This window comes from Psychrobacillus mangrovi (assembly GCF_037104765.1).
Taxonomy (GTDB): domain Bacteria; phylum Bacillota; class Bacilli; order Bacillales_A; family Planococcaceae; genus Psychrobacillus; species Psychrobacillus mangrovi.
The window spans coordinates 1-57671 of sequence record NZ_JBAWSY010000017.1 but is presented as its reverse complement, the minus strand read 5'-3'; the positions used below and the strand labels follow the sequence as shown (position 1 = coordinate 57671).

The 57671-nt window shown below is 36.1% G+C and carries 57 protein-coding genes and 3 riboswitches (1 of these 60 running past the window's edge); of the genes, 25 read left to right on the top strand and 32 right to left on the bottom strand.

Annotation, left to right across the window (positions count from 1 at the left end; all coding sequences use genetic code 11):
* The 3 genes from WAX74_RS16805 to WAX74_RS16795 form a co-directional block, all read right to left on the bottom strand.
* A protein-coding gene (locus tag WAX74_RS16805) for an LLM class flavin-dependent oxidoreductase (RefSeq protein WP_336498818.1) crosses the window boundary here: on the bottom strand, positions 1 to 82 show its 5' end (the start). Its footprint begins 956 nt before the window's first position; only the first 82 of its 1038 coding nucleotides appear in the window; the start codon lies at positions 80 to 82; its stop codon lies beyond the left edge, outside the window.
* 4 nt (positions 83 to 86) lie between these two features.
* A complete protein-coding gene (locus WAX74_RS16800) occupies positions 87 to 728 on the bottom strand; it encodes an NAD(P)-dependent oxidoreductase (RefSeq protein WP_336498817.1) in 642 nt (213 codons plus the stop codon).
* Between the two features lie 73 nt (positions 729 to 801).
* Positions 802 to 1230, bottom strand: a complete 429-nt coding sequence (locus WAX74_RS16795; RefSeq protein WP_336498816.1) for an Rrf2 family transcriptional regulator — start codon at positions 1228 to 1230, stop codon at positions 802 to 804.
* Between the two features lie 174 nt (positions 1231 to 1404).
* Here WAX74_RS16795 and WAX74_RS16790 point away from each other — a divergent pair, with 174 nt between their 5' ends.
* A complete protein-coding gene (locus WAX74_RS16790; RefSeq protein WP_336498835.1) occupies positions 1405 to 2286 on the top strand; it encodes a YitT family protein in 882 nt (293 codons plus the stop codon).
* Positions 2287 to 2968: 682 nt separating this feature from the next.
* Here WAX74_RS16790 and WAX74_RS16785 read toward each other — a convergent pair.
* The 3 genes from WAX74_RS16785 to WAX74_RS16775 form a co-directional block, all read right to left on the bottom strand.
* The gene (locus tag WAX74_RS16785) at positions 2969 to 4483 is read right to left on the bottom strand and encodes an acetyl-CoA hydrolase/transferase family protein (RefSeq protein WP_336498815.1); all 1515 of its coding nucleotides are present in this window, start codon (positions 4481 to 4483) and stop codon (positions 2969 to 2971) included.
* A 227-nt stretch (positions 4484 to 4710) separates the two neighbouring features.
* Positions 4711 to 5355 (bottom strand): LytTR family DNA-binding domain-containing protein, encoded by a 645-nt coding sequence (locus tag WAX74_RS16780; protein ID WP_336498814.1) that lies wholly within the window; start codon positions 5353 to 5355, stop codon positions 4711 to 4713.
* 26 nt (positions 5356 to 5381) lie between these two features.
* Positions 5382 to 6335 carry a TRM11 family SAM-dependent methyltransferase gene (locus WAX74_RS16775; RefSeq protein ID WP_336498813.1) on the bottom strand — a complete coding sequence of 318 codons (954 nt, stop codon included), beginning with the start codon at positions 6333 to 6335 and terminating at the stop codon, positions 5382 to 5384.
* A 130-nt stretch (positions 6336 to 6465) separates the two neighbouring features.
* Between WAX74_RS16775 and WAX74_RS16770 the strand changes: the two genes are divergently transcribed.
* Both WAX74_RS16770 and WAX74_RS16765 read left to right on the top strand, forming a co-directional pair.
* On the top strand, positions 6466 to 8127 hold the full coding sequence (locus tag WAX74_RS16770) for an FAD-binding dehydrogenase (RefSeq protein ID WP_336498812.1): 1662 nt from the start codon (positions 6466 to 6468) through the stop codon (positions 8125 to 8127).
* Positions 8128 to 8236: 109 nt separating this feature from the next.
* Positions 8237 to 8989: an SDR family NAD(P)-dependent oxidoreductase gene (locus WAX74_RS16765; RefSeq protein WP_336498811.1), complete on the top strand. Its 753-nt coding sequence runs from the start codon at positions 8237 to 8239 to the stop codon at positions 8987 to 8989.
* A gap of 72 nt (positions 8990 to 9061) precedes the next feature.
* On the opposite strand, the gene WAX74_RS16760 is transcribed toward WAX74_RS16765, so the two are convergent.
* The gene (locus WAX74_RS16760; protein ID WP_336498810.1) at positions 9062 to 9748 is read right to left on the bottom strand and encodes an ArsR/SmtB family transcription factor; all 687 of its coding nucleotides are present in this window, start codon (positions 9746 to 9748) and stop codon (positions 9062 to 9064) included.
* Positions 9749 to 9847: 99 nt separating this feature from the next.
* Here WAX74_RS16760 and WAX74_RS16755 point away from each other — a divergent pair, with 99 nt between their 5' ends.
* The gene (locus WAX74_RS16755; RefSeq protein ID WP_336498809.1) at positions 9848 to 10468 is read left to right on the top strand and encodes a flavin reductase family protein; all 621 of its coding nucleotides are present in this window, start codon (positions 9848 to 9850) and stop codon (positions 10466 to 10468) included.
* Here the strand turns inward: WAX74_RS16755 and WAX74_RS21060 are convergent.
* The 4 genes from WAX74_RS21060 to WAX74_RS16740 form a co-directional block, all read right to left on the bottom strand.
* The gene (locus WAX74_RS21060) at positions 10417 to 10782 is read right to left on the bottom strand and encodes a histidine phosphatase family protein (RefSeq protein WP_413788986.1); all 366 of its coding nucleotides are present in this window, start codon (positions 10780 to 10782) and stop codon (positions 10417 to 10419) included. The two genes, WAX74_RS16755 and WAX74_RS21060, sit on opposite strands and share 52 nt — an antisense overlap.
* Before the next feature lie 37 nt (positions 10783 to 10819).
* Positions 10820 to 11746, bottom strand: a complete 927-nt coding sequence (locus WAX74_RS16750) for a ketopantoate reductase family protein (RefSeq protein WP_336498808.1) — start codon at positions 11744 to 11746, stop codon at positions 10820 to 10822.
* A gap of 13 nt (positions 11747 to 11759) precedes the next feature.
* The gene (locus WAX74_RS16745; RefSeq protein ID WP_336498807.1) at positions 11760 to 12566 is read right to left on the bottom strand and encodes a serine hydrolase; all 807 of its coding nucleotides are present in this window, start codon (positions 12564 to 12566) and stop codon (positions 11760 to 11762) included.
* Between the two features lie 135 nt (positions 12567 to 12701).
* A complete protein-coding gene (locus WAX74_RS16740) occupies positions 12702 to 12878 on the bottom strand; it encodes a hypothetical protein (RefSeq protein WP_336498806.1) in 177 nt (58 codons plus the stop codon).
* A 255-nt stretch (positions 12879 to 13133) separates the two neighbouring features.
* Here WAX74_RS16740 and WAX74_RS16735 point away from each other — a divergent pair, with 255 nt between their 5' ends.
* The 6 genes from WAX74_RS16735 to WAX74_RS16710 all read left to right on the top strand — a co-directional run bounded on the left by WAX74_RS16735 (position 13134) and on the right by WAX74_RS16710 (position 19510).
* Positions 13134 to 14057 carry a metal ABC transporter solute-binding protein, Zn/Mn family gene (locus WAX74_RS16735; RefSeq protein WP_336498805.1) on the top strand — a complete coding sequence of 308 codons (924 nt, stop codon included), beginning with the start codon at positions 13134 to 13136 and terminating at the stop codon, positions 14055 to 14057.
* 11 nt (positions 14058 to 14068) lie between these two features.
* Positions 14069 to 14803 (top strand): metal ABC transporter ATP-binding protein, encoded by a 735-nt coding sequence (locus WAX74_RS16730; RefSeq protein WP_336498804.1) that lies wholly within the window; start codon positions 14069 to 14071, stop codon positions 14801 to 14803.
* Positions 14804 to 14806: 3 nt separating this feature from the next.
* Positions 14807 to 15700, top strand: coding sequence for a metal ABC transporter permease (locus WAX74_RS16725; RefSeq protein ID WP_336498803.1), 894 nt, complete (start codon positions 14807 to 14809; stop codon positions 15698 to 15700).
* A complete protein-coding gene (locus tag WAX74_RS16720) occupies positions 15693 to 16577 on the top strand; it encodes a metal ABC transporter permease (protein WP_336498802.1) in 885 nt (294 codons plus the stop codon). Before WAX74_RS16725 ends, WAX74_RS16720 begins: the two co-directional genes overlap by 8 nt.
* Before the next feature lie 502 nt (positions 16578 to 17079).
* Positions 17080 to 19005, top strand: a complete 1926-nt coding sequence (locus WAX74_RS16715; protein WP_336498801.1) for a translation factor GTPase family protein — start codon at positions 17080 to 17082, stop codon at positions 19003 to 19005.
* Between the two features lie 25 nt (positions 19006 to 19030).
* On the top strand, positions 19031 to 19510 hold the full coding sequence (locus tag WAX74_RS16710; protein WP_336498800.1) for an SRPBCC family protein: 480 nt from the start codon (positions 19031 to 19033) through the stop codon (positions 19508 to 19510).
* 157 nt (positions 19511 to 19667) lie between these two features.
* Here the strand turns inward: WAX74_RS16710 and WAX74_RS16705 are convergent, their stop codons facing one another.
* Both WAX74_RS16705 and WAX74_RS16700 read right to left on the bottom strand, forming a co-directional pair.
* The gene (locus WAX74_RS16705; RefSeq protein WP_336498799.1) at positions 19668 to 20273 is read right to left on the bottom strand and encodes a class I SAM-dependent methyltransferase; all 606 of its coding nucleotides are present in this window, start codon (positions 20271 to 20273) and stop codon (positions 19668 to 19670) included.
* 12 nt (positions 20274 to 20285) lie between these two features.
* Positions 20286 to 21383, bottom strand: a complete 1098-nt coding sequence (locus WAX74_RS16700) for a CapA family protein (protein WP_336498798.1) — start codon at positions 21381 to 21383, stop codon at positions 20286 to 20288.
* A 133-nt stretch (positions 21384 to 21516) separates the two neighbouring features.
* Between WAX74_RS16700 and WAX74_RS16695 the strand changes: the two genes are divergently transcribed.
* From WAX74_RS16695 to WAX74_RS16685, 3 genes are read left to right on the top strand one after another with little or no spacing between them, the layout of a single operon-like run.
* On the top strand, positions 21517 to 22257 hold the full coding sequence (locus WAX74_RS16695) for an ABC transporter ATP-binding protein (protein WP_336498797.1): 741 nt from the start codon (positions 21517 to 21519) through the stop codon (positions 22255 to 22257).
* Positions 22235 to 23335 carry an ABC transporter permease gene (locus WAX74_RS16690; protein ID WP_336498796.1) on the top strand — a complete coding sequence of 367 codons (1101 nt, stop codon included), beginning with the start codon at positions 22235 to 22237 and terminating at the stop codon, positions 23333 to 23335. Before WAX74_RS16695 ends, WAX74_RS16690 begins: the two co-directional genes overlap by 23 nt.
* Positions 23336 to 23359: 24 nt before the next feature.
* A complete protein-coding gene (locus WAX74_RS16685; protein WP_336498795.1) occupies positions 23360 to 24004 on the top strand; it encodes a TetR/AcrR family transcriptional regulator in 645 nt (214 codons plus the stop codon).
* A 511-nt stretch (positions 24005 to 24515) separates the two neighbouring features.
* On the opposite strand, the gene WAX74_RS16680 is transcribed toward WAX74_RS16685, so the two are convergent.
* From WAX74_RS16680 to mtnK, 6 genes are all read right to left on the bottom strand, one after another.
* Entirely contained in the window at positions 24516 to 25676 is a 1161-nt protein-coding gene (locus WAX74_RS16680; RefSeq protein WP_336498794.1) for an MFS transporter, read from the bottom strand.
* Between the two features lie 131 nt (positions 25677 to 25807).
* Positions 25808 to 26827, bottom strand: coding sequence for an ABC transporter permease (locus WAX74_RS16675; protein WP_336498793.1), 1020 nt, complete (start codon positions 26825 to 26827; stop codon positions 25808 to 25810).
* The gene (locus WAX74_RS16670) at positions 26802 to 28307 is read right to left on the bottom strand and encodes a sugar ABC transporter ATP-binding protein (RefSeq protein WP_336498792.1); all 1506 of its coding nucleotides are present in this window, start codon (positions 28305 to 28307) and stop codon (positions 26802 to 26804) included. The genes WAX74_RS16675 and WAX74_RS16670 overlap by 26 nt, the downstream gene beginning before the upstream one ends.
* 179 nt (positions 28308 to 28486) lie before the next feature.
* A complete protein-coding gene (locus tag WAX74_RS16665; RefSeq protein ID WP_336498791.1) occupies positions 28487 to 29566 on the bottom strand; it encodes a sugar ABC transporter substrate-binding protein in 1080 nt (359 codons plus the stop codon).
* An 18-nt stretch (positions 29567 to 29584) separates the two neighbouring features.
* Positions 29585 to 30619: an S-methyl-5-thioribose-1-phosphate isomerase gene (mtnA, locus tag WAX74_RS16660; RefSeq protein ID WP_336498790.1), complete on the bottom strand. Its 1035-nt coding sequence runs from the start codon at positions 30617 to 30619 to the stop codon at positions 29585 to 29587.
* Positions 30616 to 31803 carry an S-methyl-5-thioribose kinase gene (gene mtnK, locus WAX74_RS16655; RefSeq protein WP_336498789.1) on the bottom strand — a complete coding sequence of 396 codons (1188 nt, stop codon included), beginning with the start codon at positions 31801 to 31803 and terminating at the stop codon, positions 30616 to 30618. The genes mtnA and mtnK overlap by 4 nt, the downstream gene beginning before the upstream one ends.
* Positions 31804 to 31877: 74 nt before the next feature.
* A riboswitch (SAM riboswitch) is annotated at positions 31878 to 32032 on the bottom strand.
* Between the two features lie 166 nt (positions 32033 to 32198).
* A riboswitch (SAM riboswitch) is annotated at positions 32199 to 32303 on the top strand.
* Between the two features lie 131 nt (positions 32304 to 32434).
* Between mtnK and mtnW the strand changes: the two genes are divergently transcribed.
* The 6 genes from mtnW to tatA all read left to right on the top strand — a co-directional run bounded on the left by mtnW (position 32435) and on the right by tatA (position 37064).
* Positions 32435 to 33649, top strand: coding sequence for a 2,3-diketo-5-methylthiopentyl-1-phosphate enolase (mtnW, locus tag WAX74_RS16650; protein ID WP_336498788.1), 1215 nt, complete (start codon positions 32435 to 32437; stop codon positions 33647 to 33649).
* A gap of 5 nt (positions 33650 to 33654) precedes the next feature.
* A complete protein-coding gene (locus WAX74_RS16645; RefSeq protein WP_336498787.1) occupies positions 33655 to 34320 on the top strand; it encodes a 2-hydroxy-3-keto-5-methylthiopentenyl-1-phosphate phosphatase in 666 nt (221 codons plus the stop codon).
* Positions 34317 to 34928, top strand: coding sequence for a methylthioribulose 1-phosphate dehydratase (locus WAX74_RS16640; RefSeq protein WP_336498786.1), 612 nt, complete (start codon positions 34317 to 34319; stop codon positions 34926 to 34928). Before WAX74_RS16645 ends, WAX74_RS16640 begins: the two co-directional genes overlap by 4 nt.
* Before the next feature lie 21 nt (positions 34929 to 34949).
* Positions 34950 to 35486, top strand: a complete 537-nt coding sequence (locus WAX74_RS16635; RefSeq protein ID WP_336498785.1) for a 1,2-dihydroxy-3-keto-5-methylthiopentene dioxygenase — start codon at positions 34950 to 34952, stop codon at positions 35484 to 35486.
* A gap of 518 nt (positions 35487 to 36004) precedes the next feature.
* Positions 36005 to 36760 (top strand): twin-arginine translocase subunit TatC, encoded by a 756-nt coding sequence (tatC, locus tag WAX74_RS16630; protein WP_336498784.1) that lies wholly within the window; start codon positions 36005 to 36007, stop codon positions 36758 to 36760.
* Between the two features lie 106 nt (positions 36761 to 36866).
* Positions 36867 to 37064, top strand: coding sequence for a twin-arginine translocase TatA/TatE family subunit (tatA, locus tag WAX74_RS16625; RefSeq protein ID WP_336498783.1), 198 nt, complete (start codon positions 36867 to 36869; stop codon positions 37062 to 37064).
* Positions 37065 to 37362: 298 nt separating this feature from the next.
* Here the strand turns inward: tatA and WAX74_RS16620 are convergent, their stop codons facing one another.
* Entirely contained in the window at positions 37363 to 38529 is a 1167-nt protein-coding gene (locus WAX74_RS16620; protein WP_336498782.1) for a TraB/GumN family protein, read from the bottom strand.
* Between the two features lie 473 nt (positions 38530 to 39002).
* Here WAX74_RS16620 and WAX74_RS16615 point away from each other — a divergent pair, with 473 nt between their 5' ends.
* From WAX74_RS16615 to WAX74_RS16605, 3 genes are all read left to right on the top strand, one after another.
* Entirely contained in the window at positions 39003 to 39341 is a 339-nt protein-coding gene (locus tag WAX74_RS16615) for a heme oxygenase (RefSeq protein WP_336498781.1), read from the top strand.
* Positions 39342 to 39486: 145 nt separating this feature from the next.
* Complete coding sequence (locus WAX74_RS16610) at positions 39487 to 39918, top strand: MarR family winged helix-turn-helix transcriptional regulator (RefSeq protein ID WP_336498780.1); 432 nt, start codon at positions 39487 to 39489, stop codon at positions 39916 to 39918.
* Positions 39919 to 41109, top strand: a complete 1191-nt coding sequence (locus WAX74_RS16605) for an MFS transporter (protein ID WP_336498779.1) — start codon at positions 39919 to 39921, stop codon at positions 41107 to 41109.
* A 49-nt stretch (positions 41110 to 41158) separates the two neighbouring features.
* Here WAX74_RS16605 and WAX74_RS16600 read toward each other — a convergent pair whose 3' ends face one another.
* The 7 genes from WAX74_RS16600 to WAX74_RS16570 form a co-directional block, all read right to left on the bottom strand.
* The gene (locus WAX74_RS16600; RefSeq protein WP_336498778.1) at positions 41159 to 42193 is read right to left on the bottom strand and encodes a copper resistance D family protein; all 1035 of its coding nucleotides are present in this window, start codon (positions 42191 to 42193) and stop codon (positions 41159 to 41161) included.
* A 54-nt stretch (positions 42194 to 42247) separates the two neighbouring features.
* Positions 42248 to 42778 (bottom strand): copper resistance CopC family protein, encoded by a 531-nt coding sequence (locus WAX74_RS16595; protein ID WP_336498777.1) that lies wholly within the window; start codon positions 42776 to 42778, stop codon positions 42248 to 42250.
* Between the two features lie 131 nt (positions 42779 to 42909).
* Entirely contained in the window at positions 42910 to 43887 is a 978-nt protein-coding gene (locus WAX74_RS16590) for a diguanylate cyclase (RefSeq protein ID WP_336498776.1), read from the bottom strand.
* 32 nt (positions 43888 to 43919) lie between these two features.
* On the bottom strand, positions 43920 to 44720 hold the full coding sequence (locus tag WAX74_RS16585; RefSeq protein WP_336498775.1) for an alpha/beta fold hydrolase: 801 nt from the start codon (positions 44718 to 44720) through the stop codon (positions 43920 to 43922).
* Between the two features lie 118 nt (positions 44721 to 44838).
* A complete protein-coding gene (locus WAX74_RS16580; protein WP_053591197.1) occupies positions 44839 to 45573 on the bottom strand; it encodes an amino acid ABC transporter ATP-binding protein in 735 nt (244 codons plus the stop codon).
* A 19-nt stretch (positions 45574 to 45592) separates the two neighbouring features.
* Positions 45593 to 46348, bottom strand: coding sequence for an amino acid ABC transporter permease (locus WAX74_RS16575; protein ID WP_053591196.1), 756 nt, complete (start codon positions 46346 to 46348; stop codon positions 45593 to 45595).
* 60 nt (positions 46349 to 46408) lie between these two features.
* Positions 46409 to 47263 carry a transporter substrate-binding domain-containing protein gene (locus WAX74_RS16570; protein WP_336498774.1) on the bottom strand — a complete coding sequence of 285 codons (855 nt, stop codon included), beginning with the start codon at positions 47261 to 47263 and terminating at the stop codon, positions 46409 to 46411.
* Between the two features lie 127 nt (positions 47264 to 47390).
* A riboswitch (Lysine riboswitch) is annotated at positions 47391 to 47574 on the bottom strand.
* 281 nt (positions 47575 to 47855) lie between these two features.
* Here WAX74_RS16570 and WAX74_RS16565 point away from each other — a divergent pair.
* Both WAX74_RS16565 and WAX74_RS16560 read left to right on the top strand, forming a co-directional pair.
* Positions 47856 to 49256 carry a purine-cytosine permease family protein gene (locus tag WAX74_RS16565; protein WP_336498773.1) on the top strand — a complete coding sequence of 467 codons (1401 nt, stop codon included), beginning with the start codon at positions 47856 to 47858 and terminating at the stop codon, positions 49254 to 49256.
* A 642-nt stretch (positions 49257 to 49898) separates the two neighbouring features.
* On the top strand, positions 49899 to 51083 hold the full coding sequence (locus tag WAX74_RS16560; protein WP_336498772.1) for an SLC45 family MFS transporter: 1185 nt from the start codon (positions 49899 to 49901) through the stop codon (positions 51081 to 51083).
* Positions 51084 to 51122: 39 nt separating this feature from the next.
* Here WAX74_RS16560 and WAX74_RS16555 read toward each other — a convergent pair whose 3' ends face one another.
* From WAX74_RS16555 to WAX74_RS16545, 3 genes are all read right to left on the bottom strand, one after another.
* Positions 51123 to 52400 carry a cation:dicarboxylate symporter family transporter gene (locus tag WAX74_RS16555; RefSeq protein ID WP_336498771.1) on the bottom strand — a complete coding sequence of 426 codons (1278 nt, stop codon included), beginning with the start codon at positions 52398 to 52400 and terminating at the stop codon, positions 51123 to 51125.
* Positions 52401 to 52513: 113 nt separating this feature from the next.
* Entirely contained in the window at positions 52514 to 53392 is an 879-nt protein-coding gene (locus WAX74_RS16550) for a response regulator (protein ID WP_336498834.1), read from the bottom strand.
* Between the two features lie 2 nt (positions 53393 to 53394).
* A complete protein-coding gene (locus tag WAX74_RS16545) occupies positions 53395 to 54675 on the bottom strand; it encodes an ATP-binding protein (RefSeq protein WP_336498770.1) in 1281 nt (426 codons plus the stop codon).
* Positions 54676 to 54988: 313 nt separating this feature from the next.
* On the opposite strand from WAX74_RS16545, the gene pgeF reads away from it, so the two are divergent.
* A complete protein-coding gene (gene pgeF / locus WAX74_RS16540; protein WP_336498769.1) occupies positions 54989 to 55750 on the top strand; it encodes a peptidoglycan editing factor PgeF in 762 nt (253 codons plus the stop codon).
* Between the two features lie 295 nt (positions 55751 to 56045).
* Here pgeF and splB read toward each other — a convergent pair whose 3' ends face one another.
* Positions 56046 to 57074 carry a spore photoproduct lyase gene (gene splB, locus WAX74_RS16535; protein WP_336498768.1) on the bottom strand — a complete coding sequence of 343 codons (1029 nt, stop codon included), beginning with the start codon at positions 57072 to 57074 and terminating at the stop codon, positions 56046 to 56048.
* A 14-nt stretch (positions 57075 to 57088) separates the two neighbouring features.
* Positions 57089 to 57313: a transcriptional regulator SplA domain-containing protein gene (locus WAX74_RS16530; protein ID WP_053591186.1), complete on the bottom strand. Its 225-nt coding sequence runs from the start codon at positions 57311 to 57313 to the stop codon at positions 57089 to 57091.
* Positions 57314 to 57671 lie beyond the last annotated feature (358 nt).

Sequence of the window (57671 nt, the reverse complement as noted above, 5' to 3'; positions counted from 1 at the left end):
TTAGTCGCTGTGACATGCTTGTTGTTTCTCCAGTGAGCGGATTTGGACCGAGATCACCAAAGGTATAAATACCAATCTCCATCGGCTTACTCCGCTTCTGATACAACTGTAAAACGTTCGTTTACATGCTGAGGATTTTCTATTTCATCTACAACAGCTACAGCATAATCCGCATAACTTACGTAGCTATCGCCTTTTGCATTTACAATAAAATTATCTTTCCCCTTTTGGTATGCACCTGTTCTTTTTCCCTCTGGATTAAAGAATGCAGCAGGGCTAACAAATGTCCATTGGATTGCTTCTGATGCTTTTAGGTCTTCTAAGTTTTTCCCTTGGTTTGAGGCCGTTGGAAGAAATTCTTTAGGGAACTCAGGTGTATCCATTAATCTGATTGTTTTAGCATCGTCTACAAACAAGCTTCCTGCCCCACCAACAACAACTAATTTTGTTTCAGGTGCATTTTTTAATTCATTGATTAATGACTTCCCTGCTTCCACATGCAAATGTTCTTGCCCAGGAGGAGCACTAATTGCATTCACTACTACATCAAATTGCTTCATGTCTTCACCTGTTAAATCAAAAATATCCTTTTCTAATACAGTTGTATTCTTATCTTCTATTTTAGAAGCGTTTCTTACAATTGCACTTACTTCATGCCCTCTGTCAACAGCCTCCTTATAAATTAAGTTACCTGCTTTTCCTGTTGCTCCAATTACACCAATTTTCATTTAAATTCCCTCCAAAGATATTATTTTTTATTGTAACCAAAACGGTTACAACTATATCAAAAAAATTGAATAACTATCCAATTTTTCGATTCAAAACATTTACTAGTTCTTCCATTGTAACTTCTTTTAATACCGTTTCCATGGCATCTTGAGCACGAAAAAGAATTAATTCGAGGACACCTTGAATATTAGCTCCTACTGGACAATTCGGATTCGGGTTTTCATGCATTTGAAATAATTCTCCCTCATCTACCACATCTACCGCTCGATACACATCTAATAAGGTTATTTCCTGTAACGGTTTTTGAAGGGTTGCTCCACCTAGCCCACGACGAATATCTATGAGTCCTGCATTTTTTAGCTTACCCATAACTCTTCGAATTACTACTGGGTTTGTATTTACACTTTCTGCAATCCACTCTGAAGTACAAATAACATTACGATCATAATTTATGAGAGATAGTATGTGAACTGCCACTGTAAATCGACTGCTTATTTTCATGTCTTTTCACCTTCCGATGTAACCATCATAATTACATCACTTGTCACTGTCAAGAAATATGATTTTAATATCCATTTCCTCTTTCACTATGCATAAATATTCTATAAAATAAATTATAAGCTATTTTCAGAAAAGAGGAGATTGAAATTGAGCGACATAGCAAATAGTGCAAACATGACCGTTAGACCAGTTAAAGTCCCGCATAAAAGTACCCCCAAAAAAGTCTTGTTTGCACGAATATTTATGATTGCCCTTGGAGCAATATTAATGTCCATTGGATTGGAACTATTTTTAGTCCCTAACCAGATTTTAGACGGAGGAGTAGTAGGGGTATCCATCATCTTATCTCATCTTACAGGTGTTCGTTTAGGTATTTTTATATTTATTTTGAACATCCCTTTCTTTTTCCTAGGTTATAAACAAATAGGAAAAACCTTCGCATTATCAACGTTATTTGGTATTACGGTCTTATCCATTTGTACTTCTTATTTACATAATATTGATGCTATTACATCTGATTTATTACTTTCTACCGTGTTTGGTGGAATTGTTTTAGGCATGGGAGTGGGCCTTGTCATTCGTAATGGAGGTTCTTTAGACGGATCGGAAATACTAGCGATCTTATTTAATAAAGCGACCCCATTTTCTGTTGGTGAAATCATTATGATTATTAACTTAGTCATTTTCGCAATTGCTGGTTTTGTATTTACATGGGAACAGGCAATGTACTCATTTCTGGCATATTTTATCGCATTTAAAACGATTGATATTGTAATTGAAGGATTAGATGAGTCTAAATCTGTCTATATCATCAGTGACCATATCGAGGATATTGGCGACGCAATTATGGATCGTTTAGGGCGTGGTGTAACCTATTTACATGGAGAAGGTGCATATACAGGAGACAATAAAAAAGTTATTTTCACTGTTGTTACGCGACTGGAAGAAGCCAAGTTAAAATCTATTGTAGAAGAGTTTGATGATCACGCTTTTCTTGCCCTAGGCAATATTGCTGAAGTTCGCGGTGGAAGATTTAAGAAAAGAGATATCCACTAAGAAAAGCGCAAGCGCCCTTTAAATCTAATATCTGTTTTCAAATATTTCCGGAGTGCTGTGGACGCCTTTGTGCTACATCATTACCGTTTGGTTTTTAGGAGAGGGGGGTCGTGACTAGTGTCACGTCCCTCCTCTCTTTTTTCGGTAATGCTGTGGCCTTTGTCTGACTTTCGCCCTCCTGCAACTTTTGGAAACTAGATATTAGCTTTTGGGATAAATAGAGAAAAGATACTATCCTATTTTTTGTAAGCTCCCGAAGATGCAATTTCGGGAGCTATCCATACTTCTCTTTAGATTAGAGTTTATTACTTTTTCTAATATATCCTTGATAAAAATATATAACGGCTTCTAAATCTAGACAACTACTAAGTAGAAAAGTCTCTTTCGTTCTTTAATAATAGACTCCGTAATTTTTAAACCAGGATGCGAAATGATACTGCACTAATAAATATGCATGCAGATTCTACGAATCTTGGTTTAACTAATTTTATTAAAGTGGTACTGTATCAACTGATGTTTTCAGGATGTGCGCATTACACGCCGCAAGAGCGACTCATCCTGCGGAGGCTCATGCGTAGCGTGCGGCAAGCACACATCCGTGTTATCTTCTCCAAGTTGCTGAAACACATTCTATATACTATTAAAAAAACCGATTCCGTTTATCTTGGAATCGGTTTTTAACTTATGCAATAGAATTTACTTTATCTAGCATTGTTCCATTTTCCGCTAGGCTCGTGTGGAATGAAAATGCTTTTTCCAACACATGAGGAGTTTGTCCTCCTCTTGTTAATGCTTCCTTATAATAATTCCTTAATTGTTCTTTATACATTGGATGCACGCAATTTTCAATGATTAGCTCAGCACGTTCTCTAGGCGCTAATCCACGAAGGTCCGCATAGCCTTGCTCCGTCACTACTACATCCACGTCATGCTCTGTATGATCGACATGAGAGACGAATGGAACAACACTTGAGATATTGCCACCTTTTGCAATAGATTTCGTAACAAAAATTGCTATACGTGAATTACGAGCAAAATCTCCAGAGCCCCCAATGCCATTCATCATTTTAGTTCCAGAAACATGGGTGGAGTTGACATTTCCGTAAATATCAAATTCAAGCGCCGTGTTTATAGCTATCAATCCGAGTCGACGAATGATTTCAGGATGATTGGTGATTTCCTGTGGTCTTATCACAAGTTGGTCACGATAATTTTCTAGATTTCCGTAAACTTGCTCCATTTTTTCTGCTGACAGTGTAATCGAACAAGCAGACGCAAAATTCACTTTTCCAGCATCCATTAGTTCAAAAACGGAGTCTTGAAGTACTTCTGAATAGACTTGCAGATCCTCAAACTCAGAGTCAATCATTCCGTGTAATACGGCATTTGCAACGGAGCCTATTCCAGCTTGGAGTGGTGCCAATTTATTTGTAAGTCGACCTGCCTTTACTTCTTCTCGCAAAAAGTCCATTAAATGATTAGCCATTTCTTGCGTCTCCTGATCTGGTGGCACAATAGCTGAAGGTGAATCTTTATGGTTCGTGAACACAATTCCTTTAACCTTTGCTATATCAAAAGGAATCCCAATTGTTCCAATTCGATCCTCTACTTTAGTTAGAGGAATTGGCTTTCTTTTCCCTTGCTCTGCTGGTTCGTATAAATCGTGTAATCCTTCTAATAATTCGGAATGCTCCATGTTAATTTCCACAATTATATTTTTTGCCTGTGACACAAATGTTAATGAGTTTCCAACAGATGTAGTAGGTATAATCATTCCATCCGCAGTAATTGAAACCGCTTCCACAATAGCGAAGTCAATTGTAGGTAATACACCTGAACGTATCATTTCTGCAGTATGTGATAAATGCTGATCTACAAATAAATGATTCGCATCATTTATATTTTTTCGCATGGTCGCATCTGCTTGGAATGGTAAACGCTTATTAATAATACCTGCTTCGGACAGTAATTTATCTAAATCAGAGCCTAACGATGCCCCTGTAAAAATATTAACTTTAAATTTTTCATTTTTTCCTCTTTCTACTAAAGCAAATGGAACCGCTTTCGCATCACCCGCACGTGTAAATCCGCTTAAACCTAATGTCATTCCGTCTTGAATCCATGAGGCAGCTTCATCTGCTCCAACTACAAGACTATGTAAACTACTATCTTTAATTCGCTTAAGATTATTTTCCATAAAATTCATCTCCTTCGAAAAAGTACATTAAATAAATCTTATCGTGTATTTGTCACAATTTCGAAAAAACTTGATAAGTTTTATTAATAGATGAATGAAACAGAAAATAACTATACCGAAACAGTATAATTTATATTTTCTTTTTATTCGTTCTTCTTTTTAATGTATTTAAAGCAAAAAAAACGCTTGAATAATAGGGTAACTTCCCCTTATTCAAACATTTCTGTTTAGAATCCTAATAACTTGCGAAAGTAGCTTGAGTAGGATTGACTCACTGAAATTTTTTCTTCATTATCCATCGCAAGTACGAAAGTAGAATGTGTATCTGGATAAATTTCTTTTATATGATGAACATTTACAATATACGATCGATGGCATCGAATAAACATTTCTCTTGGTAGCCTATATTCAAAGTCTTGTAGCGAACTAGCATGCGTTCCCGATAAATGCTTCGTTACAATATATGTTTTACGATCTCTCGCTTCTAAATACAATACCTCTGAAAATGGAATAGGAACCCAGCCATCTGGCGTTTTGATTGTGATTACTGATTTTCCTTCTGTAAAAGCAGGGTAAATCGCTAAAACACACCCTTCCAGTTCTCCTTTAAATTCATAAGGAACTGCCATTCCATGATATGGTACCCCAAAAACTTCCCTATCAATAAATTCCGAAGCCTTTTGCTTACTATGCATAGCTTTATATGCAATTGTTCCCTCTTTTACCGGATCTCCTGGGGAAATTTTTAAATCGATTCTTTTGCTTGGTCGATAATAGATATATTCCTCTGTATTAGAAACTGCAATAGAGATTTCATCCGAAAATAACTCACCAATTACATCTAAAAGCGCCTTAACAGAAAGGTCTTTCATCCTATACTCTCCTTTCTCATTACTTTTTACTGACAGACAACTATTTCACGAGAAAACAGCTGTTTCTTCGTTACACACCGGTCGATTATTTGGAAGCCCACCGAATTTAATCGTTCATCCATTGATTCAATTGTGACGATGACTACCTTTTTTGCAATTCTTCTAGCATGCTTTAATATTTCAAACTGTTCATCCCATGATGCATGGGTATATAAGTTATATGGCAAATCAATAATAGCCACATCATAGGTTTCCGTAATATCTTCAATTGCCCCTTTTTGCACATCTCCGGTTAAACCAAAGTATGCGATATTTTCCCTTGAACCAACACAAACAAGAGGGTTTATATCTCTTCCGACAATATCGATACCCATGGATAGTGCTTCTACAAGAACCGTTCCGATTCCACAGCAGGGATCGATTGCTCGAATTCCTTCTGGGTGTGGAACTGCAATATTTGCAACAGCCCTAGCAACACGAGTGCTTAAAGCAGTAGAATATTCTTTTGGTTTTTTCATATGATGAAACCAGATAGGTTCGCTTTTTGTATACGTACCAAAATACCAGCGTCCACCGAATGGAACAATAGCAAATAACTGATCGGGATTATGTAGATCAAAATCACCTTGCATTTCACTGCCTATAGCACGCTCAATTTGAAGACGTTCTTTATTCTCAATTTTATCTGTTCCTTGGCGATCGTTAATTTTTAAAAATATTACTTTGTTCGTTTCTTCTTCAGTTCCAAAAGCAGGTGCTTGAGCAATAATTTCCTCTACTCCATCACCATCTGCTAATATCTCTAATCTTCCCTTCATAAAAGGACTTCTATTGGGATCGATTTTTATATGGCTTTTCAATATTTTTAACTCCGTGTCTATTCCAAAAAAAGAGCGCATCTCCAAATGACATAGAGAGCGTTCTGCATCATTATATGCATATGTATAAATGAATGCCGGTTGTCGGCTAATGTTCGTCAATTTATTCCCTCCAATATAATTCCTATTATACCATGCATAATTTTTTGCCGAAACTGAATAGCTATTCACTTCTAGAAGGAATATAATGACAATAAGTTTCAGAATTTTATTGAAAATCGGGGGATGGGAAATGAAATTTGACGTGATAGTAATAGGTGCAGGATTAGCTGGCTTAGTTGCAACGGTGGAACTGGCCGATGCTGGGAAAAAGGTTTTACTTCTAGATCAAGAACCAGAAAACTCACTTGGGGGACAGGCTTGGTGGTCTTTCGGCGGATTATTTTTAGTGGATTCTCCAGAACAAAGAAGACTTGGTATAAAAGATTCAGTTGAATTGGCTTGGCAAGACTGGCTGGGAACCGCTGGGTTTGATAGAGATGACGATGAAGACTTTTGGGCAAAGAAATGGGCAGAAGCTTATGTTCGCTTTGCAGCAGGAGAAAAAAGAGAATGGTTGCATAAACAAGGAGTTCGTTTTTTTCCTGTAGTCGGATGGGCGGAACGGGGTGGATATCTTGCAGAAGGACACGGTAACTCAGTCCCTAGATTCCATATTGTTTGGGGAACTGGTCCTGGCATTGTAAAACCCTTTGAAAATCGTGTACGGTCTGCTATTAATAAAGGACTTGTTGAATATAAACCTCGCCATCAAGTTGATGAACTAATGGTAGAAAATGGGCGAGTAGTTGGTGCACTGGGATCTGTACTTATTCCAAGCAATGTAAACCGAGGGGAAGCAAGCTCTCGGGAAGTAATTGGAGATTTCAAATACTTTGCCCACGCAGTAATAGTGACGAGTGGCGGAATAGGTGCTAACCATGAATTAGTTCGGGAAAACTGGCCGGCACGACTTGGTAAGCCTCCTAAGAATATGATCTCGGGTGTACCAGAACATGTGGATGGACGAATGGTCGCTATTTCTCAAAATGCCGGCGGACGCCTTGTAAACAAAGACAGAATGTGGCATTACACGGAAGGCATCAAAAATTGGAATCCTATTTGGAAAGATCATGGAATTCGAATTCTTCCAGGACCATCTTCTATTTGGCTAGATGCAAAGGGTCAGCGTTTCCCAGCACCAAACTTCCCTGGCTTCGATACACTTGGAACATTAGAAGCTATTCAAAAAACGGGATTTGATTATTCTTGGTTTATCTTAACGGAAAAGATCATAGAAAAAGAATTTGCACTTTCTGGATCCGAACAGAATCCAGACCTAACCGGAAAGAGTGTTAAAGAAGTATTAAAAAGAGTTCTACCTGGCCCGACTGCTCCAGTAAAAGCTTTTATGGATAAAGGAGAAGACTTCATAGTTGCAAATAATTTACCAGACCTTGTGAATGGTATGAATAAAATTACAAAAAGTAATCTATTAAACGTAGAAAAAATTCAAAGTCAAATAGAGGCACGAGATCGAGAGATAGAAAATAAATTTACGAAGGATCTTCAAATTACAGCTCTTAGAGGTGCTCGAAATTATATTGGAGATAAGTTAATACGTGTAGCTCCTCCTCACAAAATTCTTGATCCGAAAAATGGTCCTTTAATTGCTGTTCGTTTGAATATTGTTACACGCAAAACACTTGGTGGTCTTCAAACAGATTTAGCTGGTCGAGTTTTAAATGCTTCAGGAAATCCCGTCCCTGGCCTTTATGCAGCAGGTGAAGTTACTGGCTTTGGCGGTGGAGGAGTACATGGCTATCGGTCACTGGAAGGTACTTTTTTAGGTGGCTGTATCTTTACAGGTAGAGAAACTGGCCGTGCAATAACGAAAGAACTTAATAGTAATTAGTTGCTAATAATTGACTTTTCTTTTCATTTGTAAACGCTACCACTTGGTTGTATAATAAATCTGTAATTTAGATATTTTAACGTTAAAATACTTTCTGGAGGTAGTACAAATGGCTAGATTAGAAGAAAAGGTAGCAATTATTACTGGTGCTGGTTCTGGTATGGGTCGTGAAGAGGCATTGTTATTCGCTAGTGAAGGTGCCAAAGTTGTTGCAACTGATATTAACGAAGCGGCTGTACAAGAAGTAGTAGCGGAAATTAAGGAAGCTGGCGGAGAAGCAATTGCTTTAGCGCACAATGTCACTTCAGAGGAAGATTGGGGAAAAGTTTACGAGGAAACGATTAAAACTTTTGGTAAATTAGATGTCCTTGTAAACAATGCTGGAATTAGCCAACGCCCTACTATGGAGGAGCTAACAATAGAACAATGGGATCAAATTATGAATATTAACGTAAAGAGCATATTTTTAGGTACTAAATTAGGTTTACCACATTTCCGCGCTAATGGAGGCGGTTCTATTGTAAATATCTCATCTATTGCTGGATTAAAAGGTAGCTCAGGGGCTGGTGCTTACACTTCTTCAAAAGGGGCAGTACGCATGTTAACAAAAGCTTGTGCAGTTGACTATGGAAAAGATAATATCCGTGTAAACTCTGTGCACCCTGGCTTTATTGTCACTCCAATGAGTAAGGCTTATATGGAAGACGAAAAAATGAGTCAATGGTTCTTGTCCCAAACCGCCCTGCCACGCGTTGGCCAATCAATAGAAGTTGCAGAAGCTGTACTATTCTTAGCTTCTGATGCATCCTCATACATCACAGGTATTGAACTACCTGTTGATGGTGGCGTTACAGCGAAATAATTAGAACAAAATGTCAAACAGCCGATTCCTTTTCAATAAGGAATCGGCTGCTGTAAATTAACTTAGTCAAATTTATAAATCAATTGAAAATCTTTCTTTTAGTGCCTCTTTACCTTTAGGAGTTACTTTTATCGCTCGAGTTTTAGGTAAACGTTCAATCCAACTTAATTCTAATAGTCTTTCTAAAAGAGCATTTCCTAATGCTCCAGCAAGATGGTGACGTCTTTCACTCCAATCTAGACATTTGTGTGAAAATGAACGCCGCTTATTCTTCACTTCTTCCAGATCAATTTGAAAAGCTGCAAAGAATTCCTTTCCCTTTTCGGTAACACCGAAACATTTCTCTTCTTCATAAAGGATTCCTTCTCTAATTAAAGAACTAGTTAACTCTACACCAAAGGCCCCTGCCAGATGATCGTAACAAGTCCTTGCAGAACGTATTGCCTTATCCTCTAAATTTTGATTTAATGACTTTACTTTAATTGGAGGAGTTATTGATAACAATGATTCCATAACTTGGGCAACTTCCTGATTTTGAATTCCATAGTATCGATGTCTTCCATATTTTTCAACAGCGACCACGTTTGCATCGACCATTTTTTTTAAATGAAAACTCGCTGTTTGTGGTTTGACTCCAGCCATATAGGCTAATTCACTTGCAGGATGAAATCTACCATCTAATAGTGCTGTTAAGATCGCTGCCCGTGAAGCTTCACTCACAAGAGTAGCAACCATTGCTACATTAGGATTTGCATTCACTTTAATTTCCTCCTATGTAATCCATACTTCGATGATTATCGATGTATTTATATTCTACACTAAATGAGAAAGAACTTTTAAATAGGGGGAAAAGTTTAGATGAAAAAAATGATAATGATTCCGAAAACAAAAATTATTAAACCAAAAGTTTTATACTACGGGACTCCCGTTATTTTACTAACTACGTGGAATGAGGATGAAACAGTAAATATCAGTCCTATTTCATCCTCATGGGTATTAGGGGATTGTATTGTTCTAGGAATTGGTCTCGGCGGTAAAGCGATTGAAAATTTAGAACGACATCCTGAATGTGTGATCAATGTTCCTAATCCTTCATTATGGGAAAACGTTGAAAAATTAGCGCCTTTCACTGGGAAAAATCCTGTTCCGGAAAATAAAAAAGAGAACGGTTTTACTTATGCTAAAGATAAATATAACGTTAGCGAGTTAACTCCTATAGATTCCGTATCGGTAAAACCATCTCGAATTATAGAATGTCCATTGCAAATAGAAGCAAGTGTGAGAAACATAAGAATTCCTGATTATTCTCCTAACTTTGCAATCGTTGAGACACAAGCTATACATATACATGCCCATAATGAGATTATTATAGGAGAGAATCATATCGATCCAAATAAGTGGAGTCCTCTCATCTATAATTTCCGTCATTATTTTGGGCTTGGCAACGAACTCGGGAAAACCTTTCGTTCTGAGACATAAATATACGCAATAATGGTATATGTAAAAACCGATTTCTCTAAAAGGGAAATCGGTTTTAATTTTACAACTTCCTTATGGGAGATATCCCCTTCTGAAAGAATGTTATATCCCTTATCGTGAACTTCTACTACAGTTAAGCTTGTATCTTGAATATTAGGTGGATTCAGTAATTTTCCAATTGGAAATGTTTTAAAAATAGATAGTAAACATTTTATAACAACGGAGTGAGTAACAACTAAAATATTCCCAGAATTATAACTCAGAATCCTGTCTGCTTTGCATCTTTTGCTGCATGTTCCACTCTGTCTCGCCACGTCTATTTATGTAGAGAGTAAACATCATGCACCTAACTCAATAATTAAAGCGACTTTCTAATGTTTTAATTGTTTGAAACAGTATTTGGTTAACGGGGGTTTCTATGTTAAATCGCTGCCCAAGTTCTATCATTTTCTCAGAAAACATGGCCACTTCCGTAAATCTTTCAGCCTCTATATCTTGAAGCATCGAGGGCTTTCCTTCCTCACTTAAGGAGCTAATAATCGTATCGAAAAATACATCGATATCCATTTCTTTTAATGCGATGTTTTGCAATTGGGCCAGCTGAACAACTTCCATCATTGCTGCTTTCGCTAGCTCTCTTGCATAAGGTACCTTTTGAAACACTCCATAGTTAGCTTTAGTAACTGCAGAAGTTTGGTTGATTCCCACATTAATCATAAATTTGTACCAAAGCACGTGCTCCATATCTGCCGGTATATCGTTCGGAATTTGTGCGCGGTCAAAGCATTCTTTTATTGCTATTAACTTTTCAGAAATAGTTTCATTACGTTTCTTTCCAAAGGATATTTTCCCAGGATTAGAACAGAAAACAGAAGTTCCTTCTCTCGTCGCATCTATGCCATTACTAATGGCGTAGACTATTTTATCGTCCCCATAAACCTCTGCTATTTCTTCCTCACTCGTTATTCCATTTAGTAAGGACATAATAATAGTGTTGTCACCTACTTGATTGCGAATATCTTCTATAGCTCTTGGTAATTGGCTATACTTTACAGCTATAATAATAAGGTCTGCTTCAACTGTTTTTTCGTTTGGGGTAATATAAGCAAATGGAATTCTTTCCTCATTTACAAAAATCCCTTCTGATTCGTAACGAGATTTTCTGTCAGAATCCACCAATACACGAACATTTAAATCGCTTACTCTCTGCAATAGATTGCCATATACACTACCTATAGCCCCTAGTCCTATAATCGTGATATTTTTTATAGTAGTCATAGCTGTACTCCTTTCAGTTACTTAAATAATTGTATATCGCTTCTCCTATTTCGGAGAGGATTCTCTTGGATACTAAATCGTCTTCTTCCTTCGATAAAACAGTAGCAATTAGTTTTCTGTCACCGACGAAAAAGATACCAACATCATGACGATTACCAGGGATCCAACCTGTTTTATGAGCTAACTCCCAAGCGTTCATTCCATTATTAAAATTCGAATAAGGAGAAGGTAGCCTTTCTGGTAAACAATCTTTTATTTGTTGCTTTTTCATTATATTAATCATTTGTTCACTAGCTTTAGCACTTACTAATTCTCCTATAGCCATCTGCTTTAAGAGCATAGCTATATCATTAGCGGAAATTTGATTAAAACCTTTTGGATTAGGATTGTTCATCATTAATTTGTTGTAAAATGTACTTTTCTCCATCCCTACTTCATTCATCGACTGCACAACACTATCAAATCCAACAAGATCTATCAGTATATTCGTTGCTGTATTATCACTTTGAATAATCATTAGCATTATTATATCTTGAATGGAAAGTGCAGTACCCGTCGTAAAGTGTTGTAAGACTCCGGAACCACCTACATAGTCTTCTTCTTTTAGAACAATTTGATCTGAAAGAGAAAATTCCCCACGTTCAACAGCATTGAAGACCGCAGCCATTATAGGTACTTTTATAACACTTGCTGCGTAAAAAAGTTCATCTCCATTTAGTTCCCATTTCTCTCCAAAGTTCAAGTCCTCTAAAACAATTGCCCATATACCTTTTGACTGGCCAATCATATCGTGGATTTTACTAACAAGTGTTTTCATCATTTCTCCCCTTATTCTAATTTCTCTTTCTCTATTATAAACGATTATAGTCTATTAATATGATATATTCTGAATAGTTAACAAACTTAAAAGTTTAATTAAAAAACGTGCCAATTCAACGATCATTGGCACGCATAATTATAAATCCTGATAATCCCTTTGATATTTTCCGCCATCTTTAACTTCGGAATGATACAAAGCTTTTAACGCAAAACTCTTTTCTAAGTCATGCTCTTTCATGACCTCTTTTAAACGTTTTGAAAGCTCTGCACTATGTTTCACCAACTGCTCCATCTTTGTTTTTGAATATTGCATAGTTGTTACCTCCTCACCTTACTTTAATTGTCCCTTCAGTATAGCATTATAAAAAAATAATCGTCCAAATTTTGATGTCACCTTTTTTATTAAGTTTACATAAAGTACTTTGACAATATGAAAATGAAATGTTAACCTATTGAATAAAAGTTTCCTTTAGGAAAAATATTAGTCCGAATGAAAAAAATAAATTTTTTTATTCTAAAAGTTTCCTTCAGGAAATAAATTGGAGTAAAGGAAAGAGGAGTGGTGGTTTTGAAGAAGTGGATATTATTAATTTTTACTGCTGTTTTATTTATTGCAGGCTGTAGTAACAAAACGGATGAAAGTATGGGAAAAGAGCATAAGCCCTTAGTTGTTACGACTACAGGACAAATTGCGGATGCTGTAAAGGAAATAGCAGGAGATCACGTCATCGTAAAGTCCTTGATGGGTCCTGGAGTCGACCCCCATCTTTACAAGGCAACTCAAGGTGATTTACAAACCTTAGAAGAAGCCGACATTATTTTTTATAACGGTTTAGAGCTTGAAGGAAAAATGAGCGATATTTTTGAAAAAATGAAAGTAGAAAAAACGGTTCACGCCATTGGAGATGCTCTTCCAAAAGATAAAGTTTTGCGTAACGAACTGCACCCTGAACTCTCTGATCCACATATTTGGTTTGATGTAGAAGTTTGGCAACTAGCTGTTAAAGAAATTACAAAGACTCTTGTCGTAGAAATACCCAATAGCCAAGATGAATTTTTAAAAAATGAAAAAGTATACTTCCAAAAATTAAACGATTTATCTGTTTGGACTGACCAACGTATTAGTGAAATTCCAGAAAAGCAACGAGTTCTTGTAACAGCACATGATGCATTTAACTATTTTGGAAGAAGTCATGGAATGGAAGTAAGAGGTTTACAGGGCTTGAGTACAGATTCTGAATATGGCATAAAGGATATTCAAAACATTGTAGATTTTCTTGTTGATCAAAATATTAAAGCAGTTTTCATCGAATCAAGTGTTTCTGATAAAGCAATGAAAGCAGTTATTGAAGGGGCAAAGGAAAAAGGTCACTCCATACAAATTGGTGGCGAGCTTTTCTCAGATGCGATGGGTGCTGAAGGTACAGAAGAAGGTACTTATATTGGAATGTACAAACATAATGTCAATACGATTGTCGATTCCCTAAAATAGGAGTGAGTAAAATGAACGCATTACAAGTAAATAACTTATCTGTTGCCTATGAAGAGAAAATTGTATTAAAAGATGTAAGTTTAACAGTTCCAGTCGGTCGTTTAACTGGCATTATCGGACCAAATGGTGCTGGAAAATCAACATTAATTAAAGCTATATTAAATCAATTACCAAATAAAAAAGGTTCTATTCATATTTTAGAACGTGCCCTTAACCCAAAGAATCTTACAGTTGGATATGTTCCACAAAGAAATGCCGTCGACTGGGATTTTCCAACCAATGCACTAGACGTAGTACTCATGGGACGCTACGGACATATTGGTATGATAAAAAAACCCTCCTCAAAGGATAAGCAAATTGCGATGGACTGCTTAAAAAACGTTGGAATGGAAGCTTTTGCTGATAAATCAATAGGTCAACTATCCGGCGGGCAGCAGCAACGTGTATTTTTAGCTCGGGCACTCGCCCAACAAGCAGATGTTTACTTTATGGATGAACCGTTTGTAGGGGTTGATGCTGCAACAGAGCGAACCATCATAGCCATTTTAAAAGATCTAAAATCTCAAGGAAAATCAGTATTTGTCGTACATCATGACCTGCAAACTGCACCTGAATACTTTGATTGGATTGTTTTATTAAATCAATCCATTATTGCATCAGGTCCAACAGAACAAACTTTTACAAAAGATAACTTGCAGGATGCCTATGGTGGAAAATTGTTTTTTATGGATCAGAGAGGTGATTAAACAATGATTACTGGAAACTTACTTTGGGTACTTGCAGGAGCTATATTACTTGGAATTGCTGCTGGTTTAAATGGAACCTTCGCCTTTCTTCAAAAGCAAAGTTTAGTTGGAGACGCAGCGGCACATGCTGCACTTCCCGGCATTGCTATCGCCTATTTGATTCTTCAACAAAAGGATTTACCTATTCTAATGTTAGGGGCTGCTATTACCTCTGCAATAGCTGTTTATACGATTCAATGGATTGTAAGTCAATCTAAGTTAAAAGCAGATGCTGCTATAGGGCTTGTACTGTCTGTGTTTTTTGGAATTGGTATTGTGTTAATTACACTTGTAAATCAGAGTGGCGCAGGAAATCAAAGTGGTTTGAATGATTTTATTTTCGGTAAGGCTGCAACGATGGCTAAAAGTGACCTAATTTGGTTGTCTGGAAGTGCCCTCTTAATCATATTCATGTGTTTGTTGTTTTTTAAAGAATGGAAGTTAATGATTTTTGATCCTGTGTTTGCAAAGGGCATCGGTTTACCTGTTGAACGTTTACGAATTTTACTAACAGCACTTACTGTACTAACCATTGTGACGGGTATTCAAGCGGTTGGAGTTATTTTAATGGCTGCAATGCTCATCATACCTGCTGCCGCAGCTAGATTTTGGTCCAGTCATCTAGGAATTATCCTTGTGACAAGCGCTTTCTTTGGAGCTCTATCAGGTGCTTTAGGAACATTGATCAGCTCTTTGCGAACAGGTTTATCGACAGGTCCGATCATCGTTTTAAGTGCTTCCTTTCTATTTTTAATTTCTTATTTTTTCGCGCCAACCAGAGGTTTACTCTCTAAATCACGTAAAAAGAAAGCATTTAAACAACGGCCAGTAACACGGGAGGCGATGGAACATGAATGAGTTTTGGGTGTTGCTAACTGGAGCAATGGTTGGTATTACATGTGGATTAACGGGAGTTTTTTTAATCTTACGCAAAACGGCGATGATTGCCGACGCCATTAGCCACACCGTGTTATTCGGCATTGTGATTGCATTTATGATTACCCAATCACTCAATGGATTTTGGATGCTACTCGGTGCAGCAATCGCAGGGCTGCTTACTACTTATCTTGTGCAAGTGCTACAATCTGGAGGATTACAAGAGGATGCTGCAATAGGGGTAGTATTTACCTCTTTATTTGCATTAGGAGTTTTGTTTATTACATTGTTTGCTGGAAACGTCCACTTGGATGTGGAGCATGTATTAATGGGGGAAATTGCATTTGTCCCTTGGGATACTTGGAGCATTTTAGGTTTTACAATGCCTAAAGCTGTTTGGATGCTATCCATTGTACTTATCTTGAATATATTATTTCTCGTATTTTTTTACAAAGAGATTAAACTTACTACTTTTGATCCAGTTTTTGCTTTAACAATCGGTTTACCGATTATGATTATGCATTATTCTTACATGACCCTTGTTTCCTTAACAACTGTTGCGGCTTTTGATAGCGTCGGGGCAGTTCTTGTTGTAGCGATGCTAATCGGACCTGCAGCGACCGCCTATTTGTTAAGTAAAAGTGTTCGGGGGATGATTTTATGGAGCATGGCCTTAGGGGTTACCGCAGCAATAACGGGATACTACCTTGCCAAACTATGGAATACATCCATTGCAGGAATGATGGCGTCAATGATAGGAATATTATTTATGATTGTGTTCCTATTCATGCCGCATGATGGATTTGTATGGAAAACACTTAAACGTTTGAAGCTGAATGCTTCTAAAAGTGCCCTATAAAAAAACGCAAGAGCACCCCTAAGACCTGGTTTCAAAAGTTTCCAGAGTGCTTTGGATAGACTTAAACTATATTATTACCGTGTTTTTTTTAGAGGAGGCTCGTGACTACGTCACGAGCCTCCTCTTTTTCTCGGTAATTTTATGGCGTTTGTCTGTCCTTCGCCCTCCTACAACTTTAGGAAACAGGTTCAAGGCTTATTGGATAATTAATGAATAGAAGCTTTCCTATTAAATTTGTAAGCTCCCGAAGATGGAATTTCGGGAGCTTCTTGATACTCTATTAGAAAGATTCTTACTTATAATCTTCACAATGCGCTCCTTACACTCACGCCGCATGAGGAGAAGAATAATCCTATAACCATCATGCGGGAGTGTGCGACAAGCGCACATCCATGGTTCTACTCTCTAAGTTGCAAGTAACTCAAGATGACCACCCTCTGCTCTTTCCTATATCGTTTGATATAATAAAAGCATTCATTCGAAATGAAAAGAGGTGACATTTATGCACAAAACAATTGGAATTCTTGCACATGTAGATGCTGGCAAAACAACTTTTTCTGAGCAACTGCTTTATCATACTAAAACAATTAGACAAAGAGGTCGTGTTGATCATCAAGACTCCTTTCTCGACAGTCATACTATAGAAAAAAATAGAGGAATCACTATTTTTGCCGATCAAGGCATCTTTTCCTATAAAGATTCTACTTATTACATTATTGATACTCCAGGACATGTCGATTTCTCCCCTGAAATGGAGCGCGCTATACAAGTGATGGACTACGCAATTATTTTGATTAGTGCAGTTGACGGAGTAGAAGGTCATACGGAAACAGTTTGGCAGCTACTTCGTAAACACCGAGTACCAACCTTTTTCTTTATAAATAAAACAGATTATGAAGGAACAAATGCAGCTGCTGTTTTAGAAGAGATACGTAATAACTTTTCCGAAGATGTATGTCATTTAACAAATCTATTCGACGAAGAGTTAATCGAGTTCATTGCCGAGCGCGATGAAGAACTCTTAGAAAAATACATGGACACTGGTTTCGAGCAAGAACTATGGCTAAAGAAAATGAAAACAATGATTCAAGAAAATAAAATCTTTGCCTGTGCCAGCGGTTCAGCATTGAAGGATATAGGAATTATCGAATTTTTAGATATGCTAGATGTTTTAACGGAGACTTCCTATAATTCAGAGGATGATTTTGCAGCACAAGTATATAAAATCCGCCATGATGAAAGTGGTAATCGAGTCACCTTTCTAAAACTATTAAGTGGTAACCTAAAAATTCGAGATGAAGTGAATTACGGGGAGCTAACAGAGAAAATCACACAAATTCGTGTATATAGTGGAAATAAGTTTCAAACGATTGATCAAGCTGTTGCTGGTGAACTAGTTGCAGTAACTGGCATTACATCTGCTTTCATTGGCGATGGAATTGGTGGAACCAATAATAGAGTAGAATTCAATATGGTGCCAACACTAAAATCAAAAGTTATATTTGATCCTACCATCCACATCAAAGAAGTGCAACGTTGCTTTAAACTATTAGATGCAGAAGACCCATCTTTACGTGTTTATTGGGATGAACATTTTCAAGAAATTCATGTGCATGTGATGGGTGTTATTCAGCTGGAAGTACTCGAACAAATAGTACAGGAACGCTTTCATTTCCAAGTTACATTTGGAGAACCTAGAATTCTTTATAAAGAAACAATTGATTTCCCGGTACGAGGTTATGGACACTTTGAGCCTTTAAAACATTATGCGGAGGTACATTTATTAATCGAACCGGCCACAAGAAATAGCGGTATTTCCTTTAAAAATGTATGTCATACCAATGACTTATCCATCGGCAATCAAAACTTAGTGAGGCATCATTTGTTAGAACGCGATCATCATGGGTTATTAACCGGTTCTGCATTAACAGATGTCCAAATTACATTACTCACCGGGCGCGGACACAACGAACATACTCATGGCGGCGACTTTAGAGAAGCAACTTTCCGAGCACTTCGACAAGGCTTAGAGAAAGCAGAAAATGTCCTACTCGAGCCATTTTATGACTATAAATTAAAAGTAAATATGGATCTTATCGGACGCGTCTTATCGGATATTCAGCAAGCTCACGGAACCTTTGAAACTCCAGAGAATATTGGAGACAAAGTAATTGTAAAAGGACGAGTACCCGTTGCTACTTTTATGAAATATAGTACAACCTTTGCTTCTTTTACACATGGTAAAGGAACGCTTAATTTACTATTTGGCGGGTATGACCGTTGTCATAACACGGAAGAAGTTATTGAGAAAATTGGCTATAATAAAGAGGCAGACCCTGAATACACATCTACTTCTATTTTCTGCGCAAAAGGCACAGGTTATAAAGTGCCATGGCATGAAGCAGAAGAAGCAATGCACTGTCTCTAACTTAAAACCTAAGGAGGAACTAACGATGATTGCAACTGTTCAAAAAGAAAATGGAATCTATACTGTACGATACGAACGTCATTTCCAACATTCAGTAGAAGATGTCTGGGCTATGCTGACGGATAATGAGAAGTTACAACAATGGTTCACAGAACTAGAAGTAGTGGATTTACGTAAAGGTGGATTGATCAAATTCGATATGCAAGATGGCACCTTTATCGACATGAAAATTTTAGATTATGAACCATTGAAAGTTCTAGCTTTTGAGTGGGATGCGGATATCGCTAGATTTGAATTATCTCGTGATGAAGTAGGATGTCAGTTAATTTTTATACAGACACTCTCCTCTTTTACAGAGCAAACTACAAAAGATTTAGCAGGATGGCACGTTTGTCTTGATGTTATAGAAGCACTATTGGATGGGCGAACAGTTGAATCAAGAGAAAATCAATGGAAAGAATGGTATGTGAAATATAAAGAGCTTCTAGATGAAATTATAGAATAGTTATTCTAATCACCATCTATCTATTTGGTGCTTGAGAATGGAGACAAACTTGTAAAAAACGAGTTGTCTCCATTTTTTAAAATAGGATAGATTTAAATAGAAAAGTTAAAGTGATTAAACCGGTTTGGAGAAGAGTTGGCTCTTTCTCAGGGACCTTTTATTCATAACGAAAAATAATAAACCGTTCATCGCTATTTTGCTCGTACAATTCAGGAACCCTTATTTCTTTTAGTAGCTCAAACGGAGTTTGTAACTCGAGAAACTGTATGTATTCTGAAGTTGGGTAATATAAGATAATATCCACTGCTCTAGGATAATTCTCCACAGAAAGAAGAATATTATCAATTACTTTTTGGAAAATTTGAATGGAAAAAGGATTGAAGAAATAAAAACGATTTTCCTCCAAATCCACCTTGTACTCCTCAGCAAGAAGATGTTCAAATTGAATAGTGGACCTGGAAGGCTTTGTACGTTCCAAATATCTTGCTAAGTTTTCCATTGCCACTTGAAATAATTGTCCACTCATTTCAACACCTGTCACCGACACATGGAGATGGTGATGTATGTAAAAAGGAAATCTTCCCTTCCCACAACCGAAATCTACAAATTTATCTGAAGACTTACATGTATACTCGTCAAAAAGAACTTCCAAAGCCAAATATGGAGTTGCTTCATAACGATTATAATGAGCAGACTGATACTGCCATTCTCGAATTCCTTCTGTTTTAATACGTAGTAGCCGATCATGATCTTGTTCCTTCATCTACTACCTCCTTTAGTTACCAAATACATGCTGCTGCACCCACATATCCGTCTTACCTACCTGACTCTCTATATTTTTAAGTAGATTAATTTTATAGGGATCACCCTTTACAACCGCAGTAGATACAAAAATAGGATTTTCAATAGAATATATTTTCTTGCCATTTATACTTTTCTCCAAGACCTCTAGTTTTGCAATTCCACCTATATTTGTATTCTCCATCTTTTGTCCAGAAAAAAAGTTACCAAGTGAATAAAATACATGAGTTTCATGACCATCGCTCGCCTTTATAACTTCATATGGCTGAATAACATGTGGATGGTGCCCAAAAACAATATCCACCCCTGCATCTGCCATTACTTGTGCAAGCTCTTTTTGTTTATCGTTCGGTTCGAGCTGGTACTCATCCCCCCAATGAATACTTACTATTAGTATATCAACTTTCTTCCTCAACAATTGAATATCCTTGGTGATTTGCTCTTTATCTATTCGATTTACCAAATAATCCTTACCAACAGGGGTTACGTGGCCATTTGTACCATACGTATAATTTAGACATCCCAAATTGATATCATCAACTTGAAAAATGCGATCCGTTTGTAAGTCTTCGATCGATTCAAATGCACCCACATAAGGCATCTTATATTTTTTCATCTGGTCTATAGCTGCTAATACTCCCGCTTCTTTTTGATCCAAAGTGTGATTGTTAGCCATTGATACTAAATCTACACCAACCGTTTTAAGATCATTGATAATATGTGGGGGACTAGAAAAGTTAGGATACCCTGATAATCCAAATTCTACGCCCGCCGTAATGGATTCTTGGTTAGCCAATAAAAAGTCAATGGATTCCAATTCCTCTCTTATTGGTTCAAATGATGGGAGAAAGCTAGCGTAATTATATAGTGGAAGGTGTAATAATATATCGCCTATCATCCCTATCTCTACTCTTTTTTCTTCATAATCCACGTAAAATGTCGAAAATTGTTTCCCGTGGAACTCTTCATCGAATGGTTCTGAAATTTGCAAATTAAAATAAGATAAGACCGAAACAAATAATAATAAACATGAAACTAGAATTTTAATGTTAACCACCTCTCTTTTAATCATTTACTGTATTCATAATCGTTATACAAATTTATATTTATTCTTTTATTAGAAACATATGCTATTGACGTTTTATTACTAGTGTTTATAATAAAAGTGAGTGATTACTCACTTCGAAAAACAAGGGGGTTTGAAAATGACTTCAACTATTGTTTTGAATCAAGTAAGTAAAAGTTTCGGAAAAAAGACGGTATTAAACAAAGTAAGCATTTCAGTTCATTCTGGAGAAATATTTGGTTTAATCGGTCCTTCTGGTTCAGGGAAAACTACATTAGTAAAAATGATTGTTGGTATGGACCAACCTACCAATGGGGAAATCCAAGTATTAAATACACCAGTTCCTAATTTATATCTATCTCAGAAAATTGGCTATATGGCTCAAGCAGATGCTTTATACAATGACTTAACAGGTCGAGAAAACCTCACCTTTTTTGCATCCCTCTACAAATTAAACAAGGGAGTTCAAAAAGAACGTATTGCTTACGCAGCCGATTTAGTTGGTCTTACTCACCAGTTATCTAAAAGAGTTCAGAACTATTCGGGTGGAATGAAGCGAAGACTATCTTTAGCTATTGCACTAATACACGATCCAGAATTATTAATATTAGATGAGCCGACTGTTGGAATCGATCCTAAGCTTAGAAAGTCCATTTGGGAGGAAATCAATCGTCTAAAAATGGAAGGTAAAACAATTTTAATAACAACACATGTTATGGATGAAGCAGAAAAATGCGACAAGCTAGCCATGGTTAGAGATGGGGAAATAATTTCAAGCGGTTCTCCATTAGAACTGAAAAACCAATATCAAATTAGTAGTCTTGAAGAGGTATTTTTACTAGCTGGAGGTGAAAAAGATGAGAACAATCGCCTTAATTAAACGAATATGTATCCAAATGATACGAGATAAACGAACACTCGCTTTAATGATGATTGCACCTCTAGTTATTTTAACTTTACTTCATTATTTACTATCTGCTGATACAACAGATCCTCGCCTAGGCGTACACGGTGCGGAAGAAGCTTTAGTCGAACAATTAAAAGACAAAGAAATTGTAGTTATTCCATATGAAATTCTGAAAAGTACAGAACAAGTTATTAAAAAGGATCAATTAGATGGAGTTCTTCAAGTAGAAGAGGATAAACTAAATTTAACACTTACTAATGATGAACCTTCAACATCGAAGGTTTTACAATCAAAAGTGTTTCAAGCCATCGCAAGTGAAAACGCAAAGAAACAAGCAAATAATTTAACCGAAGTATTTGCAGATTTTCAAGAAAAACTGCCAAATGTTCCTTTGAACCAACTAAGTACTCCGGAAATAAATACTTCTTATATTTACGGAAATAGTGAAACAACCTTTTTTGATCAGTTAAGTCCTATTCTGGTTGGCTTCTTTGTATTCTTCTTCGTCTTTCTCATTTCAGGCATAGGATTATTGCGTGAACGAACAACAGGTACGTTGGATCGTTTATTGGCAACTCCCATTCAAAGAAGGGATATAGTTTTTGGCTATTTAATTGGTTATGGCCTATTTGCCATCATTCAAACCCTTATCGTTGTTTTTTATGCGGTAAAGGTTTTAGATATTATGATCGTCGGTTCTCTTTGGAATGTTGTTCTTATTAATTTATGTCTTGCTCTTGTTGCATTATTACTTGGAATTCTATTATCAGCCTTTGCGAACTCTGAATTTCAAATGATGCAGTTTATACCTATTGCGATTGTTCCTCAAGTTTTCTTTGCAGGAATCCTTCCTATAGAGGGTATGGCAGAATGGATGCAAATTATTGCGAAATTTATGCCGATGTACTATGGTGGAAATGCATTAGTAGACGTTATGTACAAAGGATTGGGAATAGATAGTATTAAAAATGATCTCTTTGTATTGTTAGGATTTGCACTGATTTTTATCATGTTAAATATATTTGCTCTAAAGAAATATCGAAAAATCTAGTTCGTTACTGGAAAGGAGTAAACAATGGTAGAAGAAGAAATATTGTTACAACAACTATTTGAAGAAGAAAAATTAACAGATAAGCAAAAAAAAATACTCCTTGCAGCAATAGATACATTCTCGGAAAAAGGTTACGCAGCTACTTCTACTAGTGAAATAGCCAAAAAGGCTGGAGTCGCTGAAGGAACCATTTTCCGACACTATAAAACGAAAAAAGAGTTGCTCGTATCTATCGTTACTCCACTAATTTCAAAGGTATTTGGCCCATTTATTGTAAAAGATTTTCACAAAGTATTAGATCAGCCTTTTGAAAATGCCGAAGACTTTTTAAGAGCAACCATAGAAAACAGAAGAGAAGTATTTAAAAAGCTCCTTCCAGTTATCAAGATTATTATGCAAGAAATACCTTTTCAACCTGAACTTAGAGAACAATTTGTTGAACAAGTAGCTAAAAAAACATACGAGCGGATTTTGGTTGTCATTCAAGATTATCAAGATAAGGGGCAAATAATCGATATGCCTCCCGCAAGCGTTGCTAGACTAGCCGTTAGTAGTATATTTGGTTACTTAATTTCACGTTACATCTTTTTCCCAGAGAGTGAATGGGATGACGAAATTGAAACCGAGCGAACTGTACATTTTATCCTACATGGAATAGGGAAAAAATAAAAACCTATTGGGAATTCCATTCAATGGTAGCACCCACATTTCTTATTGAGAACCTAATAATAGCCATAGGAATGCGAAGAAAAGAACATTCCATATCAAAATTGGAAGACTTAAATGAATTAAGAAGGAAATATAAAGATATATTCCCTCTTAATTATGCTCGACGAAATGATTTAGTTGGAATTTCGGAGTGTTTAGTTGGAAATATCAACACTTTAGTTGGAATTTCGGGGCTTTTAGTTGGAAAGTGCCTTTTAGACATAGAAAACAAGCGCCTATCGTTAAATTTTCTGAGTTCCGGAGTTTCTTTATGCTCGACGAAATGATTTAGTTGGAAATTCGGGGTGTTTAGTTGGAAAAATGAACGCCTTACTTGGAATTTCGCCGCTTTTAGTTGGAAAGTGCCTTTTTAGTCGAAGAAAACAAGTGCCTCGCTTTCCGTGGGAGAGCGTGCGCTTCCCCGCTACCGATTTACTAACGCACTAATAGTCTAAAGCGTAAGTTTGTTACCTTACGCTTTTCTACTTCGTAAAAACACATATAAAAAACCACCAGCACTTAAAAATCGTAAGCTAGAACTAATATACATCGCTACATCCATGCCTAATTCATTCAAAAGCCAAATACCTATTTGTGGTGCAATGAATGCGACGAAAGCAAGCAGTACATTGTAAGTTGTAATGCAATACGTACGATATTGTTCGGGCGATTGCTCCAACAATAAATTAAATAATATTAAAACAGTACCAGATAAAAAGAATCCAGAAGTCGTTTGAATAAGTGTTAAATAATATAAGTTAGTAGATAACGTCGTTAGAAAAGGTGTGGTAGACATTCCAATAGCTGCCCATATAAAAACTTGCATATTTGAATACTTATCCGCCCACTTCTTCCATAAAGGAAACGTTAAAAACTGCATGAGCATACTACCGACTGAAAACATACTAATCCAAAAGATTGTCGCTCCTGCTACTCGGACATTGTAAATATTGAATAATCCCCATGCCATTTGCCAAGCAAAATTAAAAAAGAGAGCTGCAGCTAAAAACCAAACATAATTCGTAAGTTTAAAAATGCTCCAGTCCATTGACTTTTTTTTCACTAGATCATCTGATGAAGGTACGATATCTTCTTCTTGTTTTAATAAGAAAAAAACTTCAAACAAACCGAAACCAAAAGCTATCGCAAAAAGGATTTGATAGGCAGTAACGCTTTCGGAAGCATCTTTCATTAAAACACCAATAATTAAAGTCGATATAAGACCTACCATCGTTAATAGACGATTTCGATCACTAAAAAACTGCCCTCTTCTCGATTCATCAATCATTCCACTAATCAATGTTTGCCAACCTACATTTGCTACAGTGTTCGGAACACTGATAAAAGCGATAATACCTAAAAATGCCCATGCTTGTAACGAATCTGAAGGTAAATAAACAACTAGTACAATGAGCAAAAACATTAAACGTGCAAGTAAAACAGACATCGCTACGAGTTTCTTTTGAGCACTTGCACGATTTAATAAGATAGCTGCTGGTATTGTCATTAATAACGCTATTAATGGAGGCAACGAACTTATTAATCCCACTTGATAATTAGTTGCACCTAGTATAGTAATTGCAAATATTGGAAAAAAGTTATTCGAAAAGTTTAATGCAATAGTAGATGCCATTCCATGGTAAATACTAATTTTTTCATTATACGGTCTCAAGTTTTGTCAGCCCATTCAATAAATAATAAAGGATATGCTTGAATTATATACTTGCACGGGAAGAAAACAAGTACTTCGAGACACAAAATTTTTTAGGTTTGGGTGAACCGTTTTTTAGCGTATACATAAGTTACAGCCAGAGCTGAAACAAGCACGGCTCCCTTAATAATATCAAATGCAAAATACGGTAAGTTTTGTATCGTTAATCCATTCAATAGGATTCCAATTACGGCTGCTCCAAAAAATGTTCCAATAGCGTTTGGTTTTCCAGCACCAAGGACAGAGTATCCAACAAAGACAGCAGCTACAGCTTCCATTAATAGAGGTGAACCCGCATCAATTTGACCTGAACCAACACGTGCTGTAAACAATATACCTGCCATAGAAGCAAAAACACCTGAAATTACATATGCAGCACATTTTACTTTACGGGTGTTCACACCTGACAATGTTGCAGCCTCTGCATTTCCACCTGTCATATACAAAACACGTCCCCAACGAGTATGGTTTAGTACAACATAAGCGATAATTACTAGGATAAGCATGATCCAAACGGGAACTGGTAATCCAAGCATTCTACCTTGGCCGATCCAAAGAAATGCTTCGGAGAATTGCCCTGGTGCCGTCCCTCCAGAAGTAAGAGGCATATTATTATATATTGAGTATCCTTCCGTATATGTACGGTGAAAGCCTGCAACTATATACATCATACTTAATGTTGCAAGTAAATCTGGAATTCCTAAAACCACAATAAGAAAACTATTAAACAATCCAACTAGCACTCCTATTAGAATAGGTAAAATAAGTACAAGCCATAGTGGCATCTCATACCACACCATTAATGAAGCTGTTAAGACCGTCGATAGAGACATAGTAGAACCTACAGATAAATCAAAACCCCCAACCACCAACGTAAAGGTAACGCCTAGTGCTAAGAGCGTAACAATTGAAATAGAACGTAATATATCTGTGAAATTTCCATATGTGAAAAAGGCACTACTTATAGAGCTAAAATACAATATAATTATCAAAAGTAAGGCAATTGCACCATATTTAAATAGAAATTGAATTCCTCTTTCTTTGAACTTACTCTTCTTTTCCACCGCTTGCATATAACAAAATCCTTTCTTGGGTCGCATCTTCACGTGACAATTCCTTCACGATTTGACCGTTATACATAACTAGAATACGATCTGAAATACCAATTGCTTCTTGAATCTCACTCGAAAAATATAAACAACCCTTTCCACTATCAGCAAGTTCACGAATTAGCCTAAAGATATCTTTTTTGGCCCCAATATCTACGCCCTTTGTTGGCTCATCAAATAAATACACGTTAGAATTGCGTGACATCCATTTTCCAATTACTACTTTTTGTTGATTTCCTCCGCTTAAATGAACAAGTGGCGTTTCCGTATGATCCGTTTTGATTTGCAATCGATTGATGATGTCCTTTGCAAAGCTACGTTCCGCTTTTTTATCCATAAACAGAAGTCGTGAAAATTTCTTTAAATTTGGAAAGGAAGAATTCGTTTGTAACGACTCATGTACAAATAAACCTTCTTTTCTTCTTTCCTCTGGAATTAGTGCCATTCCTGCTCGAATGGCTTCTCCTGGATGTTTCGCTTTTAATTCTTTTCCTGAAAGGTTCACTCTGCCTTTTACTAATGACCCCAAGCCAAATAATGCTTTAGCGAGCTCCGTTTTTCCTGCTCCGACAAGTCCTACAATACCCACAATCTCTCCTTCAGAGACGGTAAATGAAAGGTTCTTTAATTTTTGTCCATCCGATAATTCTGTAACTTGTAGAATTTTTTCGCCGATAGGATAATTTCTTGCAACATGCTCTAAATTAAAAGATGAGCCTAGCATTGCTTCTATAATCTCATCCGGTTGCGCAGCTTCCGTATTAAAAACCTTTACAAGCTTTCCATCCCGCATGACGGTAATTCGATCACTAATTTCGAATACTTCTGGTAGACGATGTGAGATAAATATACATCCGACTCCTTGTGATTTCAGATGATCAATTACTGAAAAAAGCTTTTTGGATTCGTGGAGTGACAAAGGGGCTGTTGGTTCATCAAAAATAATAATCTTTGCCGAGCTTACAAGAGCTCGTGCTATTAAAACTAGTTGTTTTTCAGCTAAAGTAAGATTAAATGCTGGTTGATTGACAGCAATGTTTTCAACTTGCAAATGCTTTAGTGCTTTTTTAGCTTCTGTATGTAGCTTTGTTGTTGATAAAAACAAATTATTATTTGTAGCAATTTTATCCAGCATAATATTTTCAGCGACCGATAATTCCGAAACGATTGCTGTATCTACCTCTTGATAAACACAATAGATTCCATGTTCCTTTGCTGCTTTCGGTGAACGAAGCCGTACACTCTTACCTTCTAGAATTATTTCACCTTCATCCTGCTCATATACGCCGGATAATATTTTAATGAGCGTGCTTTTACCTGCTCCATTAACACCAAGTAAAGCATGTACTTCCCCTTTTGCAAGATGAAATTCGGCCTCTTCTAGCGCCCTCACATTTCCAAATGATTTACGTATGGAAGTCATAGAAAGAAAAGGATTAGCCATGACAATCTCCTTTCTGAAGGCTCTGTAACCTGCCGCCTTGTTATTCCTAAAAATTATTTTTAAGCATTTTATCGGATGTGCGAATGCCGCACGTTTCGCATGAGCCTCCGCAGGTTGAGTTAAGCCTTCTTAAAAAGAAGCTGCCCACTTTTTTAGGACAGCTACATTTTGTATAGTTGTTATTGGTTTTCTAACTCTTTCAAAGCTTCTGTGTATCCTTGTTCGCTTGCTCCCCAGCCTTCGATATATTCATGTAAGTCATTTGTCGTAACTGTTTCTTTTGGAAGCTTTTCAGCATCCACGAATACTGATTCTAAAACAACTTTTTCTTCTGGAGTTTCACCATTTATTTTTTGATATAAATAACGCACTTGAATACGCCCTATGTCCATTGGATCCACGGCCGCTGATGCAACCCATGGGCTATTGTCTTTTTGGATCATTTGTAAATCTTCGTCGCTCATATCGATGCTGTAAACTTTAATATCTGTTCTACCTGCTTGCTCAATAGCACGTACCGCACCTTTTGCAAATTCGTCCCAAGCTGCCCATACTGCCGTGATTTCTCCTTCATTTGGATATTGCTTTAAAACTGCTTCCATTTGCGATTGTGTGTCTAGGGCTGTATTTTGTGTCGCCGCACCAAACGTAGAGATTTCTTTAATTCCTGGATTTTCATTTAAGAATTGCTCATAAGCAACTTGTCTTCTTTCCATAGGTGCAAAACCTGCAACCCAGATTTTCACAATATTTGCTTCACCATTAGCATCATTTTTTAATTTTTCTAATGTCATTTCAGCCATCTTTTGATCGCCTTGCTCTAACACTGTAATGCCTTCTACTTCCACACCTGCATCAAAAGCTACGACTGGTATTCCTTTATCAACAGCATTTTGAACTCCTTGATTTAACGCTTCTTTTGTACCGTGATCAATTAAAATCCCATCTACACCTTGGTTTACTGCTGCATCTAGATTGGAAGCCATTTTTGCTAAATCACCTTCCGAAGTAAACACTGTTACAGTACCACCAAATTTCTCTACTTGCTCCTTTACACCTTCAATGTATTGTGCAGAAAAAGTACCAAGGTTTTGTTGCATAACCAATGCGATTTTCTTACCTGATAGCGGATTATCGGATGCTTCTGAATTAGCAGGTGTAGTTGTTGCTTCCTTTGCATCCCCTTTTGGTTGACACCCCGTTAATATAATTCCAATTACTAATAATACGGATAATAGCCATGCTGTTTTTGATTTCATGTTTGTTCTCCCTTTTCTTTAATTTATTAAACTAGGAATATTTTTAGTGTATTCCGGATAAATAATTCCTTTTTCTGTAATAATCGCTGTAATGTATTCGCCAGGTGTTACATCGAATGCAGGATTAAATACTTTTGTATCGAGTGGTGCTACCTGCTTTCCTGCAATGTGCGTAATTTCCTCCGCTGGACGTTCTTCAATAGGAATCTCTTTTCCGCTCTTGATGGTCAAATCAAAAGTGGAAGAAGGAGCTGCCACATAAAATGGGATATTAAAAGCTTTTGCTAATAAAGCCAAGTTAAGTGTTCCGATTTTATTGGCCGTATCTCCGTTTTCTGCTATGCGGTCTGCTCCTACGATAATTGCTTCTATACCTTTTGCTCCGATTGTATGTGCAGCCATGCCGTCTGTTATAAGTGTGACATCCACTCCAGATTGTTGAAGCTCCCATACTGTTAGGCGTGAACCTTGAAATACAGGTCTAGTTTCACAAGCGAATACTTCAAACTTTTTTCCTCTCTCACTGCCAAGATGGAATGGGGCTAATGCGGTACCATATTTTGCGGTTGCAATAGAACCTGCATTACAAATAGTCATCACTTTTGTTTGATCTTCAAGCAAGGACAAAGCATATTCGCCAATATTTCTACAGGATGCTTCGTCTTCTTGATGAATGTTTACAGCTTCCTCAAGCAAAAGTACCTTTGCCTCTTGTACTGTTACAGCATTTTCAACAGAACTTCTTAAACGTTCTAAAGCCCAAACTAAATTGACTGCTGTTGGTCTAGAATTAGCTAAATACAAGAAATCCTTGTTCAGCTGGAGATGAAATTCCTCTAAGATATTTGTTTCATACCTCTCAGCTGCTTTAGCTAATCCATATGCTGCGGTAATACCAATTGCCGGAGCCCCTCTTACCTTGAGAGTGACTATGGCATCGTATACGTCTTCCAAAGTTTCTAGTGTTAAATACTCAACTACGTGAGGTAATTTTTGCTGATCCAATATACGAAATTCTTTATCGTTCAACTCTATTGATAATGGAATACTCATTTGCGAAACCTCTCTAATAATCCAAATACTTCATCAATCGAACAAATTTCATAGCGTTTTAGTATAAGTGCTTCCCCTATTTGTAAAGTTTGCTTTTTGAAATTAATTCGTTGGTTATCATCTTCAATACTGTCCAAATCTTTTACGTGAGCTAACCCAATTGTGCGTCTAATTAATTCACAACCAGCAAAGCCTAATGTATCACTGAAAATTTTATCTAAGATATATTCTTTATATCCTTCTGTATCTTTAAAGGGGTGACTACTAGTTTTCCATAATTCCGAAAACTCTGAAGAAAAAATTTCCCATGTTTGTTGGATATGGTTGAGAATTACAACCCGCTTATCATTTTCTCTTGTGACAGTTTGAACGATTAAGTTTGCTAAAAACAAACCGACATCAAAGCCAATAGGTCCATAGAACGCAAACTCTGGGTCTATTACTTTAGTTTCTGTTTCACTAGCGAAGATACTACCTGTATGCAAATCTCCGTGAAGCAATGCCTCTGCTTCCGTCATGAAGCTATTCTTTAATTTTGCAACCTCAAGCTTTAATGTGCCATTATTCCAAATAGCTTTTACGGCTTCTCTCAACAATGGTTCAAAATCATTTGTCTCTTTGTCAAAAAACGGATCCGTGAAAATTAGATCTTCTGTAATTTTACACAACTCTGGATTCGAAAACTCTGAAACTAGTTTCTTTTTTTCGAATGGATGTAATCCAAAGTCAGATGTATGAAATAGCGTTTGAGCAAGATATTTACCAATGTGTTTTGAAAGGTTTGGATAAGATTCAAGTTCAATTAACCCTTCACGGGCAATTTTTAAATGGGATAAATCCTCCATTACCGTAATGGCTAGAACTTCATCAATTGCATAAACAGTTGGAACAAGACCCGCAGCAAACTCCGCATGTTTTTTTAAGGCATTTGCTTCAATTGCTGCACGTTTTAACGTAAGTGGCCAGCTTTCTCCAACAACTTTTGCATATGGTAATGCCTGCTTAATAATAAGACTTTTATCACCACTCAATTCCTTAATATAAAATACATAATTCAGATTACCGTCACCTATTTCCCGACACTCCAACTCTGCATCTGGTGGGAAGAAGTTAAGTTCTTTTGCATATAAAACTGCCCCTTCTTCTGTTAATGATTCATATTGTTTCTCTATAGCTATCGTCATTATTCTCTACCTTTCCGTTTCAAAATAAAAAGCCTCTTTCATAAGAAAGAGGCGTAGAATAAGAGATCTCTCGCCTCTTATCTTTCAGAAAGTTACCTTTCTGATGGAATTAGCACCGTGCCTTATGAGATTTTCATCTCGGCGCAAATTGCGCCCCGTTTCACAACGGTATTACGGTCGGTTGCTGGGCTTCATCGGGCCATTACCCTCTGCCTGCTCTTGATAAGAGTGCTATTACTTAAAACTTTATACTGTTTGAAAAATATCCTAGCATATTCAAAAAACATCTGTCAATAATTTTTTTAATACAATAAAAATTCTCATAACTATATTGACAATCTTTCAGTCTCATGAAATAATCGTTATTAATTTGACTAACTCAATTGAATAACTTTTTCTTATTTAGAGCAGGTGGAGGGACGAGCCCTATGATACCCGGCAACCGATCCATTAATGGGCACGGTGCTAATTCTTGCAGTCAACAGACTGAGAAATAAGAAGTCGTTAAACTATTAACCTCTTCTTATGCGGAAGAGGTTTTATTATTTTGAGGAAAGATTATCCACTATGGATAATAACTACGTAGAATTTTAGATTTTTTATTTTGAAATATAAAGGATAGTGATAATGAATGAGTGGAGTTACTACTCTCTATCAGGTGTACGGTAAACCTGGAACTTTTGAAAAAAAAGCAGAAGGAATTGCGCTAGGTTTAACTATTGGATCCTGGACGGATTTACCATTACTCGAGCAAGAGCAATTAAAAAAGCATAAAGGAAATGTTGTTTCGATAACTGAATTTGAAAGTGTTCACCATCCGCTAAAACATGATGAAATTAAGGCTGAAATTAAAATAGATTATCCTAGTGCTAATTTCTCCGCAGATTTACCTGCCATTTTAACAACAGTTTTTGGTAAATTGTCATTAGATGGTGAAGTGAAATTACTCGACTTAGAATTCTCATCAGACCTTTTAAGTAATTTTCCTGGACCACGATTTGGAATTGAAAGTATCCGTAATCTGCTAGGTGTGTATAATCGTCCACTTGTCATGAGTATTTTTAAAGGAGTAATTGGAAGAGATATAGATTACCTATCTGAACAGCTACGTCACCAAGCTCTAGGTGGAGTAGATCTTGTAAAGGACGATGAAATTCTTTTTGAAAACCCACTTACTCCTTTCGAGAAAAGGATAATCACAGCTAAAGAGGTATTACGTCAAGTGTATGAAGAAACGGGACACCGAACACTTTATGCGGTCAACTTATCTGGGCGGACATCCGATTTAAAATCAAAAGCCAAAAAAGCAAAAGATCTTGGGGCAGATGCTCTATTATTTAATGTTCATGCATATGGTCTAGATGTACTTCAAGAACTTGTGGAAGATCAAGATATTCAGTTGCCGTTCATGGCCCATCCAGCCTATAGCGGAGCATTTACTTCTTCCTCATTTTATGGAGTTTCAACACCCCTCCTACTTGGTAAATTAACTCGTTATGCAGGAGCCGATTTTTCATTATTCCCTTCCCCTTACGGAAGTGTTGCACTTGAGAAAACAGCTGCACTATCACTTGGGGAAGAATTGACTAAAGATAGCGCTGTTAAGCGAACTTTTCCAGTTCCTTCAGCTGGAATTCATCCTGGATTAGTCCCTTTGTTAATCGAGGATTATGGCATAGACAGTATTATAAATGCAGGTGGTGGAGTGCATGGTCATCCTGCTGGCGCAACGGGAGGTGGTCTTGCCTTTAGGCAGGCCGTATCAGCAGTTCTGGATGGAATTCCGTTAGCTGAAGCAGCAAAACAATATCCAGAACTAAATGCTGCATTGGAATTATGGGGGTAAGCATTATGAGTAAGCTAGTAATCTATTGCGATTTTGATGGTACAATTACTAACCAAGACAACATTATCTCTATTATGAAAAAATTTGCTCCACCAGAATACTTGCCGATCAAAGAGAATATTTTAGAGCAAAAGCAATCTATCCGAGAAGGTGTTGCTCAAATGTTTGCTTTATTACCTGTATCTTTAAAAGATCAAATTGTAAGCTACTTGCTTGATCAGGCTGAAATTAGGGAAGGATTCGCCGATTTTGTTTCTTATACGAGAAAGCATGATATCCCTCTTTATATTGTTAGTGGTGGAATTGATTTTTTTGTTCATCCAATGTTAGAAAAGTTTGGTCCTTTTTCCGGCGTTTATTGTAATGAAGCAGACTTCTCAGGAGAAAGAATACAAATCAATTTTCCACATGTCTGCGATGAATTCTGTACTAACGAAGGATGCGGATGCTGTAAACCATCCATTATTCGAAAACTTCAAGAAAAAGATTCGTTAAGTGTTGTGATTGGTGATTCCATTACAGACTTAGAAGCGGCAAAATTAGCAGACATTGTAATAGCACGGGATTTTCTTATTGAAAAGTGCAAGGAATTGAGTATTCCATATGAACCTTTTGAAAATTTTCGAGATGTAATGAATATTATTGAAACAAGGTTAGGTGTTCAAACATGATAACACTCCGTGGTAGATGGGAAGAGTTAGCAGATATAAAAGACGAACTTGCTAGAAGAGATTGGTTTATGGGCACTAGCGGAAATTTAGCAATTAAGGTGAATGACAATCCAACAGAGTTTTTAGTAACAGCAAGCGGAAAAGATAAGAATAAACGAACAAAAGAAGACTTTTTACACGTAAATATAAATGGAGAGCCGATAGAAGAAACCATTTTAAAGCCATCAGCAGAAACATTATTGCACTGTGCTATTTATTCTAAAACTTCTGCCGGCTGTAGTCTCCATGTTCATACTGTTGCAAATAACGTAATCTCCGAATTATACGGAAATCAGGGAAAAATCAATTTTCAAGGGCTAGAACTTATTAAAGCTTTTGATTTGTGGGAGGAAGATGCGATTCTTTCTATTCCAATCATTCCAAATCACGCTCATATTCCACGCCTCGCTGAAGAGTTTCAGACATATTTAGATGGTGATAAAGGAGCTGTTCTTATCCGAAATCATGGTATTACAGTTTGGGGTAGGGATGGTTTCGAAGCAAAGAAGTTACTTGAAGCTTGTGAATTCTTATTTCAGTATCAATTGACATTACGTCAAATTAAATAAAAATAAGAGAGGAAGATTTAGATGGCTATCATTAAAATTCAAGGAACAAACGAAACAATTGAAGCACAAAACGAGGTTGCTGCATTTTTAGAGCAACAAGAAGTAATATACGAGCATTGGGATATTGAAAAGTTACCAGCGCAGCTTCGTGAAAAGTATGATCTTAGCGATGCAGAAAAAGATGAAATTTTAAATGCATTTAAAGCAGAAATTGATGATATTTCAGAACGTCGCGGATACAAAACAGCTGATATCATTTCTTTATCTGATTCTAATCCCAATTTAGATGAACTATTGAAAAACTTTGAACGTAAACATCTTCATACTGATGATGAAGTTAGATACATTGTGAGTGGTCACGGAGTATTTATTATTCAAGGAAAAGATGAAAATTTCTTTGAAGTCCATTTATCACCAGGTGATCTAATCTCCGTTCCAGAGAATATCACACATTACTTCACACTTGCAGAGGACCGTAAAGTAGTAGCTGCACGAATCTTTGTAACGACTGAAGGATGGGTACCGGTCTACCAAGACGAAGAAGTTGCACAAGGTTAATAAAAATGGATGAGTCGCTCCCGCTAAGTGTAATGCTCACTTCTTATATCGGATGAATAGTAATCTTTATATTTTTTAAACAAAAAAACGTCTATCTATTAAATAAACTCCTAAATTGCCTGTTAAAAGCAATTTAGGAGCTTTATTTTTTATAACAAGTAATCCACCTTGTTAAAGTACATTTAAATACCTTCTGTAGCACGGTATGAAAGTGTTCTGACTTTTCAGCTTCCCACATTTGTAAGAAACGCTGAAAAGTAAGTATATTTTTTCCTTGTCAAACGAAGAACTAAGAATAGACCAATACAATATCCGAATATCGAGATATTTAAGAACTTTTTCCCTATACATATTGAAAAATAAAAGGTCCTTTTATTTACAAATTCGACTGTAGGAGTATAATGTGAGATGATACAAAACAACCCTCTTTATGTAGTAAAATATTCTATATAGTAAACATGCTTTACATTTTATATAAATAGTTCACTTTTAAGTGAGAAAGTGAGTGGTACAAAACAATGACACATGAACCAGAATTGACGCTTGTCGAACATTTAACAGAATTAAGAAAGAGACTTATAATTGTAGCCGTAACCTTTGTTCTTTCTCTAGCCTTAGGATTTTGGATGGCGCCAAAGACATTGACTTTCCTTAAACAACAACCTACTGCTGCTCACGTGGAGTGGAACGTATTTGGATATACAGATGGTTTAATGATTTATGTTAAATGTGCTCTAATACTAGCTATTTTAATTACATTACCAATTGCAATGTACCAAATTTGGTTATTTGTTAAGCCGGGACTACTAGAGAAGGAAGCAAAAGGAACTATTTACTTTATACCCGTTTCTTTTTTCTTGTTTTTAGCCGGCATTAGTTTTAGTTATTATATATTATTTCCTTTAATGCTGAACTTTATGTCTAATATTAACGACTCGATTGGCGCTTTGGAAACTTATGGAATGCAACAATATTTTACGTTTATGTTTAATTTGATCATTCCTGTTGGAGTTGTTTTCGAGTTACCTGTTATTATATTATTTTTAACAAAGTTAGGCATTATCACACCAAATCGATTAAGAAAGATGAGAAAAGTCTCTTACTTCATACTTGTAGTAATTGGAGTTTCTATTACACCTCCTGACTTTATTTCAGATTTTATCATTGTTGTTCCATTATTATTGTTGTTCGAAATCAGCATTCTTGTTTCGAGCTGGGCATATAAAAAACAGCTAGCAAAAAGAGCTTTGGAAGAAGAGGCTTTAGAAGATTAAGTCTGAGGCTTAAAATTGACTAAGCGTGTTATACTAAAGATAAGTTTACTACTTCATACACACTTGCCATTGGAATAAATGAACATACTAAGAGGAGGAACAACCTATGCCAAACATCGGCGTACCAGGTTTAATAATCATTCTAATCATTGCATTAATCGTCTTTGGACCATCTAAACTCCCTCAGTTAGGAAGAGCGGTAGGTCAAACGTTAAAAGAATTTAAAAACTCAACTAAAGGCATCGTTGACGATGTTACAGAGGAATTTAAATTAGAAGAAAATACAGACGCTAAAAAGAAATAATCAGATTTTCTTCAGTTATAGATATACTAATTAAGCCAGCTATTCGATGAATAGTTGGTTTTTTTATTCCCTTTATTGGAAGCTGCAATTATTTACAAAGTATCCTCGTGTAATAGTTTCTGTTGTAGAAGCAAGTGATCGTTTGTATGCATTTGATTGTGTATGCAGACCTACCTCTATAAATTCCCACTACTCCATTAGCAAATGACTAGTAGTAATCCAAGAAAGTAGAAGATATTAAATAGATAATGCAAAAACCTCCTGCTTTGCCGTTATAGCAAAAAAGGAGGTTTTTTTATTATAGGTTGTTAAAAAATAATCGAATAACATCTGCCCCGCCAATAAAGGTTCCAATAGATCCTACTAAATTAGTTAAAACAACTACTAGTAAAATGCGTGTTACCTTATTGTGCCAAAATCCTTTTACCGTAAAAACATCTTCGGAGAGAGTTTCAAAATCTCCCACATTCGGACGTCGGAAATAAGCCTGGACTATTCCCGAAACCCATCCAGAAGCAATTAAAGGATGTAATGTAGTTATTGGAGCTGCTATAAATGCAGAGAGTATAGCAAGCGGATGTCCAAAAGCAACCGCAGCACCAATTGCAGCAAAGCTACCTGTCCATATTACCCAGCTCAAAGCCTGATCGAAACCTGCAGTTGGATTTGCAAAAAACGTATAAACAACTATAGCAATTAGAAGCACAGGTATTGCCCACCCAAGAATTTTAGGAACGATTGATTTGGGTGGTATTTGATTTAGTTTTTCTAAATCATGTTCTTTATAAATTTCTTTCGAGATACCCGGAACATGTGCCGCACCTAATACTGCAACTACTTTATCTCCTGGAGCTTCTTTAATTTTTTGTGCTAAATACTGATCCCTTTCATCAATTAAAGGAGTCTTTAGCTTTGGAAATGATTCTGTAAACTCTGCAAGAACTGCATTGAGCGTATCTTGTGATTTCATCTTTTCTAATTCATCTTCTGAAATTGTTTCTCTGCTGAAAATACTAAAAAACACGGAGGAGAGAAGCTGTGCCTTACCGGACCATCCGAGATTATGCCAAATACGAGAAAACGTAATTTGTATATTCCGATCTGCAAGCACTAGATTAGCACCAGTTTCTTTTGCCGACTCAATTCCTTGAATCATCTCTTGACCCGGTTTTATCTCAAATTGCTTCGCTAAACGATTTTGAAAAGATGATATTGCTAGATTCATCAGAAGCAATGTCGCTTTCTTTTCTTTAATGACTTTAAAAATATCTGTTTCTTTCCATTTGTTTCCGTCCATAACAGATTGGTATCTTTGTTCATCTAACTCAATACAAACTGAATCTGGTCTCTCAGCTTCAATTACTTCCTTCACTTGCTCTGCACTTTGTCTGGAGACATGTGCTGTTCCGATCAAAATCAATTCTCTGCCATCTAAATTTATGCGAGTAATGTTTTCTTCTTTCACAAAATTCTTCCTTCATAGAATATATTTCTTCTGCGCAACCTACTATTTACCGATTACGAAAAGACTTTCTAATATTAATAATGAATTAGATGAAGATAAATATCAATTTATTTTTAACTGATCAGAGAGGAAAACTAATACTTCCATCAGGATTTAAAGAATGTCTAGATGATGAGGAAGTAGCTTTAGCATTTTATTACTTAAAATTATTTGTTTGAGCATTACTTTTAACGACGAAAATTTTTAGTTGGAATCTAGATGTGTTTAGTTGGATAATAGACTATTTTAGTTGGAATCTTAGAGCATTAAGTTGGAAATTTCACCGCTTTAGTTAGAATACCCTTTAAATGTAAATTTTATGAATTCCTCGTACTTAGTAAGCAATAATTTTTGGATGGCGCGTCCTACAAGGTGAATCACTTAAAAGATGATATACTGTTTTTAACAAATAACTCGAAAAGGAGTAATGGCTATTGTTTATTGTGACAAACAAAATTAAAACAAAACCAGGCTTTGCAGAAAAAATGGCACCCAATTTTACTAAACCAGGTGCATTGCAACAAATGGAGGGTTTCGTAAAAGTAGAAGTAACGATTACACAAAACCTTACTGAATATGACGAGTTAAATGTAAATATGTATTGGGAAAACCTTGAGAATTTCGAGGCATGGAAAAACAGTGATGCCTTTAAAGAATCGCACAAACGACCAAATTCGGAATCAAAAGTTGCTCCTCAGGAATCTCCGCTTCTAGGAAGTGAACTAGTTATTACAAAAGTTGCCTCTACAATTGAAGCTATCCCAGCTAAATAATAAAGTTGATTATTCATTCCTTCTTAAGCATTTCAATACGCTTAAGAAGGTTTTTTTATGTAACTGGTTCATTATCTTTTCATTTGTGTTATTATCTGTTACAATAGTTACCTAGGGTAACTATTTTTGTTTAGGAGTGCTTTTAATGAATACTTATCGAGAATTTTTTATACAATTTTTACAGTTGTATCGCCCTTTTGAAAATCACCTCAATATACAACTTGCAAAACATGATTTATTTAGAGGACAATGGACAATTTTGTTCTACTTATCAAATTACGGCTCTGCTACACTTGTTGAACTTTCTAATTACCAAAGTGTAGAAAAGCCAACCGTTACTAGAACAATAAATCGATTAGAAGAACTAGGTTATGTTGAGCAACTGCCTAGTATAGATAAGCGGGAAAAAAGAATGCAATTGACGTTACTCGGAAAGAATGTATATGAAGACGTTCGAGTAACAATTGATGCATACGAGCAAAATATCCTTCAAGGGATTTCCGAAGCAGATCAGCTTCATGCAATTGGAATTATGAGGGAAATTCGTGATAACATATTAAAAAGAGGAGACAAATAAATGGATATTACTAAACCCAAATTATGGACGAAAGATTTTATTGTTGTTTCCTCTATTAATTTTTTGTTAACGTTAGTTTTTTATTTATTAGTAGTAACGATAGCTGTTTATGCAGTGGATGAATTTGATGCCTCCACTAGTCAAGCCGGATTAGTAACTGGAATCTTTATCATTGGAACTTTAGTCGGACGGATTTTCACAGGTCGTGTAATAGATTCTATTGGCCGTAAAAAGGTATTATTTATCGGTATCGCTCTTTTTACGCTAACGACATCTTTATATTTTGTAAACCTCGGTCTTACTTTCCTGCTGATCAATCGATTTCTTCATGGTCTAACCTTAGGAATAGCGAGCACAGCAGCAGGAACAATCGCTGCTCAAATTATCCCTATGAAAAGAAAAGGAGAAGGAATTGGCTATTTTAGCTTGAGTGCTACACTGTCAACAGCTATTGGTCCCTTCATTGGCATATTTATGAGTCAGCATACTAGTTTCCAAATCATTTTCGGTTTCTGTCTAGCATTAGGAATCATTAGTCTCCTCACGACTTTCTTCCTAAATGTACCTGTAATTGAAAAGGTTATCAAAAAAGAAGAAACAAAAGGTTTTAAACTATCCAATTTTGTAGAACCAAAGGCTTTACCCATCGCATTCATTACTCTAACTGTTGCATTTTGTTACTCCAGTGTTCTATCCTTTATTAATTTTTATGCGATAGAAATTGACTTAGTAGAAACAGCTAGTTTCTTCTTTATCGTGTATGCTGTATCAATCCTTATATCTAGACCAGTTACTGGCCGCCTACTAGATATTAAAGGTGCAAACTACATTATGTATCCTGCTTTTATAATTTTTGGCGTTGGTATGCTTCTTCTCAGCGTAGCAAACAATAGCTTCACCTTTTTATTAGCCGGTGTACTAATTGGTCTTGGTTTTGGTAATATGCAGTCTACCACTCAAGCAGTGGCTGTAAAACTTACCTCACCACACCGAATGGGGCTCGCAACATCTACCTTCTTTATATTCTTAGATGCAGGTCTTGGTTTTGGACCATATCTTCTTGGTTTTATAATTCCTTTTACTGGATATAGCTTGCTATATGTTATTTTAGGAGCACTCGTTCTCTTTACTATCGTGCCATATTTTCTCCTTCATGGACGAAAAGAAAAAGCTAATTTAGCTACAGAGTAATAAAAAGAATAGGCTACCCTCTAATATAACTTAGAGAATAGCCTATTTCTTATGTAATGCTCAAAATTAAAGCTAAATAACTCGAAAAGACAAATAGTATGCTTAAAAAGAACGTTATCAAGGCTGGTGCTTTTTTAAGAAAAGCGTATATAGTTAAACCTATTAGCAGTATTGATAAAACGAAAAGAGAAAAACTAGTAGCATTAAATGCTAGTTCTACCTGCATCACCTGAAGGTTTTGACCTTGATAGAAATAACTGAATAATCCAGATGGTCCCTCATTTTTAAACGTATTTTCACTAGGCGGTGATTGATTGCTAAGTGCTGCAGTAACGGAAAAAATAAGTAGGACTATTAGGCTCTCTACTTTTGACCAAGGTCTAGGATTAAAACTTGGATATTGGATTAATTTCTTTTTAACCAATAAGCTATTAATAGCTGCATAGACAATCAATGGAATAATGAGTAAATGTTTAATAAGCAGAAGTTGTCCGTATGAGAGCATCCACGTATCGGTATACGTTTTAAAATCCATTACAAACGTCATTAATCCTATGCCTGAAGCAACAGTAATACTAAAACAAACTATTGCAACTGGTGAGAACCATTTCAAAAACTTCAACCAGTTTGAAAATCCTTTGGAAAACCAACTAACTACTATTAGAATACCCACCCAAACGGTTACCGCTATAAAATGACTTGTATGAATGATAAAACCTTTTATATGCCCTACGGAGCTAGCATGACTAGCCCACCCCAACCCTAAAATTAATAGGAAAGTGAAAGCAAGTCCACCGTATGCATATATCTTATTCTTTTGATCATCAAACCAAAGAAGAAATATAAATAACATATTAGCGACGATGAATGTAAAAAACCACGCTTTACCTATTTCAAATGTATTCAAGATCATTTGAAGGGTTCCTACATAATTATCTCCTTTAGTTAATTGCATGACGAGCAGCAAAATAGGAATAAATGAAAAAAGTACAATTCCAACGGTAGCGATAATTTGAACCCTTCTTTGTACATGAATCTCAGGTTTAAAAGAACTTGGTACAAGCGAAATAAGAAAACTTCCCACCAAAATGGAGAAACAAAGATATAATAGTACCTCACTAACAATATTCATAATCTATTATTTCTTTCTACGTAACCAGAAGAAGACCCCACCAATGATAACAATCAATGCAATAACAATAATAGGAATTATATTAGACGAAGATTCATCTTCTTCTGTTTCATCTATTTGGTCAGTACTAGGAGCAGCTATAGTTTCTGCTTGTTCTACTTCTTCATCCTCTGTCGTTTCCGCAGAAGAAATCTCTACAGTGAAAGGAATTGTTCCTTCAATTGGATGCCCATCTGCTCCAACGATCATCCAAGCGATTTCATAACTATCGGTCACTAAAGGCATCGCTAAAGTTCCAATCATTTGATTTTCATTTATTGAAATATTTTCAACTGGGATTGACTCACCATTAGAATTCAATAATTCAAAGGTGCTACTTTGTTCTATTTTCCCTTCAAAATTTAGGGAAATCTCATTCAGTTCTTCTGTTACAACTTGCCCACTTTCAGGATTGGAACTCTCTAATCCTGTATGTGCCCAAGCAGAATTTGCAAAAGCAAACATGAAAATAAATGATACTAAAATTATTTTTTTCATTATAATCCTCCTTATAAAATCCTTAACCTATTATAGCCACTCTTTGTGAGGAAAGTATGAAATTACTTTCAACAAAAAAGAGGTATATTAACAACCTCCTCATTTTTAATGATAACTATTCAACCTTTGAGTTATAAATCATCCTTATGCGTCACGCGATTTCTTCCGTTTTCTTTCGATGCATAAAGTGCTAAATCAGCATTTTCCATAATTGTCATATCGGAATCGCCATTTTGCATTGTAGCCACTCCAATACTAACAGTTATTATTTGGTCAATTCTCCATTCAGCGGACTGTACTGTTCTCCGTAATTCTTCCGCTTTTTCTTTCGACCTTTCTTTATTCGCTTCCGGCAAAAGGACTACAAATTCTTCTCCACCGAAACGAGCAACTATATCCTCCACTTTAAAAGTACTATTTAAAACTTCAGCTAGTTTTATTAATACATGATCTCCTATTAGATGTCCCCAAGTATCATTCACCTTTTTAAAGAAATCTAAATCTAAAATGAGTAATGAAAAAGGCATGTTATTTTTTTGGAACAAAGCGATATGCTCTTTCAATCTTTCCATAAAAAAGCGTCTATTTTTTAATCCCGTAAGTGAATCTGTCACGGAAAGTTTCTCTAACTTTGTATTTAACTTCATTAATTGTATTTGCTTTTTTTCTATTTCATTATGAAGTAGTTCAAGTTTATCAAGCGCAAGATTCTTTTCTCGTAATGCTTCCTCTGCATGTTTTTTTGCGGAACGTATTTGCTGCTCGTAATCAATACGTTTACCCATTTTCATGAATACACAGTCGACACCCTCAACATCATCCTGTTTAAAATATTTTGCATTTAGTAATAAAGGAACGTCTTTTCCTTCATGATCTTTTAAGCTTAAGTACATTTCCTCCACATGTCCGTTTAAATGAAGAAATGGATAAAAGTATGTATGGAAAAGTAACTTGTTGGATACTGACATAACAGATTCTATATGAGTGTCTAATAATTCTTCAAATGTATAACCTATCATATTACAAAATGTTTCATTTAATTCAGTGATCACACCTTGATTTGTAATACAAAGATATCCAAAAGGAGCCGTGTTTAGTCTCTCCCTCATTTTTTACACAACCTTTCGAAGAACAATTACATTTAAGGTAATAAAAGATATTCATTTATTAAACGAACTGTTTCTTCATGATGACTAAGGTGAGGATAGTGACCTTTTGCTTCCATTAATCGAAATGTACTATTTTTCAGATGACTATGCAAAAACTCTCCAACCTCAATCGGCACGACACTATCATCTGAACATTGAATAATGAGTGTTGGAACAGTAGAATGTGCTAAATCCTCCCTATGATCAGATAAGAAGGTTACCTTAGCGAATTGTCTAGTGATTTCCGCATCTACTGCAGTAAAACTTTTCTCCAACTCTTGCGCTAGCATTGGCTTTTCTGGATTTTTCATTGCAAGTAGCGACATAAAGCTTGCCCATCCTTCAAAATTCATTTCCATCAAATCTAAAAGTTCAGTTACATCACTAACCTCAAAGCCTCCAATATAGGCCTCGTCATTTAAATAGCGAGGAGATGGGCCTATCATTATTAGACTTTCAAAATAGTCTGGATGTTTTATAGAAGCTAGCATACCTATCATCGAACTTACGGAATGACCTACAAAAATGACATTATTAAGTTCTAACTCTTCTATAATCTCAATTAAATCTTGAGCATAACCATATAGTGAATTATATTTTTCTGGATCATATGCCGTCAGATCTGACTTACCCGACCCGACATAATCGAATAAAACAACTCGAAATTTTGATTCAAAAAAAGGTACCATCAAACGCCACATACTTTGACTACAGCCAAATCCATGACCAAATATAATTGTTTTTTCTCCCTCACCCAGTACTTTTACATTATTACGCGCTAAAACATTTGTCATATTTAAACCCCCTTTGGTGATCTAATATATAATTGAAAATAAAAAAAGGCTTCCCTTCTCATGTTGAAGGGAAACCAAATAATAATCAAGTAGAATAATAAATTTGTTCCTAATAAGCTTATTTTAATGTACGCTTTAAAAACTCTCTCGTTCGTTCTTGTGTTGGATTATTAAAGATTTGTTCAGGGCTTCCTTCTTCTGCAATAACCCCTTTATCCATGAATACAACTCTATCGGAAACTTCTTTTGCAAATTCCATTTCATGCGTTACGATTAACATGGTAAGCCCGGTTTCGGCAAGTTCCTTCATGACTTTCAGAACTTCTCCCACCATCTCTGGATCAAGAGCGGAGGTTGGTTCATCGAACAGCATTACATCTGGTTCCATCGATAAAGCTCGAGCTATCGCAACACGTTGTTTTTGGCCACCGGATAGTTGGCTTGGTTTTGCATTCACATACTGGTCCATACCAACCACTTTCAAATATTTGAGTGCTTTTTTCTCTGCTTCTTCTTTAGACCGTTTTAATACTTTTACTTGACCAACAACACAGTTGCTTAACACATTATGATTATTAAATAAATTAAATTGTTGGAAAACCATTCCTAGCTTTGTTCGGTAAGCATGGATATCATGTTTATCATCCAATATATTTTCACCATGATAAATAATTTGTCCACCACTTGGTTTTTCTAAAAGATTAACACAACGAAGAAGTGTGGATTTACCGGATCCAGAAGAACCAATGATGCATACAACTTCTCCCTTACTCACGGAAAAGTCAATATCTCTTAATACTTCATGGTTACCAAAGGATTTGTTTAAATGTTGTATTTCGATTACTTTTTCCATATGATCCACTCCTTCCTTCTTATAATCCTGCATTGTTTTTTGGTAGTGTGACTTGTGTTGGTTGACCGATCATACTGTAGTTTTCAGGTCCATCTAATCTTCTTTCAACATAACGTAAAATGATTGTTACCGTAAACGTCATGACGAAGTACAAAATACACGCAACAAAAAACGGCTCAAAATATTTGAAGCTGATTCCTGCGACGGTTTTTGTTTGGAAGTATAGTTCTGTTACACCTATTACATTCAGTACTGACGTATCTTTAATATTTATAATAAATTGGTTTCCAGTAGCTGGTAAAATATTTCGTACCACCTGCGGCAATACTACATGAAGCATCGTTTGGATATGATTCATACCAATTGCTTGTGCTGATTCAAATTGTCCTTTATCAATGGAAATGACACCACCACGAACAATCTCGGCCATGTAAGCCCCTGTATTAATAGATACAATAAAAATAGCTGCAGCAGTTCTGTCCATATCAACACCAAAAGCTAAAGCAGACCCATAATAGATAACCATCGCTTGTACGATCATCGGTGTTCCACGGAAAAATTCAATATACATTGTTAGAATGGCATTTACTATTTTCAAGAAAATTCGTTTTGCTTTTCGTTCTGGCATAGGGATTGTTCGAATAACTCCCGCCAGCAAACCAATAATGGCTCCAAAGATTGTACCAATGATAGAGATTAAGAGCGTCATACCTGCTCCACGTAGGAACATCGGCCAGTTATTGGTAACCATTGATATTATATACTCAATGCTCATACTTATCCTCCTCATAAATTAAACCGACTGCAAAGAGATGCAGCCGGTATCACTTCATCTTTATTCAGAAGCTGGTTGATTTTTAATGGCAGTATCCATAATGTTTTGACGATCTTCTTCTGATATTCCCGCCAATATATCATTAATTTGTTTTGTTAAGTCACTGCCCTTTTTGAGTCCAACTGCAACTGCTGTTTCTTCTTCATCCGCAACAAATCCATCGGTAAATTCAACCATCGCAAAATTTTCGTTCGCTGATGAAGCACTAATTCCTTCCGGACGCTCGGAAACATAACCATCTAGCATTCCAGACTCTAATGCAACACGCATTGCTGGGAAATTATCCATCGCTGGTTGTTTTTTTACACCTTTAATTTGGTCAATTACACCGTAATGTGAAGTATTTAATTGTCCTGACACTTTTGCTCCACTGAAATCTTGGATAGAAGTAGCTCCTTCATAAGGTCCACCTTTTTTAACTACCATTACAAAATTAGAAGTGTAATAGTTTTCAGAGAAGTCGATTGTTTGTTTACGCTCTTTTGTAGGGGACATTCCCGCTATGATTGCATCAATTTTATCTGATTGTAACGATGGAACAAGTCCATCCCATTCTGTTTTAACGATAACTAGTTCTTTACCTAATCCGTCTGCAATTCGTTTTGCAATTTCTACATCATATCCACCAGCATATTCTGCGTTTCCATCAATCTTCACTCCACCATTGGAATCATCTAGTTGTGTCCAGTTAAAAGGTGCATAACCAGCTTCTAAACCTACTGTAAACGTATCTGCTATTGCTTCTTTAGTATTATCAGTTGAAGATCCTGAAGTTTCTGTTGCATCCGTTCCACATGCTGCTAGAAGCATGATGATTGACACGAACATTGCTAGAACTATTAATTTGTTTTTCATTCTATTACTCTCCTTTTATATAAGATTATGTTTTTGACTACTAAAAAAGGACAACTTACACAAAAAAAGACCTGAGATGAACTCAGGTCGCAATATGTATAGTTGCCCTAAATCCTCTACTTTTCCCAAATGAGATAGCACACCACTACAAACCGGGATGTTTATAGTGGACAGTCCTGTAGTTATTCACTACAGACCCAGCAAGTAATACCGAGAATTATTACAAACTTCGGCGACATTTCCTTCTCCCTAGAATCATGGCTTCTCAAACTCCACTAAGGACTGTTAAACATCGCGCCTCTACCCCACTGTATAAGTGAGGTCGTATTCAATTATTGTCCATAGTCTACAACACGAATGAATATCTGTCAATCACTCTAGAAGTAATAACAAGTTTCTGAATTAAAAATAATCTTTTAAAAGTAAATGCATTTTTTCAAATGCAGTAGCAAATAATAAACTCTATCCGACTAATCGTTTAAAAACCTTGATATTAGTGGTATAATAGGATACGGATGAAGTGGTAGACGAATTTATTAAAAAAATGGAAGTGAGTTTTTTTATGAACTAATACAAAAAAGGAGATGATATTATGGGATCTGTCAAAGTAGCAGATCACAAAGTGTCAGATGAGATGAAAGATGATTATTCATTAGATAGAGTGCCTCGAGATCAAAGGAAGATGGGTTGGTTTAGTGTTACCAATATCACATTTGGTATCGCAACGGCAATTTTTTATTTTCAAATGGGAAGCGTTATGGCACTTCAATTCGGAGCCATAAATGCTATCATATCCTCCATATACGCGATAATCGTTGCCGGTATACTCGGAACGTTCATAGCTTATCTATCAGCCAAATCCGGGATGAACGTTAACTTATTATCAAGAGGCGGAGGTTTTGGTTACATAGGTGCATCGTTAACCTCATTCATTTATGCAACAAACTTTATCATGTACTGTGCATTTGAAGGCCTGATTTTAGTTTCCGCAGTTCACACCTTCTTCCCCGCCCTACCTGAATGGGCACTAATTATTTTCTTCGGATCTATTGTTATTCCATTAAATTGGTTTGGTATTAAACAACTAGATAAATTACAAAAATGGTCTTTACCGATTTTCGGTATTTTTTTATTATGTGCCATTATAATGTCATTCTTCACTCCATCCGTTTATGAAGGAGCATTTTGGACGTATATGCCAGAAGGCGTGCAGGTGGGTGGCCAAGCTTTACTACTTTGTATAGGAATGCAGCATGGAATAATGGGTCTGACAGCTTTACTTTCTTCAGACTACGCGCGTTTTCTTAAACCAAAGGATCTTAAAATAGGCTCTCTAGCAATAGGCTTTATTCCACAAATCTTCTGTTTTGGAGTTATGGGTGGTCTTGGTATATGGTTCGGTGTTCGTTTAGGTGAACCAAATCCAGGTGTTTATATCGTTCTACTCTTAGGGCTCGGTGGCGTATTATTCACCATGTTAACTCAACTTAGAATTAACGTTACCAATATCTACAGTAGTTCCCTATCACTTGCTAGCTTCTTTGAGAACGTATTTAGATTTACGCCAGGCAGACGATTTTGGGTTGTTGTCTCAGGATTATGTGCAATAGGATTAATGCTAGGTGGTATTGTGGATCATTTAGATACAGCAATGACATTCCAAGGAGTCTTTTTACTTGCTTGGGCATCGATACTAGTTACGGATGCCATGATCGTGAAAAAACTATTAAAAATTGGTCCTGGTTATTACGAGGCTCGACACAAATATTTATATAAATGGAATCCTGTTGGTGTAGTATCTTTACTTATCTCAAGTGGTTTGGGTACAATAGCCGCACTAGGATATATGGGATCATTTTTGGAAAGTACTGCAGCATTCTTTGCAGCAATTTTAGCAGCTATAATCACCGTGATTTTAGCCGTTTTTACAAAAGGTAAATATTATAGCAAAGAGCTTCCAAATGACATTCCTAAGGAAGATTATATTGCATAATAGTTAAAAAGATATTTTCTATCCGCAACTATTAACCATTCAATCAGCTTACCCTTCATTTTTTAACTTCCAGATAGCCTTCTTATAGGCATACAATTCGTTTTATACTATATTCTCACTCTTTTAGAAGGAAGAGTTTATAGTAGGCTGGTTGCCTATTGGTTGCTCTACTTATTCCCTCAACAGATTTATGCTTCGAATTTTATCATTTAATATATCATCTAATAATAAAACAGACACTGCCTGATCGGTATAATACAACTAACTAATGCACCTTGTATCTCTACAGGGTGCATTTTTTATTAATTGTCTTTGTTAACCTTCGTCGTTGTTTTTCAAAGAAATAATCTGTTCATCTAGTACAATGCCAACCGTACGTACGCGCGCATGCGGCGTGTAAGGCGTACATCCAGATAACACCTACTGATATAGTTTTCTATTCATTTCATCACAATATTGAATATAGAATTATTATTTTGAAACTTTGTACTTTTTACTAGTAGATTCTTGCTGTCAGCTCTAATGCATAATTAATTAGAATTATAAACCAAACGATATGGACTCTTTACTTCCACAAAACCATATACATAAAAGTACAATATTTTATAAAAAAATGAATACCTTTTCTAGAGGGGGAATGCGATGAAAAAGATGTGGTTTTTGGGATTTGGCTTTTTTAGCATTAGTTTAGGGTGGTCTCTATATAACGCATTTGTTCCTTTTTTCCTAAACGATTTTCTTACAAGCACTGCATTAATTGGTTTTCTTATGACGATTGATAATTATTTTGCTCTTTTCTTACAGCCATATATAGGAAACCGAAGTGATCAAACGAATACTCGTTTTGGTCGCAGAATGCCTTATTTATTGATTGGTATACCATTTGCTGCTCTGTTTTATGCGCTTATTCCGTTTCACACAAGTTTAACCACATTAGTAATCTTTATGATATGTATGAATATATCCATGGCTATTTTCCGTTCACCAACCATTGCTTTAATGCCAGATATAACTCCCGAACATAATCGTACGAAAGCAAATGGCGTTATCAATTTTATGGGAGGCCTTGGTGGCATTTTAGCTTTTAGTATAGGTTCTATGTTATTTGGAATAGAAGAATCCATCCCGTTTTTAGCAGTCTCAGCCATCTTCGTCTTAGCGCTACTTGTTCTCTTTAAAAATATTAAAGAAAATCGAGATGCCATACCTATAACTATTTCAACTAGCCCAAAAATAAATTACAAAGCAGAGTTAAATAAACCTACGATTTTTCTTTTAACCGCGATATTCTTTTGGTTTGTAGCAATTCAAGGAATGGAAGCATTATTTACTTTATATGGGGTAAATGAGCTTAGTTTATCCAAAAGTTCGTCTGCCTTTTCATTGGCATTCTTTTCATTAAGTTTTGTACTGACTGCTATTCCAAGTGGTATATTAGGTGCAAAGTTTGGAAAGAAAAAAATGATATTAATTGGTGTAATTGGTTTATTTTTTGTTTTTTTCCTATTAAATTGGGTAGATTCCCTCTTAACATTACGCACTCTTTTATTAATCGGAGGGGCGTTCTGGGCATGTATAAATATAAATTCATACCCTTTCATTGTTTCTCTTGGAAGTGAACATAGCTTTGGTACTAGAACTGGATTATATTATTTAGTTTCTTCTTTAGCTGCCATTATTTCACCACCGTCTTTAGGATTTTTAATTGATTTATTTGGGTACGGAGTGCTTTTCAATGCTACAGCTGTTAGTATGCTTTTTGCATTAGCTTGTATGTGGAAGGTTAAAACCCCTAAAAACAGAGACTTAATAGAAGGCAATGCATAAAAAGACCTCGCTTCGTTTGGAAGCGAGGTCTCATTTTTATTATGCTGTTTCTTCAATGGAAGCATAGTATTTCTCTTCTTTTTCTTTATCAAATCGACCTTCCCATTTAGCCATAACTACTGTAGCCAATGCATTACCTACTACATTTACTACTGTGCGAGCCATATCTAGAAGTCGGTCAATACCAGCGATGAATGCAAGTCCTTCTAATGGGATTCCAACAGTTCCTAAAGTAGCTAAAAGTACGACGAAGGAAACCCCTGGTACTCCAGCAATCCCTTTAGAAGTCACCATCAACACTAAAACAAGCGTAATTTGTTGCATAATACTCAAATCAATTCCATACATCTGTGCAATAAAAATTGCCGCAATTGCTTGGTATAAAGTGGAGCCGTCTAAGTTAAAAGAATATCCTGTCGGTACAACGAAGGAAACAATATCCTTTGGTGATCCAAACTTCTCCATTTTCTCCATCACTTTTGGCAAAACAGTTTCAGAGCTAGATGTAGAATACGCTAAAAGCAATTCGTCTTTTAATACTTTAATTAGATGGAAGATATTGATGCCTACAAATTTCGCAATACCACCTAGAACTACAACAATGAAAAATAACATCGCAGCGTAAACAAGTATCATTAATTTTCCGAGTGGCAATAAAGACTCTAATCCAAATTTAGAAACGGTAACACCTATTAACGCAAATACACCAAACGGGGCAAATTTCATAATCAAATTAGTTACCCAGAACATAGCATCCGCAGTCCCTTGGAAAAAGGCAAGGACTGGTTTCCCTCTTTCTCCAATAGCAGCTACTCCTAATCCGAATAAGACTGAAAAGAATATAATGGCAAGCATATTACCATCTGCCATAGATTGAACAATATTACTTGGCACAGCATTTATAATTACATCAGCAAACCCATGACTTTGTACATCTTCCGTAGTCTTTACATATTGATCAATATTACCTTTAGATAATGATGACATATCAATACCAACACCAGGTTTAAAGATATTAGCTGCCAATAAGCCTACAACTATTGCGATGGTCGTAACGATTTCAAAGTAAATGAGCGTTTTTCCACCGAGCTTACCTAGTTGCTTAATATCACCTGTTCCAGCAACACCCAAGATTAACGTAGATACAATAATCGGTACAACAATCATTTTAATCATATTAATAAAAATAGTACCAATCGGCTGTAAATACGTTTCTACAGCAGGATTACCAAAAAAGATGGCTCCAACAATGATACCTAATATTAATCCGACTAAAATTTGATATGCCAAAGTAAATTTAAACTTTTTTTTCTTCATTCATCTGTCACCTCTTTTATATTGAAAACGCTTTCTCTCGTTTTGAGTAGCTTTTACAATATATTAAAGGATACTTACAAAATCCGACATAATCCGACATAAAGTTTATATTTTTAATAGTATTTATCCTTTGTTTCTAAATACAACACTTGTAGAAACTTTTTAATATTTACTTTTACCCTTGTTGCTACATCGCCTTCTTCATTTATTTGTCTCATTTGATTTCTAATTTCTTGAAAGTCAAAATATCGAGGAGCATAGTACTCAAAGTTAGGATTCGTGTAATCGATTAAACCCATTGAAGCTAAATTATTTATAGCAGTTAGAATTGTTCTGCGAATACGCTGCTCTATTGCTTTACTTTCCTTTTTTATATCTACTGGTTGAGTTTTTAAAGCAACAATCTCGTATAGATCCTTCAATGGTGGTAATTGAATAGCTTGATCCTCTCGCTCCATTAAGTATTCGATTATCGTAACAATATCATCGCTTCCTACTTCTCCGATTACCCCCATATCACTTAATATGGTTACTACAATATCTTTTATATTTTGTCGTCTCATCAAAGGTTTATTTGGAGCGATATTTTCTAATGATTGTCTGATTGCAAGAAGTGAATTTTTTAGCTTAAATTGTTCTTCTGTCTTTTTTAGAATACTTTGTACTTCTACACGATTAATCGGCTTATGTATAAAAAACTCTACTCCTTTTTCATACGCTTCCCCCACCATTTCTTTGTTTACAATTTGGGAAATCATGATAAATTGCCCTTGAAATCCTTCCTTTCTCAAATGCTCGATTGTTTCAATACCATCTAACTTTGGCATTAATAAATCTATAAGCACAACATCTGGATGCATCGACAGGATAGAGGTGAGGCTATTAGCTCCACTATCTGCCTCACCTATAACAACGCCAAGCTCCCGTTCAGTTATTATATTTTTTAGCATAGTTCTACTAGCTTTATCATCATCTACAATAAAATAACGCAGTTTTATTCCACTCGCTTTCGTATGTTTTCCGTAGGGATATGAATTCGAAAAACGGTTCCCATTGGAGTTGTTTCTAATTGAATGGTTCCATTCAACTGTTGAATAATCTCCTTTACATGAGACAGGCCAATACCGGTAGCCGCAACCCCCTGCTCGTTATACTTTGTCGTATATCCAGGTTCGAAAATAATGGACTCGTCCTCTTTCAGAATACCCTTACCTGTATCATTCATAACAAAACAAGTGAATTTAGATTCTTCAAATATTGTAACCGTAATGTCACCCGTACCTACAATCGCTTCGACAGCATTGGCAGTCAGATTATTTAACACGGCCAATAGAGGGATTTGCTGATCTGTTTCGAAATCAATAGACATGGATAGATGAAAAGAAATCTTCTTTTTTAATAGTTCACTGTATTTTTCATTAGCAGTTATTACAAAGTTCATCACATCCGAAAGAAAAAGAGGTGCTTCTTTGTTTTCTTTCGTTATTTTAGTCAGCCCAGATAAAATCCTCTGGGAATCTTTTTTAACCTCATGAATTTCTTGTGTAATATGAAGTGCTTGAATACTAAGCTCATGTAATTCTCTCTTTTTTAATTGTCTATATAGATCATGGGTAGAGGCTGTTATTTGCTCTAAATGATTTAAGGATTTTTGTAAATAAAGGGTTTCTGCATATAGTTCTGAACCTACACCAAGCATTTCTTGCACCTGCTTTTTTTGCTCCGAAACTGTAATAGCACTATATAATCCTACAACAAAATAACTACGAAATAACGCTACTCCACTTATTAACATGAAATCCCTGAAACTTAATAAGTCTTGGTGCAATAAACCATGTCTTAAAACATGCTCCGATACGTTTCCTATCACTTCTAGCAAGGTTGCCCATGCTCCTAAAATGAGAGGCGAAGTTTTATACTTTTCTATCTTGACCAAGTCTAAGACCATCGTAAATATGAAGTAAAAGAAAAATGCAGGAAAGTGATTTTTCAAGCTAATTACCACTTGAACTCCATCAAGCATCGATTCTTCCAGCACACGAAAACAAACGACGGTTATGCCAGTAACCAAACCAGTACGTAAATAGGACACCGGGGTCCAAATTAAAATAAGCAGAAAAAAAGTAACACTGCCCAGTCCAAAACGAAAAGCTTCTTCCTCAAAAGGCACTACCTTAATTTCACTGGCAATCGTCGTCAGTATTGCTGTAAAAATTACTATAATTATTTCATTTCTATTAAATTTTTTTAAAAAGAGTTTGCTTGTAGATAGCATTTAATTCACCTATTAACTCATATATTTTCGCTCTTCTTAAAGATACATCATTTTACTCACACAATAAAATTCAAGGCTGCAAATCCTCTATAAATGAATAAAACCCAAGAGCAAAAGAGTTTCTCTCTGCCCATGGGGTCTAAAAATCTGAAATGGATGCTTCTCTATCTCATTTCCTTCATCGTTTGTTAATTTGCCAGGCTTTATTATTACTCATAATTCAAAAGGCATTAAATTATATTGAAAAAGTTCAATTATAACCACTGCCTATACATCAGCAATACATTCATATATATTAAAACTAGGTGATGAGATGAAAGCAAACATATACTTAAACAATGATAAGATCCTTGCAGGCATGACTTTAAAAGATGAAGCTGAACTTGAAAACAACAACATGGCACTTCATTCATGTGAAAAACCTGAAAATATATTAGTCAATCGAAGAAGATTAGCCGCTTCTTTACATTGTGAACTAGATGATTTCGTATGTGCCAATCAAACACATAGCTCTAATTTCCATCGGGTCACACTTGAAGACAGAGGACGTGGTGCTGATCGATCAGATACTGCCATTGCAGATACAGACGCTCTGTATACATATGAGCCAAATTTGTTACTATGCAGCTTTACTGCCGATTGTGTGCCGGTGATTTTTTATAATGAAATGAATGGACTTATTGGCGTTGTACATTCCGGTTGGCAAGGTACCGTCAAAGAAATTACCTTGATGTTATTCCAACACTTAATTAAAGCAGAACATTCAAATCCAAGTGATTTCCATGTTCAAATTGGTGCAGCACTTAGCCAAGAAAAATTTGAAGTCGATGAAGATGTATATATAAAATTTAAGAACCTTGGCTATGCCGATGATTTCATCTATTACAATGACCAAACCCACAAGTATCACATAGACAATCAACTAACAGTGAAAAAGCAATGTGTGATAGCAGGCATCCCGGCTGAACGAATTTCGATTGATCCAACCTGTACATTTTCAAACCCAGATGGCTTCTCGTATCGTCAAGACAAACAAAGCGGAAGACATCTGAGTTTTATAATGAAAAAAGGTTAAATGGAAAAAGTTAAATTAAAAGCACATCAACCTGAATAGATGGTTAATGTGCTTCTTTTTTTATTGGGTATGTTACATAAGTAGTGCTTCTCTTCCTGTGGAAACTCATGCATAAGTTGCGATGAATGAATATAACACAATCTAATAGGCATTCGCGCTGGCAAGTCCCGAATCCAAGTGTCGTGTTTAGAAACTGAATAAAGAATATTCTATTAATGTATAAAAATTTTTCATTCCCGAATTGTGAACTCTAAGAGACACTTATTAATAATGGATTTTTTCCAAATTCATTATCTTAAGTAAAATATTCAAATTTAGCATTTGGGAAGAATTTTTCCATATAGCCATATAAATGTTCTTTAATATCTTCTTCTTCCTCTTTTTGATAGATGTATTTACCTATCCCGTATTTACCCCATTTATATCTTCTTGCGGATTCATCCAATTCTAGCTTAGTCATTGGATAGTTCTTCTCAATTACCTTTTTAGCCGGCTTTGTAAAGCGATGTTGAATGAATTCAAACGTGATATTATCTCGTGCATCAAGTGGCAATTCAGCATCTAGCCGCTCAAACATATGATAATATCCTTCCTCCCACCCTTCATGCAGATAAATAGGTGCTACGATAAAACCAAGTGGATAACCCGCCCTTGCTACTTTCCCTGCCGCTTCTATACGCTTAGCTAAAGGAGAAGTACCGGGCTCAAAGTTTTTAATGACATAATCAGCATTCACACTGAATCGAAATCTGGTCTTTCCATTATGTTTGGCATCAAGTAAATGGTCAACATGATGGAATTTCGTCACAAATCGCAATCGTCCCAATTCAGACTGGCCAAAATGTTCGATGGCTCTTTTCAATGTGTGTGTTAAGTGATCAATTCCTACAATATCTGAAGTACAAGATGCTTCAAATCTCGTAATTTCAGGCGCACGTTCCTCTATATAACGATCTGCTGCTTCCAATATCTCATCCACATTCACGTATGTACGGATATATGGCTTACTTCCCATCGTTGTTTGTAAATAACAATAATGGCAATGCCCCATGCACCCTGTAGCAAAAGGAATAGCATATTCAGCAGATGGTTTTGACGTATCAAACTTCAATGTTTTCCGAATTCCCACTACAAGGGTAGACTTTGCAACACGATATCTTTGAAAATCATTGTCGCCCGGTAGATTTCGAACCTGATTATGGGAAGTCGTATAACGAATTTCGGTCCCCAGCAATTCAAATTTTTCTTTTAGTTCTTTGCCAAGTGGATATTCCAATGCATTCGGTTCAAAATATACTAGCTGAGGTGTAAATGGTTTTCTCATTTGTTATCTCCCTTTTAATGAAAGTACTGACGATACGCTTGTTCAGCATCTGTTTCATTTGCATAAATGGCCATCTCAGTAGTTAAAGGGTAATATGTTTCATAAAGAAAAAGCGCTAATTCTTCCGGGTTTTCCGGGTTGTTTACAACAGCCGCTTCTTGTATATTCGCTACGTCCTGTATATGTGGATTTCGGTAAAATATATAAACGATATCACCAGCATTATAATCGTAATGCATGTCATCACCTTCCTCGTATCTTTTTATTAGCTTGGCTAAAGATGAGGAGATTATGTCCTGATGATATTATTTACTAAGACACTATGCTCGTGGAAAAAATTGCGGCCTCATTCGGCACCTTTTGCTTCATTTGCCTATCGGAGGCCCACAGGAAGTGAATAATACAATCGTTTCAACACGATGTCGCAAACTTAAACTGTATTCCTTTTAAATGACGCTTGCGCTTTTCTAAATCGAGTAGAGGGAGAATAAGTTAACTTATTTTCGCCCCTCTCACAACACCGTACGTACGGTTCTCGTATACGGCGTTTCAATTTATATTACAGTGTGTACTTCTAAGTAACGTTCTAAAGCAGAG

Coding starts and splice junctions, on each gene's coding strand:
- WAX74_RS16585 (WP_336498775.1), bottom strand. CDS start 44,720: ATGACAAATGTTTTAGCGCGTAATAATGTAAAAGTACTGGGTGAGGGA.
- WAX74_RS16780 (WP_336498814.1), bottom strand. CDS start 5,355: ATGAAAGACCTTTCTGTTAAGGCGCTTTTAGATGTAATTGGTGAGTTA.
- WAX74_RS16605 (WP_336498779.1), top strand. CDS start 39,919: ATGGATATTACTAAACCCAAATTATGGACGAAAGATTTTATTGTTGTT.
- mtnA (WP_336498790.1), bottom strand. CDS start 30,619: ATGAGTATTCCATTATCAATAGAGTTGAACGATAAAGAATTTCGTATA.
- WAX74_RS16720 (WP_336498802.1), top strand. CDS start 15,693: ATGAATGAGTTTTGGGTGTTGCTAACTGGAGCAATGGTTGGTATTACA.
- WAX74_RS16560 (WP_336498772.1), top strand. CDS start 49,899: ATGAAAAAGATGTGGTTTTTGGGATTTGGCTTTTTTAGCATTAGTTTA.
- mtnW (WP_336498788.1), top strand. CDS start 32,435: ATGAGTGGAGTTACTACTCTCTATCAGGTGTACGGTAAACCTGGAACT.
- WAX74_RS16530 (WP_053591186.1), bottom strand. CDS start 57,313: ATGCATTACGATTATAATGCTGGTGATATCGTTTATATATTTTACCGA.
- WAX74_RS16710 (WP_336498800.1), top strand. CDS start 19,031: ATGATTGCAACTGTTCAAAAAGAAAATGGAATCTATACTGTACGATAC.
- WAX74_RS16755 (WP_336498809.1), top strand. CDS start 9,848: ATGAAAAAAATGATAATGATTCCGAAAACAAAAATTATTAAACCAAAA.
- splB (WP_336498768.1), bottom strand. CDS start 57,074: ATGAGAAAACCATTTACACCTCAGCTAGTATATTTTGAACCGAATGCA.
- WAX74_RS16545 (WP_336498770.1), bottom strand. CDS start 54,675: ATGCTATCTACAAGCAAACTCTTTTTAAAAAAATTTAATAGAAATGAA.
- pgeF (WP_336498769.1), top strand. CDS start 54,989: ATGAAAGCAAACATATACTTAAACAATGATAAGATCCTTGCAGGCATG.
- WAX74_RS16750 (WP_336498808.1), bottom strand. CDS start 11,746: ATGACTACTATAAAAAATATCACGATTATAGGACTAGGGGCTATAGGT.
- WAX74_RS16590 (WP_336498776.1), bottom strand. CDS start 43,887: ATGAGGGAGAGACTAAACACGGCTCCTTTTGGATATCTTTGTATTACA.
- tatA (WP_336498783.1), top strand. CDS start 36,867: ATGCCAAACATCGGCGTACCAGGTTTAATAATCATTCTAATCATTGCA.
- WAX74_RS16745 (WP_336498807.1), bottom strand. CDS start 12,566: ATGATGAAAACACTTGTTAGTAAAATCCACGATATGATTGGCCAGTCA.
- WAX74_RS16595 (WP_336498777.1), bottom strand. CDS start 42,778: ATGAAAAAAATAATTTTAGTATCATTTATTTTCATGTTTGCTTTTGCA.
- WAX74_RS16800 (WP_336498817.1), bottom strand. CDS start 728: ATGAAAATTGGTGTAATTGGAGCAACAGGAAAAGCAGGTAACTTAATT.
- WAX74_RS16795 (WP_336498816.1), bottom strand. CDS start 1,230: ATGAAAATAAGCAGTCGATTTACAGTGGCAGTTCACATACTATCTCTC.
- WAX74_RS16645 (WP_336498787.1), top strand. CDS start 33,655: ATGAGTAAGCTAGTAATCTATTGCGATTTTGATGGTACAATTACTAAC.
- WAX74_RS16565 (WP_336498773.1), top strand. CDS start 47,856: ATGGGATCTGTCAAAGTAGCAGATCACAAAGTGTCAGATGAGATGAAA.
- WAX74_RS16580 (WP_053591197.1), bottom strand. CDS start 45,573: ATGGAAAAAGTAATCGAAATACAACATTTAAACAAATCCTTTGGTAAC.
- WAX74_RS16570 (WP_336498774.1), bottom strand. CDS start 47,263: ATGAAAAACAAATTAATAGTTCTAGCAATGTTCGTGTCAATCATCATG.
- WAX74_RS16610 (WP_336498780.1), top strand. CDS start 39,487: ATGAATACTTATCGAGAATTTTTTATACAATTTTTACAGTTGTATCGC.
- mtnK (WP_336498789.1), bottom strand. CDS start 31,803: ATGACGATAGCTATAGAGAAACAATATGAATCATTAACAGAAGAAGGG.
- WAX74_RS16640 (WP_336498786.1), top strand. CDS start 34,317: ATGATAACACTCCGTGGTAGATGGGAAGAGTTAGCAGATATAAAAGAC.
- WAX74_RS16785 (WP_336498815.1), bottom strand. CDS start 4,483: ATGGAAAATAATCTTAAGCGAATTAAAGATAGTAGTTTACATAGTCTT.
- WAX74_RS16665 (WP_336498791.1), bottom strand. CDS start 29,566: ATGAAATCAAAAACAGCATGGCTATTATCCGTATTATTAGTAATTGGA.
- WAX74_RS16705 (WP_336498799.1), bottom strand. CDS start 20,273: ATGAAGGAACAAGATCATGATCGGCTACTACGTATTAAAACAGAAGGA.
- WAX74_RS16695 (WP_336498797.1), top strand. CDS start 21,517: ATGACTTCAACTATTGTTTTGAATCAAGTAAGTAAAAGTTTCGGAAAA.
- WAX74_RS16685 (WP_336498795.1), top strand. CDS start 23,360: ATGGTAGAAGAAGAAATATTGTTACAACAACTATTTGAAGAAGAAAAA.
- WAX74_RS16635 (WP_336498785.1), top strand. CDS start 34,950: ATGGCTATCATTAAAATTCAAGGAACAAACGAAACAATTGAAGCACAA.
- WAX74_RS16555 (WP_336498771.1), bottom strand. CDS start 52,400: ATGAAGAAAAAAAAGTTTAAATTTACTTTGGCATATCAAATTTTAGTC.
- WAX74_RS16770 (WP_336498812.1), top strand. CDS start 6,466: ATGAAATTTGACGTGATAGTAATAGGTGCAGGATTAGCTGGCTTAGTT.
- tatC (WP_336498784.1), top strand. CDS start 36,005: ATGACACATGAACCAGAATTGACGCTTGTCGAACATTTAACAGAATTA.
- WAX74_RS16700 (WP_336498798.1), bottom strand. CDS start 21,383: ATGATTAAAAGAGAGGTGGTTAACATTAAAATTCTAGTTTCATGTTTA.
- WAX74_RS16730 (WP_336498804.1), top strand. CDS start 14,069: ATGAACGCATTACAAGTAAATAACTTATCTGTTGCCTATGAAGAGAAA.
- WAX74_RS16575 (WP_053591196.1), bottom strand. CDS start 46,348: ATGAGCATTGAGTATATAATATCAATGGTTACCAATAACTGGCCGATG.
- WAX74_RS16765 (WP_336498811.1), top strand. CDS start 8,237: ATGGCTAGATTAGAAGAAAAGGTAGCAATTATTACTGGTGCTGGTTCT.
- WAX74_RS16790 (WP_336498835.1), top strand. CDS start 1,405: ATGACCGTTAGACCAGTTAAAGTCCCGCATAAAAGTACCCCCAAAAAA.
- WAX74_RS16675 (WP_336498793.1), bottom strand. CDS start 26,827: ATGCAAGCGGTGGAAAAGAAGAGTAAGTTCAAAGAAAGAGGAATTCAA.
- WAX74_RS16690 (WP_336498796.1), top strand. CDS start 22,235: ATGAGAACAATCGCCTTAATTAAACGAATATGTATCCAAATGATACGA.
- WAX74_RS16715 (WP_336498801.1), top strand. CDS start 17,080: ATGCACAAAACAATTGGAATTCTTGCACATGTAGATGCTGGCAAAACA.
- WAX74_RS16725 (WP_336498803.1), top strand. CDS start 14,807: ATGATTACTGGAAACTTACTTTGGGTACTTGCAGGAGCTATATTACTT.
- WAX74_RS16740 (WP_336498806.1), bottom strand. CDS start 12,878: ATGCAATATTCAAAAACAAAGATGGAGCAGTTGGTGAAACATAGTGCA.
- WAX74_RS16680 (WP_336498794.1), bottom strand. CDS start 25,676: ATGGCATCTACTATTGCATTAAACTTTTCGAATAACTTTTTTCCAATA.
- WAX74_RS16670 (WP_336498792.1), bottom strand. CDS start 28,307: ATGGCTAATCCTTTTCTTTCTATGACTTCCATACGTAAATCATTTGGA.